Below are 57,671 nucleotides of genomic sequence, written 5' to 3' on the forward strand. Positions count from 1 at the left end.
GCGCGTCGGCGCGCTGCTGCGGGTCGGCGGCGCGGTAGCGGGCCGTGGCCGCCTCGACCTCCGCGCGGGCCGCGTCGCGCTGGGCGACCGCGGCGCCACGCTCGCCGAGCAGGCGCGCGATCTCCAGCGGTCGCCGCGCCTGCCGATCCAGTTCCGCGAGACGCTCGTCGAGCGCGGCGAGCATGTCGAGATCGGCAGCCCGCCCGCGTACCTCGGCGCGCAGTTCGGCCTGCACCTTCGCCAGTTGCTTCGGGGTGAGCCGTTCCTTCTGGTCGATCTTGCCGTCACGGTAGATCTCGTAGACCTTCTCGAAGCGTTTGGCCTTGGCCGTCTTCTCCTCGTCGGTGTCGGTCGGCTGGATCTGATCGGGCACGTCGACCCCGACGGTCCTGGTGAAATCCGGGTTCGGCGTCGGCCGCGGATCGGGCGCGGAGTTGTTCGCGCCGAGCATGCCGAATCCGTCGAGCACCCGGGCGCCGCGCAACGCCTCGGCCAGCGATTCGAGATCGCCGACCATGTCGAGCAGATGCGCGACGGCCTTGTCGTGCACCGGGAATTCGACATCGGCCAGGCGCGGATCCACCGCGTCCGCACCGCGCGACACCGGATCGAACGGGTCGAGCCGGTTGATGGTGCGGTAGTACTCGGCGAGGGCATCGATCAGGTTCTCGCGCTCCGCAGGCTTGCGCGCGAGCTTGGCGATCGCCTTGTTCAGCCGCTTCGGATCGGTGCCGGTGCGGTCGGGGCGGTATTTCTTCTCGTCGTTCTTGTAGTTGCGCGGGAAGAGGTCCCGGGGGAAGCGGCCGCGCCGGCTGCCCACCCCGAGCCGCTGGGCGAGCCGGTCCCGCGCGGCGTCGACCACATCGGAATCGATGCCACGCATGAGCTTCGCGTAGGCGACGAGATCCTCGACGGCCTGGTGCCTGCGGGCCGAGCCGATCTTGTCCAACACGAAGGCCTGGGCGAGCCGCTCGGGCGTCAAGTGGCCTGGTTCGAGATTCAGCCGGTCGGCCAGCTGGGCGCGGGCGTCGCCGATGGTGTGGAAGTCGTCGATGTCCCATGCGGTCCGGCCGTAGTCGATGAGCGCTTCGATCTGGCTGGCCCTGATCTTGTTCTCCGCGCGGATCTGATCCATCCGGTCGGACAGCGCCTGCGGGTTGTCGAGATCGGACTCAGGGACACCCAGGCGAAGCGCGAGCTCCTTACGCGCGGCCTCGATTTCGGCGCGAGACAGCCCGTCCAGATCGGGCTGCGGCCGCGTACTCGCCCCGTCGATCGTCGGCGCCGCCTCGACGACCGGTCGCCACCGGCCGTCCTCGTCGCGCAGGAAGGTCATGTCCAGACTGCGGCCGTCGACCAGCTCATCGACGTGACGCACCCGCATGGGCTCGCTGTCACTGACGCGAATGGTGCCGTCGGGCGCGATCTCGGCCACCCGGAACACGACGTCGACCTGACCGTCGTTCACGACCTCGGCGATGTTCGGGTGCGCGCGCAGCGCCGAGGCGAGCACGTGGGCGTGATCGAGGTGACCGTCGACCACCATCAACCGGATCGGCCCGCCGTCGACGCCGGGGAGCAGCCCGATGCCGTCGGTATCCGGAACGAGGAAGCCGCCGTCGGAGACGATCGACGAGCGCAGGGCCAGGTCGGTGACGAGGCGGGTGAGTTCGTCGGCATTGCCGTCGGCGCGCACGAATTCGTTTGCCAGTTCGGCGAATCGGGCGATGTCGGCGGTGCGCGCCTGCACAGTGGCGAGTGCGTCGGCGAGCGCGCCGCGCGGATGCGCGTCGAGATACTGGAGATCGACCTGCAACAGCTGGGCCCAGACAGCGCGCTCGTCCTTGATCTGATCGCGGCGCAGCGCGTTCAGGAAGTAGCCGGGCTTGCCCTGGTCGATGCCGGGCTGGTCGGTGTAACTGAGGTCGCCCCAGTCGCGACCGGGTTCGCCGCCGTTGTTGACACCCTGCCAGTCCAGCATCGTCGTCGGCCGGTCGTCGGCGTGCACGATCTCGCGCAGGAAGCGCGTCATCGGGTCGTTGTCGAAGAAGCTGACCTCTTGGCTGAACGGGATGTGCCGGTTCTCCGAGTCGTAGCGCACGGCGGACTCGGCGAGCCCGGCGAGCGCACCGATCCGCCTGGCCTGCTGATACTGCAGGACCCGCACCGCGTGCATGGCGGCCTCGCCGTCCAAGCCGGGATCGAGGCGAAGGCCCATGTCGCGGGCGGCGGCAACGAGCCGGTTCGCCAGTTCGCGGCGCTGATCGGCGGCCCCGGCCAGCTCGTTCAACAGGTCGGCGAAGGCGCCGGTGGCTTCGGCGCCCGCGGTGGGAAGCTGCGGCTCTGGCTGCGGAAGCTCGTTGCGAACCTGCGGCGACTCGGGCGAATTCGCCTGCTGCGCCGCGTCGTCGCGCCGCCGCATCTCGTCGATGTCGACGCCGTGTTCCTTGCGCACCGCCTCCGGACTGGCATCGTCGACCCAGGGCCGGTATTCGGTGCCGTCCATATCGCGGATCGGCTGGAATTCGGCGGCGCGGTCGGGAACACGACTGGTCAGGCGGTTCAGGATCGGTATCAGCTCGCGGCTCTTCCACATGGTCGCGCCCTCTTTGAGAATGCGCGCCGGGTTGAACTTGAGCTGGAGGACCTCGCCGTGCCCGGAGTCCTTCGTGAGCGGCAGACCCGCCGAGTATCCGAGCACCGAGAGCCCGGCGCCGTCCAGGCTGGAACCGGACGGATACTTCGGGTTGTAGCCCTGGAAGCCATCGCGGTAGGCGGTGTTCGCGAGGAACTTCGACTTGGGCTTGTCGATCGAGCCGGGCGGCTTCTGCGCCGCGTGCGGAGTCTCGACCTCCTTCGGGTTCGTCGCCTGCGGCGCGGTCTCCGATTCCTGCTCGGGCGAATTCTCCTGGCGCAGTACCGGATTCCAGGCTCCCGCGCCATTGTCGGTCAGATCCAGGTGGAAGGTCAGACCCTCGAACTCGAACAGATGCTCGCGGTGCGCCACCGGACGCGGCGCGGGACGCCCCTCGTTCGGCTCATCGGGCAACGGCGCGGGGGTGGGCGGCTGGTTCGGCGGCTTCCCCTGCCCACCATCGGCATTCGGGTCCATCGGGAACTCGGGCGCTTCGTAGCTCGCGGGTCCACCGCGCTCGGGCCTGCCGTCGGGCCCGAGCCGGATGTCGTCGGCCTCGACGCCGTCCCGATCGGCCCGGCTCATCGCCGATTCGACCTCGGCGCTCGCCTTGCGACCGAACGGCAGCCGGCTCTTCATGCGGCCGAACATGCCCTTGGGCGGCGAGGTCTCGCCGAGATCGGCGGTTCCGTCGGTGAGCTTCTTGGCGATCCTTTCCGCCAACCGGTCCGGATCGGTATCGGTCATGCCCTGGAAATACCGGGCCAGCACGTCGGACGCGCGGCCGTTCCGGGTGGGCGGCGGCACGCGCCAGCCACCTTGGCCGTCGTTCTCCAGGTAGATCCGCACCCGCACGGGGCCGAACGTCAGCTTCTTGCTGCGGAACCGCGGACTCGGTAGCGCATCGACCTGTGTCTGCGGCGGCTGCGGAATCTGGCGGGTGTGCAAGCGGTAGGCCACCGCGGCGGGATCGGTCTCGGGAAGGCGCGGATTGTTCTGCGCCGCACGGAATCCGATCTCCACCAGGTTGGGCCGGAGGTCGTAGGGCGTCCAAACCCTGCGGTTGTCCGCCCGCAGTGCGAACCGGGATTCCAGCTGGAGGTAGAACGCGTCGTCGCCCAACCGGAGGAACCAGTCGCCGAATCCCTCGTCGATCCTGCCGTCGGCCCGGAACGCCAGATACTCCGAGAGCATCGAGGCGACGGCGTCGTCCACGGAGGGGCTGCGGAAGGGACCCTCGGCCACGTCGGAGAAAAGCTCGGTTACCGACGGCACGTCGGGACCCGGCGCGACCTTCAGGTACCGAACTCGGTGCCCGTCCCACAGGGCGTTCCGCAGCGACGGATGTTCCAGTCCCACCGTGCGCAGCGCGTCGAGGTGCCCGCCGTCGAGCGCGATCACCAGCAGCTCGGGCGTGTTCGATTCCCGCTGGAACCGCAGCACGTTCGGGCTCAGCTGCTCACCATCGGGGCGCGAACGCAGTTCGTCCTCGACGGCGCGCCGTACCAGATCGTCGGCGTTGGCCTGAGCGATCGGGCTCGGACCCACATCCGACTCGACCTCAGCGCCGGACTCGACGATCGGACTCGAATCCGCACCCGACTCGACCTCAGCGCCGGACTCGACGATCGGACTCGAATCCGCACCCGACTCGACCTCAGCGCCGGACTCGACGATCGGACTCGAATCCGCACCCGACTCGACCTCAGCGCCGGACTCGGCGATCGGACTCGAATCCGCACCCGACCGGACGTCAGGGTCGGTGTCGGACCTGAAAGCGGGCGATCCCCAATGCAGTCTGCCCCGTTCGCTGGGATCGCCCGAGCGAGCGAGGTCGAAGGTGACCTCGGCGTGCTCCGCGCCCACCTGGTCGACGTATTTGCGGACCGCGGCGAGCCCGGCCTCCTCGGCGACCCGCGCGGGCGGGCGGGCCTCGGGATTGCGCGACCGCCTGCGCTCGGCTTTGCGATACGCCTTGTCATAGGCCTCGATGTAGGCGGTTTCGGCCGCGTCACGCGGAATGAACCGGCCGTCGGCCCGCATCTCCGGGAACCGCCGGATCTCGTCGGCGAGGGTGCGGCTGAGCCGGTCCCGTGCCTCCGGGCTGTCCGGATCGGGCGTAGGCACACCTTCTTCGGCGGAGGCGACATCGGCGTCAAGACCGTGGGCGCGATCCCACTCCGCCCCGGCGTACTGGCTCGGAGACAAACCGTCGATGCGGCCGCCCAGCGCGTCGAGATTCGCACGGACCGCCCGCAACCCGGCACGGTATGCGGACGCCCAGAGCATGTCGTAGCTGATCGCGTCGTTCTTGTAGAGGATCGGCGCGGTGATCTTCCCCGCGGCCGAGTACGCCTCGAGGAAAGCCCATTCCAGATCGTCTTCGACCAACCGCCCGCCCTTGCTCGGCTGCTTCGTACCCGCGCGGTAAGGCCGCACGAAGTCGTCGCTATCTCCGAAGCGGCGATAGTTGTACTCCATCGCGTACGCTTCGGCCAGTCGGTCCAAGGTCGCGGCGATGTACTCGTCGCGATGCATCGTCAGCCGTTCCTGTCGCGCGTCGACACCGAGCGCGCGATGTTCGGCCGCGACCGCCGCGCGGATCAGAGCACCGACCTGCGAGTCCTGCGAATCGCTGACCTGGATCACCGCGGTGTTCGTGAGCGGCTCGTAACCGAGTGACGATCGTGCGTCGTCGTCGGCATCCGGGCGACGAACCGAAAGAGCTGGATCGTCGGTCGATCGAATGCCCACACCGTGCCGCACCAGTGTCCGGTGGACCCAGGGCCCGATTCGATCTACCCGGCTGACAAGCTTTTCGACGAGCGAATCGTGGCGGCTGCGCGTCAACTGATCGAGGCCGGATACGGTCGCGTCGCCGGAATCGGATGAGGTGCTGAGTCGGTGCGCGTCGACCGCCGCCTCGGGAGAATCCGCGTTCTCGGGCCGCACGAACACCGAACCCGAGTCGTCGACTTGGATGCTCGGGCGGCGCGCCGTCGTGCCATCGGCGGTCTCCGGCCGCGGTCGATCGCGGCCGACCGCATCGGCGATCTCGCCCTCGAGCCGTGCCAGCTCACCGTCCAACCGCGCATGCCACCGCGCCAGGTCGACCAGCACGGCTTCGGCGAATTCGCCGTCGTCGAGACCGGGCCGTCGGCTCGCGACGCGGCGCAATTCGGCGATGATCGCTTCCCGATCGGACCCGAGATGGACGCTGTCCGAAATCTGCAAACTCCGCCGAAGCCGCCCGGCGGCACGATCGAAATCGAACCGAATCCGCGCCTGTTCCCGCCGGATGTCCGCGTGCTCGCGGATCAGGCCCTCGACCTGACGCGCCGTGTCCGGAGTGGACGGCACGTATTCGTCCACACCATCCGGAATGACGTTGTGTTGCAGGTCATCCCATGCACGACCGGCGCTGTCCCGGATACTCGTGCCGCCGGGGGTGAAGTCCGGCGAGTCGAACAGATCGGTCGCCAGCAGTTTCGCGATGCCCGCCTCGCGACCGATCTGACGCAACTGCGCCTCGTTCAGGCTGTTGCCGCCGCGCCGGGCCGCGTCGATGGCGGCATCGTGCGCGGCCAGGTATTGCTGCTCCAGCGCCGTCCGATAGTTGCGGGCAGGCAACGACTCGGACGAATCTGCTTCAGGGGCACCTAAATCCTGATGGAAGAGGGCCTGCCTGCCGAGTGCGTCCGCCTCGGCGCGCAGCCGAGCCTCGATATAGGCCTCGCGGTCCATTGCCCGGACACGCGACGGCATCACCTCGAGCCGGCCCGCACGCACCGCATCCGCCAACGCGGCCGCCCGCACCACCGCGGCCGCCTGCGCCTGCTGACCACGATCGCGCGCACCGACGACGATATCCATCGTCAGCCCATCGACGGCATCGATACTGCCAGGCTCGCTACCGTCGAAACGCACGCCCGCGTGCATTTCCGTCAGCAGTTCGATTGCCGCACGGCCGGTTTCGCTCCCAGCGAGCACATCCCATACCTCGGCGAACCCGCGATCCGGCGACCCGACGAGCCACCGGTTCAGCCCGTCGGGTGCGGGGCGCGTGGCGACCGAAACCGAGGGCGGAGCATCGGCGGAGCTCGCGCTGTCCGGCACGGATGCGTTGTCGTCTCTCTCGGGCGACAGTGGGCAGTCGGTGTCGCGGCCGAGCGCGTCCTCCGGCAGCGTGCCGTCGCCGATTTCGGCGGTGCCGTCGATGAGCCTCTGAGCGATCCTTTCCGCCAACCGATCCGGATCCGAGTCGGTCATGCCGTGAAAGTACCTGGCCAGCACGTCGGATGAGGTGCCTCGCTGAGCCGGCAGCGGCACCCGCCAGCCACCCTTGCCATCGTTTTCCAGATAGATGTTCATCCGCACCGGGCCGGCTTTCACCTGCCTGTTGACGAACTGCGGGCTCGGCAACGGCTCGTGCGCCGTGTGGTCCGGCTGCGGAATCTGCCGTGTGTGCAGGCGATAGGTCACCGCGGCGGGGTCTGTCTCCGGCAGCCGCGGATTGTTCTGCGCCGCACGGAATCCCACCTCGACCAGATTGGATTGGAGGTCGACCGGTTTCGATACCCAGCGATTCTCCATCCGGAACGCCAAACGGGGCTCGTTCCGGTGCAAGAACGCTTCCTCGCCCAGCCGGGCGATCCAGGCGTCGAATCCCTCCGTGATCCTGCCTTCGGCCCGGAATCGCAGATACTCCGACAGCAGTGCGGCTACGGCGTTGGGCAGGGAGGGGCGACGGCGCGGACCCTCGGCCGTGTCGCGGGAGAGCTCAACCGTGGACGGGTTGCCATCGGGCCCCGGCGCGACTTCCAGGTATCGAACATGATGCCCGTCCCACAGGGCGTCGCGCAGTGCCGGGTGGTCGCGGCCCACCCGGTCCAGCGCAGCGAGGTGCTCGCCCTTCGGCGCGATCACCAGCAGCTCGGACGTGCTCGATTCCGACCGGAACCGCAGCACGTTCGGGCTCAACTGCTCACCGCCGGGACGCGCAGCCAGCTCGTCGTCGATGACACGGCGCACCAGGTCCTCGGCTACCGGTTCCGCCTGCTGCGCTGAATCCACTTCGGGCACATCGGCAGTGGAGTCGATACGCGGCGAGCCCCAGTACAGACCGCCCTGTTCGGTCAGGTCTGCCGACCGGATGACGTCCATAGCGATCTCGGCGCGCTGGGCACCCACCTTCTCCACGTACTTGCGGACGGCGGCGAGACCGGCCTCCGCGGCGGCCGTCTGCGGCGAAGGCGCCTGGGGATCGCTCGCGAGGGCGCGCTCGGCCTTGCGATGCGCCTCGTCGTAGGCCTCCGTGTACGCGGTCTCGGCCGGGCCGTACGGAATGTAGCGGCCCTCGGTCCGTTTGTCCTGGAAGCCCCGGATCTCGTCGACGTAGCGGCGCGCCTGCCGGTCGAGCGCCTGCGGGCTGTCGTCGGCGACCGGAGCGCGCTCCGCTTCGCCCTCGGGCGCGAGATCGGGTCGCAGTCCACGGGCCCGGTCCCACTCCGCCCCGGCGTATTCGGCGGGAGTAAGCCCGTCGATGCGCAATCCGGATGCCTCGATGGCCGCGCGGACGGCCCGCAGACCCGCGCGGTACGCGGCGGCGTACCGCATGGCCTGGCCCACCGCGCTGTTCTTGCCGTAGATCTGCTCGGCGATCTTCCTCGCCTCGGTGAAGGCGTCGAGAAACGCCAGTTCCAGCGGATCATCGACGTACCGCCCGCCCTTACGGCGCCTCGGATCGGAGTAATAGTCCGATTCGCCGGCGTTGTCGGCGGCGATCCGCTGGTACTGGAAGTCCATCGCGTACGCGGCGGCCATGCGGTCCAGCTCGGCGGCGATGTAGTCGTCTCGGTGCAGCGACAACCGCTCCGGCGCCCGATCCGTGACGCGGGCATGCGATTCGGCCGCGACCGCGGCGCGCACCAGCGCCGAGACCTGAGTCCGCGAGCCATCGTAGTACTGGAGGACAACGGTATTCGTCGCACGATCGTAGATCGGCACCGGTCCGATCCCCTCCGACCGCGCGATCACCGCGGCGGGATCATCGGTGTAGCGGATCTGCACGCCGTGCCGGGCCAGAGCGGCCGCCGCCCACTCGCCGATCTGCCTGGCGCCGTGCGTCAGATCCGAGAACAGCGTTTCGTTGCGCGGGGCGGCGAGGTCCTGCAGCCGGCCCGTCGTGGCGGCATCGGCGTCGACCGGTGCGCTGCGCTGTCCGGCGTCGGCCTCCTCCGGCAAGCTCGAGTCCGCCCGGCGCACGAACACCGAACCCGAATCGTCGAGACGAACCAGTGGACGCCCGGTGCCGCCGTCCTCGGTCGACCGCGGCAGATCGCGACCGACGGCGTCGGCGATCTCGGCCTCGAGCCGGGCCCGCTCCCCGTCCAATCGGGCATGCCATTGGGACAGCTCGGTGAGCAACGCGGTGCCGATGGTGCCGTCGCCGATCACCGCCCGCTTCTGTCTGATGTTCCGCAGTTCCGCGATGATCGAGGCGTGATCGGATCCCAGGTCGACGTCGTCGGGAATCCGCATCAGGTCACGGCGTACCGCGACGATCTGATCGAAGGCGAACTGGACACGCTCCTGCGCTCGCCGGACGTCCGCGTGCTCGCGGATCAGCCCCTCGACGCGGCGCGCCGCCTCCGGCCCCGACGGCACGTATTCGTCCGTCCCGTCCGGAACGACGTTGCGCTGCACGGCATCCCACTCGCCACCGGCGACGTCGCGGAAACTCGTCCCGCTGTCGGTGAGGAACGGCGAGTCGAACAGGTCGGTAGCCAACAGCGCGGCGATGCCCGCCTCGCGACCGATCTCCCGCAGCCACTCCGGGTTCGGATCAGCACCGGACCGCCCGGCGTCGTCGATGGCGGCATCGTGCGCGGCCAGATACTCGCGCTCGAGCGCCGTCCGATAGTGGCGGTCGAGCAGTGATTCCGACGGGCCGACTTCGGGCGTGCCGAAATCCCGGTGGAACAGGGCCTGCCTGCCGAACGCGTCCGCCTCGGCGCGCAGCCGGGCGGCGACGTAGGCGTCGCGGTCCATCGCCCGGATACGCGAAGGCGTGACCTCGATCCGGCCGGTGCGCACCGCGTCCGCCAACGCCGCCGCCCGCACCACCGCCGCGGCCTGTGCCTGCTGACCGCGATCGTGCGCACCGACGACGATGTCCATCATCGCCCCGTCGAAGGTGTCGGCACTGGCCGGCCGTCCGCCGCCGAAACGCACGCCCGCTCGCATTTCCGCGAGCAGATCGATGGCGGCACGCCCTGTTTCGCTGCTGCCGAGCACCTCCCAGACCTCGGCGTACCGACGATCCGGAACCGCGGCATGCCACGAACTCAACCCATCGGGCTCGGGGTGGGCGACCACGGAGACCGACGGAGCAGCGTCGACTGCCTCGGCAGCGGGGTCGTCGGCCTCGGAGTCGATGGGGTTCACGCTGTCCGCGACGGGCTCGTTGCCGAGCGCCTCGGGGATCTGGCTCGGGTCCGGGCGTCCCCAGTACGCGCCGTCGAACTCGTCGGCGCGGGTGGCCCGCACGACATCGATGATCCACTCGGCGCCGTCGATCCCCACCTTGTCCACATGACGGCGGACCGCGAGCTCTGCTGCCTCCCTTGCGGCCAACGCCGGTGGCCGCGACGACTTCTTGCGTTCCACTGCCCGCACTGCCTTGCCGTGCGCGCGGTCATAGGCATCGGAGTACGTCTCTTCGAGCGCGCTGCGGGGTATGGCGGATCCCTCGCCGTCGGCACGCAGTACGCGCACCTGCTCCAGCTCCGACACCAGGGACCGGATCCGCCTGTCCAGCGAGGCCGGTGCGCCGAGATCGGCGACCGGCCCGGTCTCGCCCGGGGTGATGCCGTGCGCACGATCCCACTGGTCGGCGAGTCGCTGGGTGAAATTCCGGCCGTCGACTTCGGGAACCAGCGCGTCGAGATTGTCGCGGACCGCCCGGACAGCGGCGCGGTAGGCGGCGGCGCGGAGCAGCTCCGGTGTCGCCGCGGGGTCCTTGCGGTACACCCTGGAGAGGGCATCGGCAGCCCCCCAGAATGCCCGGTCGTAGGCCTTCGCCAACGAGCCCGCCATGGAACCGATGCCGACGTCGGCGAACTGGCTGTTCGCCGAGAATCCGAGCGCCGCGGCATCGGCGACGTGATCCAGCATCAGATCGATGTACTCCGAGCGCGACGCCCCGAGCTCCGGCAACCGCGAGATGGCCGGGCCGGAACGCAACTCGGCCAGGCGAGCGGCACGAATCAGGGCGACGGCCCGCTGGCGCGGGGTGTCGCCGTCGCGCAGGACGACGGTGTTCGTCGCCGGGTCGTAGGTCTCCTCCAGCCCGACCTCCACGTGGTCCCGGCTGGCGCGATACGAACGCGGTTCGGAGGTGTAGAGCACCCGCACACCGAGCCGCCGCAGCGTCTTGGCAGCCCATCGCCCGATGTCGTGGCGGTGATCACCGAGAAACTCGGCGACCCGATCCGAGGCCTTCGCCGCCAGATCCGCCAACTCCGTTCGCGCGGAGCCGTCTTCGGTACGAACAACGGGCGCGGCGGAATCGGAAGGTCGCGGCGGCAGCTGCACATCGGTGCGGTCGCCACTGTCGCTGCCGAGGAACACGACGCCGTCGGCGGCGACGTGGAGCGTGATGGGCTCAACATCGCCGAGATCGCGCCGTACCGCCGAGGCGAGATCGTCGCCGAGCGCGCGGAGCCGCTCGGTCAATTCGCCATGGCGTGCGGTCAATTCGGCGAGTACCGCCACACTGGTGCCCGCACCGAGCTTGCGCGGACCATCGGGTCCTTGCAGCTCGGCCGACACGGCCTGCCGGTCGAGCGTGTCCGCGTCGCCGCGCAGCCGCGAGACGTCGGTCAAGCGGGCTGCCACGCGATCCCAATCCGCCTCGACCCGGGCGAGTTCGCGCTCGACGGCCGCGCGCTTGCGCCCGATCTCCTCCGTCGCCCGCGCCGCGCCGGGAGTGGTCGGCGCGTATTCGCGCAACCCGTCCGGTGCGGCGATGCGGTGCTGCGCGTCCCAGAACTCCCCTGCGTCCCGCCGGTGGGCGCGTCCGGGTCCGGAACCGTCCGGTGCATCGAATTCACGGCTCGCCAGCAATGCGTCGGCGCCCGCCTGCCGTGCTCGTTCGAGCAGGGCGGCGTCGATCTCCGAATCGGGTTGCCGTGCGGCGATTTCGGCATCGAAGGCGGTCAGATAGGTTGCCTCGAGGCGTTGCCGCGCGGCCTGGTCGGCGAGCGGGTTCGCGGCGGTGTCGTAACCGGCCAGCTCGAGTTCGCGATGGAACTCGGCCTGCCTTCCGAGCGCCAGCGCCTCCGCGCGCACCCACGTGGCAATGTAGTCGGCCCGAGCTTGGGCGCGAATCCGCGAGGGCGTGACCTCGAGCAGACCGGTCCGCACGGCGTCGGCGAGCACCGCGGCGCGCACGATCGCCGCGGCCTGCGCGGGATGGCTGCGTTCCCGCGTCCCGATCGACACGTCCATCGTCCTGCCGTCGAACGCGTCGACGGATCCGCTCACGTCGTAGCGCACCGCTGCGCCGAGGTCGCGCAGCAGTGCCGCCGCTTCGCGACCGACCGCACCGAACTCGAGCACCCGCTGGACATCGTTCGCGACAGCCGGACGCGGGTGCAGCGTCCACGAATCCCCCAGTGCCCGGGCGATATCGACGGGCTGATCGGCGTCGTGACGGAATTCCGGGCTGCCCGCGGGCGGTGTGCGATCGTTGTCGTCCGCATCGGCGGCGAGCTCACCGTGCGCTTCGCGCCACGCCCGCTCGTAGAACTCGGCGTTGGTCAGGTCCGAGCCCGCGGGGCGGTGCGCGGCGACGTGCGGGCGCAGCGCGTCGAAACCGGCCTGGTTCGCGATGCGGTCCAATTCGTTTGCGGGACCGCCGATCTCGTTCTCGGCTTCCTCGCGCGCCGCGCGGTAGGCATCGAGGTAGATGTGATCGATGTCGGTGAGTTCCACCGCGCCCCGCAGCTGCACGGCCGCGACGATCTCCCATATGCGGGCGGAGGTCTCCTCGTCGATCTTGCGGTCGACGTAGTCCTGACGCTCCGAAACCATCCGGTCGCGCGCGTCGACGGCGGCGTCGTGTCTGCCCGCGAACTCGGCGTGGATCGCGGCGTTCACGATGGCGCGCATGTGGTCGCCGTCGGTGGCGCCCGCGTCGATGGCCAGCACCCGCCGCGACGGGAAGTACTGCGCCGGACCGCCGGAGGTGTGCTCGATGGTGACACCGTGGCGGCGCAGCGTGTCCAGCGCCCACTGCCCGACCGGGCTGTTCGACAGCGCCGTCGTGATCGGGACGAGGCGCTGCCTGGTCGCCTCGCCGGCCAGATCGGATTCCGCGACGACCCGATCGGAGGACTCGAATACCCGCGGATCGATCGCGTCGGCCTCGCGTGCTCGCACCTGGCCGAACTCATCGACGGTGAGCGAGAGATGCTCGAATTCGACCGGGTCGCTGCGCAGGAGCGCGCGCACTCGCGGGTCGGCCTCCGCGGCATCGCGCAGGGCCTGGTGCTGGAAGGACTCACCGGCGATGACGATCCGGTTCGGCCTGCCGGGAACGTAGACGTAGTGGTCGCCGAGCGGACTCGCGTCCGGGGCGTAGGTGGCGAGTACCTCGCGCGCGGCCAGCGCGGACAGCCGGTCGGCCGCCCGATCGAATGCCATCTGCGCGTTCTCGCGCCGCACCGTCAGATCGGTCAGCGACAGCAGGTCGTACGCGGTACGGCGCAGGTGCGCCAATCGCTCGGGAGTGACTGCCGGATCGGCCATTTCGTCGCGAATCGGACGGAGACGATCGGTGATCTCCCGGTACAACGACTCGGCGTCGAGGTGCGCCGCGATGCCGTATTCGCGCGCCCTGCTGTTGAGTTCGTCGGTGATGTCGACCAGATCGCGGCGCGCGCGGCCGCGGTCGATCGCACCGGCCCGCAAGTCCGCGGCAGCCTGCGGCGCCGGGTCGGGCGCGACCTGCGCGTCGTAGAACCCGGCGTGATCGGTGCGGACGCGGTCCCATTCGGCCGCGTAGTACTCGGCGTAGTTCCTGCCGTTCGGCCAGACGTGCGTCCTGATCTCATCGATCAACGCTTCGGCCGCCCGCTCGTGCGCCCGGCGCACGGCGTCGGCGTCGCGTGATCGCGTTGTGTCGCTGCCGGATTCGAGCGCGGCGTCGTAGGCGGCGTCGTAGACGTCCTCGAGGTAGTGCCGGTCGGCGAAGTACGCACCGAGCTGTTCGTCGGCGCGGAACTCGCGAGCGAGCTGGATCCAGCGCGCGACCGCCGCGGCCTCTTCGGCGACCATCGTGCGGATGAACGTCGCTCGGTCCATACCGAGGTGGCCGGATTCGCCGCGTAGATATCGCTCGGCGTGCACCGACTCGTGCGCCAACGACAATGCCTGGCGCACATGGTCATTGGTGCCGGTGTACACGGTAGCCGTCAACGAGTCGCCAGCGAACCCGCCACTGCGCCCGTCCGCGGCCGCCCGCTCGTACCGTACCCGAACCGACGAATCGTCCAGCACCCGCAGCACATCCGCGCCGGTCTCCGTCCCGCCCAGCAGAGCCCGCACCTGATCGGACTGCGCATCGAGCGAACGGCCGACGCGCACCGGAGAATCCGCCGTCGGCAGATACCCGGCGCCCTCGCCCCTGATCGGATGCACGGGGTTGCCCTGCGCGTCGAAGACGATGGCGTGGGTGCTGCGCAGCTCCCGCGGGACCGACGGCGGGAAGCCACGCTCCTCCCCCGTACCGGGGTCACGGACGAGCAAGCCGTCGGGCCCAGGCCCGAGCGTGTAGGCGTGCGCACCGACCCCGAATTCGTCCAGCGGACCGGCATACTCGTCGATGACCAGCGCCCAGCCGCCCTCGGGGATCGCTCGCCGGATCGCGTCGTGATCGGCGTAATCCCGCAGCTGACCGCCCGCGGCCTCCTGTACCTGCGCACGCGACATTCCGTCGAGCCCGACCGCACGGTCGGCCAGCTCGATGACGGTGCTCCCGGTCAGGCGCTTGATCAGCCGGAGCGCGAGCTCGGCACAGCGGCCGCGGTTCGCCTCGGAAGTGTGGGGTGCGACATCCACGGAGCGCTCGACGGACCTCGCGTCCCGGTCGCCGTCGGACACGCGCTGCGAGTCGTCATCGGCATGGTCGACCCACACCGCATCATCGACGTGCTGATGAATCTCGGCTTCGGGAAGGCCGACGTTGGCCGTTCCGTCGTCCACCACGCCGTACGCGTCGTTCCAGCTCTTGGTGTAGAGGCCGACGTAGTCGACGCCCCCGCTGCCGGGCGTGGCGAGGTGCGGCCGGATGCCTGCGGCAGCGAGGTCGATCGCAGGGTCCCGCATGGGGTCGGGCCGCCGCCGCGCCAACAACTCGGCCAACGAATTCTTGGCACGGCTGACCATCCCGGGGCGTGCGGCGTCGCTCGCGCTCTCGTGGTCGACCGCGGGAACGACGTGGCCGAGGGCCCGCAACTGCTTGACGAACTCCACCTCGAGCGCGTGCGCCCGGCTCTCCTCACGCAACATCGCGTCCACGTAGTCGTCACGATGCAGGTTCAGCGGGTGCGGCGCCACACCCTCCTCGGAATCGCGCAGGTGCGCGGCGGCGTGCACCCAATCGATGGCCTGACGCACCTCCGAGGTCCCGTAACCGAGAACGAGCGTCCTGCGCTCCGGGTAGTAGCGGGGCTCGACGCCCGGTTCGTGCAGGATGCGAATGCCGCGGCTGCGCAGCAGGTTCTGGGCCCAAGCGCCGATCTCGCTGCTCGTCAGGAGACGCTCGACCCGCGCGATCCGATCGGCCGACGCCTCGCCGGCGGTATCGCCAGGCATTCCCGCCGGCACGGCGGCGGGTTCGGTCCTGAGACGCTCGTCGAACGCGTCGAGGACGACGTCGGGTGCCTCGTCGGGGCGAATCGGGCTGACCTCGATGTCCGCATTCGGGTCCGGCATCGAGGTCTGGACCAATCGAAGATCGAGGTCGGGATCACGCAGCGCGGATTCGAGTTCCGGGTGGCGAGCCAATGCCTCGGCGAGCGCATCGGAATGTCTGGCAGCGTGGATGCGTCTGGGTGCGACTACCACGACAGTGGGTGGCTGCCCGTTCACCAGCGCGACATGCGAGGTGATCGTTACCGCCTCGGCGAATCCGGCCTCCTCGAGTTCGGACGCGAGCACATCCCTCGCGACAGCGGCATTCGCGGCCGATCCGGCACGCTCGAGCAGTTCTTGCTGCAGGCTGTACTGCCCCTCGAGATCGGACAGCAGCCGAAGCTTCAGGCCGCGCTCGAGCAGTTCGGCCCGCTGACGCTCCGCCGTCGCATCGGGCAGCATGTCGCGGCCGACCTCGGCCGGATCGACACCGAGCCGATCGGCCAGCTCGGCGAGTGCCTGATCGTTCTCCGCCTGCAGTCGCCGCAGCATTTCCGGGTCTCGGGCATCGACGCCGACACTGCCTCCGAGCTCGGCGATCCGGTCCGACAACTCCAGCCGACGCCGCTCGGCGACAATCCGCCGCGTGGCGTTCTCGGAGACCTCCGCCTCCGCTTCGAGCGAGCGCCACAGGTGAACATCGGGATCCGACACCACGGCGGCATCCCACCTGGCGCGGAATTGCTTCGTGTAGTTGTTGCCCTCCGGATCCTCATAGGTGCCGATGTACTCCGCGATGGCGGCCGCGGCCGCATCTCGCGCGCGAACCTTGATCTCCTCCTCGGTGAAACGCGAGCTGGTGTGCGACATCCGCGCGACCCGTGCGTCGTATACCTCGAGGTATCGCCGAGCGGTCTCGGGTACGAGATCGTCGATCTGGTAGCCGAGGTTCTTCAACTCGCGAGCGAACTCGTATGCTCGGCCCTCGGCGAGAGCTTCCTCGCGGACCTTCTGCGCGACGAATTCGTCCCGGCCGAGCAACATGATCCGATTCGACCGACCGCTGTTCTCACCCTCCAGCGCCATCTGCGCGTGGACAGCCTCGTGCACCAGCGTCATCGCTTGGACGACGAGATCGCGTTCACTGGAATTGATGTGTGTGGTGACGTGCGACGGCCGATAGAAGCCGTGCGTCGCAGAGTCCGACAGCCGCGCGAAATCGATCTCGACCCCACCGTCGTTCAGGACGGCGAGGACGTCGCGGCCCACCTCGGTCAGCTCGAGCAGCGCGAAGACCCGGTCGGAGTGCTCGCCGAGCGAAAGACCGATGCGCATCGGCAGATCCACGGCCGGCGCCCCGCCGGAACCATCCGCGTCGATGGGATGGACCGGGACGCCGCTCTCGTCGAACAGGATCACGTGGGTCGAGGCGATATCGGACGGCAGGTTCGGCGGGTAGCCCTCGACCGTGCCCGCGCCCGCGTCGTAGACGACGACCGCATCGCCCTCTCGCCTGAGCACATAGGCATGGGCGCCGACACCGTGCTCGTCGACCGGACGGGAGTATGCGTCGACCACCAAAGCCGAAGAGCCCTCCGGCATGTCGAGCAGCATCCGCTCGATCTCGTCGTGATCGGCCACCGGACGCAACTGCCCGCCCGCCGCGTCCTGCAGCTCCGCCGCGGTCATGCCGTCCAGCCCGACCGCCCCCGAAGGAACCTGGATCACCGAGCTGCCGGTCAACGTCTTGATCAACCGCAGCGCCAGTTCCGCGCAGCGACCGCGGTTGCGCTCGGCCACCGAACGCGATGCCGACTCCGGCGGGCGCGGGGCCTCGGGATCCGCGTCATCGCGCCGTGGCGGCGCTTCGGTCAGCTGGGCGACGGTGGCGGCGAAGTCACGGGCCTCCGCCCGGAGCCGCGCCAGCGTATTCGCGGTACCGCGGTCGGTCGCGAGATCGGTGGCGGAGACCTCGAGGGCACCAGCCCAGCGGGCGACCTCCGCGGCGCTGAGGTCGATGTCGTCGGTCGTCGGTGACTGGATCGCGGAGGCGAGCGCTTCGATCGCGCCCGCACGCAACAGTATTCGATACCGCTGCTCGGCGATCGCTTCCTCGAGCCGGGCCCGCAGCGGCGGATCGAGGGGAACGTTCAGCTGCCGGAGCAGCCATGCCTGCGTCAGTTCGGGCGACAACCGTTGCGGGACAAGGATATCCGGCGAAATGGCGGAGAAATCCTGGCGTGTTCCCGTGTCCGGATCCACCTGCGGCGGCGCCGTGATCCGCGTCGCCAGATCCGCCAGTGTTCGCAACGGGTTCGAGGTACTCGACAACGAATCGCCCAGTCCGAGACCGCGAGACAGGTCATCGACATGGGTGCGCTCGGCGTCGGTCAGCGGGTTCGGATCCTGCCGCTCGGGCGTCTGCGATTCGTCGAGGTAGCGCAGCACCGCGGCCATCGGGTCGGCCGGATCGCCCGTGCCCGCCCGCGGCGGCATCTGCCGGTCGAGATCGTCGTTCTGCGCGCCGCTTCCGGCCGCGAGCCCGTGCCTGCCCTCATCGCCGAGCGGGCGTGTGGCGATGCCGTTCTTGTTGTAGAAGATGCCCCAGGTGGCCTTGGCGTCGGGGACATTGTTCGGGTCGAACTCGAACGGATCCGTACTCCGCAGCGGGTCGTACACCATCACCTTGTCGGTGTCGGCGTCGTAGTACATGGTGAACGCGTGCGCGCCCGGTTCGCTCGTGGGGACGCGTCCTCGCTGCTGATTGATGACGATCACCGCGGACTTGCCTCGCATGTACCGCAGCGCGTCGGCGATCATGTGCTGACCCGAGCGCCTGCGCCCGACCCCCAGCAGGTTCAACGCGGCGAAGCGTCCGCGGCTCCACACCGGAGTCAGCTGGGCACCGGCGTGCCGCTCGATATCGCGCCAGTCCATGCCCTCCTGGCCGACGCTGTCCGGCTCAGGAACGGTGATGTCGGGGTTGCCGGTGACCTCGGCCGCCTTCCACAGCGCTTGCGGCCCACAGCCATTCTGGGCCACCTCGGGGCGCGGCGAATTCGGTTGCGACGGATCGACATCCGGCAGATATGGCGCTGTGCCCGCCCGGTCGGCCTCGATATCGGACACCCGGTACATGGTGTCGACCGGGACCCCACGCGGCGGCCTCGATCCCTCGGCTTCCGGCGCGTTCCAGTGGTGGTGGAGCCCGTTGGTCTCATGGGGAACGAACACCCGCACGTCGTCGCCGAAACGATTCGACGGCAGAATCGGATCGCCCGGGATACCGGTCAGGACAACATCGCCCACCAGCCCCGACAACCGGCCCTTCTTGCCCGCGGCCGCGGTGACGTCGACGCCGTAGCCGTCGGCGACGATCCTGATGGACGGCTTGTTCCCCGACGCCGCCCTGGTCGCGTCGAGGATCGCGATATCGCGCCGCAGCAGGCCCGCCGCTTGATTCGCCCGCGAGGTGACCAGCGCGCCAAGCCGACCCGGCGCCCGGTAACCGATCCAGGCGATGGACGCCAGCGACTCACCTGAACGCAGGCGGCCCGCGGCCGCGGCATGCCGGGCGGCAGTTGTCTGCAGCACCTCATTGATGTCCGCCACGGTGCCGTTGCGGCCCGCCACATGCACAGAAAGCTGCGTCGCCGTATCCGGATTGCCGAACGCGACCAGTGCCCTGCCCCTGCCACCGAAGGCGGTCGAATCGTAGGAGAGCACGCGCACGGGCGGGTTCTGGTCGATCTCTGCGGCCCGCAGCTGCGCCTGCCGCAGGCCCGAGACCGTGCGCCTCAGGTTTCGCAGTTGCTGACGTTCCTGGCGGGTCAGGCTGTCGCGCGAGCTGAGATCCGCGATGTCCCTGGCGATCTGCAACCGGTTGGCGGTGTCGGCGGAATGGAAGTCGATGCCGGGCGCCCTGCCGATCACGTCGGGGTGCGCACGGATGATGACCGCCCGCTCGGCGTCGGTCAGGCCCTCCCACCGCTGGGCGTTCTTGCTCGCGTGCGCCCCGGCAGCCTCGTCGGTGGCGGGATCGGCATCGGAATCGCCGAGCAGCAGATCCTGCGCGCGCAGACCGGGTTCCAGCCGGTTCAGGATGGCGGCAGCCTCGTCGATCTCCGCCGTCGTCGCCTCGCTGCTGTCTTCCGGGAGTACACGGCGGGGGTCGGTGTTGTTGGTGTCGGAGTCCGAGTCGGAGTCCGGGGCGGCCGCGGCGTCGGGATCGAGATCCGGGTCGGGGGTGGGGCCTCCGTCCGGGTCCGCAGTCGTGTCGGCGTCCGCCGCATCGTTCGTCGAGTCGCCTTCGTTGGTCGGGCGGGAGGCGCTCGGAGCGGGTTCAGGTCGGCCGGTCGGGGCGGGCGGCGGCGGGGTCAGGACGAGACCGGCAGCGGCGGCCGGATCCACCGCGGCAAGATCGTCCTGATCAGCGGACTCGTCCGTATCCCGGTGTCCGGCAGGCGTATTCGTGTCGCCATCGGACGCCGAATCCGGCGAAGCGAGGTCGTCGGGTTGCACCTGGACCTGCTGCTGATCGGCGTCGGAATCGGAATCGGCCTGCGATCGGGCCTGCGGCGCTTCGGAATCCGCGACCTGCGCCTGCAGCGCACCGGCCCCGTCCGCGGGTCCGCCCGCGAGGCCGCCCGCGCGTGCTGAACCGGTGCCCGTCGCCGACGCGCGCTCGCCGGTGGTCCGATCGGCAGGCACAGGGCGGGTAGTACCGTCCGGCGCAACGGCACCGCTGTGCGCGCCGGGCCTGACGGGGCTGGACGAAGAGGTGGCACCGGACTGCTGCGCCGGTGCGGCGGAGGAGGAGGTGGGCGACGAGGACAGCGGCGACGCCGCACCCGGGGCCACATTCGTGGCCGTCGGCGCGGCGCCCACGGGCGTCGCGCCGGGAACCGCCGCACCGGCCGCCGCCGGTGCGGCGGGCAGGCTCGTCCCGACCGGTCCGGCATTCACGCCGGGCGTCTGCGCGGCGGGCGAGACGCCGTCGGCAGCGGCGCCGTTCGACGCGGGTCCGGATGCGCGTGGTCCCGAATCGGTGGCACCGGACGAGGAAGTCTCCGGCGCGGAGCTGTCGGTTGCTCCGGGGCGGCCCGAAGGCGAATTAGACTCCGGTGCAGACGAATCCGACGAGGCAGGGGCGGAGCTGTCGGCGGGCGCCGCGGAGTCCCCTGCCACCCGCGCGGAGTCGCCGCCCGCTTGCGCGGAATCACCGCCGGCGTGGGCGGAGTCGGTGTTCGCCTGCGCCGAATCACCGGTCTGCACAGGTGAATTCGCGCCGGAGCTGCCGTTCTGCGTGGCGGCCTCGGACGACGTATCGCCCTCGGCGGCATCGGAATTCGAGTTGCCTTGCGCGGCGGGTGCCCCGGCACTCGGCTGGTTCGCCGCCGAGTCGCCACCGGTCTCGCTCGATGCCCCCGCGCCGGAGTCGGAAGTGCCCGCGTTTCCGGCGAATTGGCCGGTATCGGCCGTCGCCGACGGAGGCGCGGAAGCGGGTGTGGTGCTGGGAGATCCGGGACCGTTGGCATTCGCCCCCGTACCGTTGGCTCCCCCGCTGTCGGCCCCGTTGGCGTTCGACGCACCGTTGCCTGCACCGGTACCGCCTGCGCTCGAATCACCACTGCCGGTCCCGGCACCGTTGGTGCTCGAATCACCGGCGACATCGGGCGCGGGAACGGGCGACGTGCCGTCGGAGCCGGGCAGGGTGCCGACCCGGACGGGCTCCTGGTTGAAGTTCATCGGCCCGTTGTGCTGGGTCTGGCCTCTCGCCCCGTGTACACCGCTCGGCAGAGCACCAGAAATGCCGCCACCCACGAACGAACGCGGATCCCAGTTCCCCGTCGCCCACGCGGCGACGAATGCGCCCGCCAGGCCGGCTCCCGTACCGACGATCGCCCCACCGGTGAACCCACGCCAGCCGCGACTGTTCATCAAACCGGGCGCGATCCGATTCATCGCCCGGTTCAATCCGAAACCCGCGCCACCACCGGCGCCACCGGCCAGCGCGGAGACCCAGGCGTTCTCCCAGATCGCCGCCCCGTCCCAGCCCTGGCTGTTCAGACCCTCCGCGATGACGATGCCCTGCACCGCCACCTCTTGCGCGGTGCCCTGGAAGACCTCGACGATCGCTTCCTGGACGATCTCGTAGACGAGCTTCGTCACCACCTGCTTCGCCGCATCCGACAGGAAGGTCCTGGCGAGCATGGCGGCGATCCGGCCCTCCAGCCATCGGGCCATGACTTGAAACGCGGCTCGCGTCGCCGCGATCGCCCCGGCCTGGACACCCCCCGCCGCCGGGCCCGCGAAGATGGACAGGGCCAGCTCGGCCGCCAACCAACCCAGCGAGAAGATCGCATTCAAATGATTCGCATGAACCGCACCCGCGAAATCATCGACCGAAACCGCCAGATCGTTGAACGAGTTGCCCATCAACTCGATCGAACCGTGCTGGGGCGTCCCACCTTTGGGTGTGTCGTCGTGAATCACCGCGCGCAGCGACTCGGTGATCTTCTGCCCGCCATCACCCTGCGGATACGCGTTGACGACCGCCGCGGCGGCGACATCCGCCTCCGCTATCGCCTCGTTGAGGATCTCATCGGCGATCTCCCGCAGCACCTCGGAGACCTTGACCACATCGTCGGGATCGATGCGTGTGATCTCCGAGCCCGCCACCCATTCGAGCCAAGCGAGCTCCGGCGGAATCGCCCAATATCCCATCGACAGGCCAGTTCACACGTCACCAGGCTTGACCGGTGACGCTCTCCCTGGAATTCCCACGACCATCGTGGTGATAGCTCTCGACGTCGGTGAACGTCAGCGCCTCGTCGTCCGAGCGTTCCGACGATCTGGGAGGCGCCAAGGAAACGGGCGGCTCCAGGGGAATCTCGGTCTCGAGGTCCGGCAGTCCCTCGATCATGTCGGACAATTTCGGCAGCCGGGAACGCTCGTCGAGCAGCGGGGCGACCAGCGTCTTGCTCGTGGCGAACACCTCTTCGGCCGCCTGCTGCGCCAACCGGGTGACGGCCTTGGCGATCTGGTCGTAGCTCATTTCCTCGACGCGGTCGGAGAACTTGGTCTCGATGACAACGCCGTTGGCGTTCACCGTCACCGATACCGCGCGATCACGTGTGGTCGCCGTCGCGGTCAGCTTGACCCGCTCCCGCTGCACTTGCGCGATATCCCGCATACGGCTGCGGAAGTCCTCCATCAGCCCGGCGATCTCCCCCTCCATACGCCCAGAGGTCGTCATTGCACCCACTCCGAAATCCATGGCGGCGCAATATCAGCCGCCGACCAGAACTGCCGCTGCTCAGACCCGCTCGATCATCTGCCGAGCGGCATCCTCGTTCCGCTCGGCGGTGACCGCCGCCTCGTACTGGCCCTTCGACAGGTTCGCCCAGGACTCCGCCATGGTGCTGGTGCCCTTCACCGCGCCCTCCAGCCGTTCCGTCAGGCCGGGGCTGCCGTTGCCCTTGACGTATTGGCTGCCGAAGTTGTCGCTGCCGATCACGGACAGCAAGGTGTTCAGCTGGTCCTGAACCCGACCGGAGATGCTCTCCAACCGAGCACGCACCTTGTCGGTCTCGTACCCCGCGGATTTCAGCTTCTCGGAGTATTGCTCAGTCGTCATCTCTACCCCCGGATATGGGCCCACCACTCGTCACGATTCGAACTCCTCCGACGATGGCAGTCCATAGCAACTCGTCAGTAGCCTTTACGTGAACTTAAGACAGCGTGGGAGTAACGCCCAGATGTGTTGGCGCGCAAGGATCGATAGCCCAGCTCACCGCCTGATGACCTGGCGCACAATCGAGTTGGCACACGCCCGAACACTCGCCTGCTCACTGTTCATATCCCGTTCACGGAGACCGGAAATATCCTGGCAAACCCGCCTGGGGACACGGCGGCTACGGACGCACGACCGCATACGACGGAGCCGTCGGCACCTCGTCGAGCAGTTCGGCCGTCTGTTCTCCGTGGCCTGCTCCGGGCCGCTCGACGGCAGAAAGCTCAAACAGGCTCGCGCCCAGGCGAATGCGTCCTGTTCGGTGCCCGCCACGTGGTGGATGACGCCGTTACGGACTTGCACGTGCCGGAACGGCGAGCGACCCGGCAGTCCGGAGAGCTCGCAGCGCCGACACCGCGGCGATTGTCGCCGGTGCGAATCACGCTCCCCAGCGGAACGGTCTGCGGTGGTGCGGGCGCGGGCGCTCCGCCCAGCGGGGGTTGTCCTCGTCGCGGCGGTACACCGCGACCTGACCGGCCACCGAAAAGCGCAGCCTGCGCGCCTCGCCGAGCACTTCGCCGTCGGCCGCGACCGCTTCCGGCTCGCGCACCTGCACGATCAGCTCGGGCACCTGGAGTTCGTTGTAGACCTTGCTGCGGCCGATGGCGGCCAGCAGCAGGGCGAGCACCGCCCTGCTGCGGGAGAACCGCAGATCGGCGCGCAGCCAGCGCACGTCGAGCAGGCCGTCGTCGAGGCGAGCGCGGAACGCGGGCACCGCGCCGCGCGGATGGTAGGCGCCGTTGCCGATGAACAAGAACCACACGTCGTGCCAGGTCTCGTTCAGCCGGATCCGGACCGGCTGCGAGCGGCGCAGCACCACCACGAGGGCGGCGGCGAACGCGGGCCACTTGCCCCACCGCGATTGCCATTTCTCGCGCAGCCGCACCAGATCCGGGTAGGCGCCGAGGCTGGCGGTGTTGATCAGATAGTGGGTGCGCGGGCCGTCGTCGGTCTCCAGTTCCACGCTCGCGATGTCGACCGAGACCGCCTCCCCCGCACCGGTGGCGTCGACGACCTCGCGCAGGTCGTAGACGCCCAAGTCGCGGGCGAAATGGTTCAGGGTGCCGGTGGGGACGACGACCAGCGGCAGGTCGTGCCGCAGCGCCACGGCCGCCGCCGCGGCGATCGTTCCGTCACCGCCCGCCGCGCCGACCGCCGCCGCCCGCTCGGTGCGCGCCGCCAAGACCTCCTCCAGCTGCTCGACGCAGTCGCGGCCCGGCTCGGTGCGCAGCACGGTCGCCGCGGGCAGTGCCGCGGCGATGTCGTCGGTGGGATCGTAGGCGGGGTCGCCCGAGACCGGATTCACCAGCACTACAAGCCCTTTGCCCTCGACGAGCAGCGGCACCTCGCGCACCGCGGTGGCCGCCGCCTCGTCGGACTCGCGCACCGGCCACCAGCGGCGCGACGCCATCGCCACCCCGGCGCCGACGGCCGCGCCGACGACCACGTCCGAGCCCCAGTGCACACCGGTGTGGATCCGGGAGTAGGCGACCGTGGCGGCCAGCGGCGCCACCACCACCGCGGTGCGCGGACTCTCCAGCGCGACGGCCGTGGCGAACGCGACAGCGCTCGCACTGTGCCCGGACGGGAACGAGGAGGAGGTCGGCACCCGGATCAGCCGCCGAGCAGGCGGCAGCAGCTGGGCCGCGGGCCTGCGACGGGCGATCAGCGACTTGAGCACGACGTTGACGGTGAAGCTCGCCCCGGCCACCGACACCACGCCGCGCAGCGCGGCCCGGCGCGTCGCGCCTTCGCGGGTGGCGAGCGCCGCCGCGACGACCGTCCACAGCAGTCCGCGATCCGCCGCCCTGGTCAACCGCACCATGCCCCGGTCCACCGCCGTCACCGGAATCCGCGCCACCGCACCGGTAACCACGTGATCCACCTGCTGCACCCGGCGAAACGTCCGGCCCAACCACGCACTCACCCCGTCGAAAGTACAGCGCCCGCAACCACACCACGCGCGGCGCTCCATCGAGCGCCAAACGAGCGCCACTCGGCCGGCCGCACAGGTTGTCGAGCATCGCACGTTCGAGAGACGAGCCACACTGTGAGGATGCGGAACGTGATCTGGCCGATGCACATACCTGGCGAACATCTGGACGACGGCGACGTTTCGTTGCGGCTGTACTGTTCCGACGACGCCGAGCAGTTGTTCCACGCGGTACGCGACGAACGGGCGTGGGAACACCTTCCCACGAGAATGCCAAGCGATTTCGGTGAGCTCGATGCGGACATCCTGGCAAGGGTCGCCGATGGACACTGGCTCACCTTCACCGTGCGCCACGCGGGGGCGGTGGTCGGCAGGACGTCGGTGATCTGGAAGCGTTCGGCCCCCGAGGGCGTCGAGATCGGCGGAACGCAACTCGACCCCGCGGTCTGGGGTACCGGGGTCAATATGCGTGTGAAGCGGATGCTGATCCGGGAGGTGTTCGATCAGGGGGCGGCATGGATCGGATTCCGAACCGACGAACGAAACAGTCGATCAGCGGCCGCGATCCGCAAGCTCGGTGCGACAGACCTCGGCGTACATCAGGACACTCTCATCCGTCGGGACGGCAGTCTGCGTCGCAGCCGGTTCTTCCGCCTCGACCGCCCGACAACCACCGCATTCCAGAAGGCCGCCCGGCTGACAGAGAATCAGCGCGAACGAAGCTTGTTGCCTCGCAAGACATCCGGGATGTACTGAGGGGCGCCGCGCACCCTGGATGATCTCCCGGAACTGGTCCCGGCCGGGGTCGGTCATCGCCGCAGCGGCCGCGTCGAACTCGCGCAACTTGTCCGCGCGGATGATGGTGGCCCATCCGATTTGTCGATGTGCTACTCGAACTTTGGGAATCTCATCGCCACACGCGAGGATGTACATCGTGCATGAACACGACCGAACCGAGGCGTACATGGCCGAGGACCGCTTGACCATGACCGAGTCGGCACGCGCCTTCCTGGACCAATGGATGGCCACCATGGAAAGTGCCTTGGAGCAATGGCGCCGTCGCTACCTGCCCGCAGACTTCCCTTTCGACTTCACGCCCGACTCCCTGGACGCGCTGGAACCGATCCTGCTCGCGCGCTATCCGGACGAGGCCGCCATCGGCATCGACGACAACGCGGAGTTCACGGCAGGCACGGTGCGATACATCGGTGAAGTCCTGTTGCGTGTCGCGCCGTCCCGATGGGGCTACCAGGACCGCGGAAGCGACGACAGGAATCCCTACAACCGCACCGCGGTCATCCGCTCCAACACCCCGATGAAGTTCACGATAGGTGTGATCCCGGAATTCTTTCTGCGACTGCTGGTCCGAGATCGAGAACGCGGTGCCCTGCGGAAATCCGCCACCCCGCTTCTGGATGCCTGCGAGCAAGCCGGGCGCGCAGAGGTGTCCAACCCGCATGGAGCAGGTGGCAAGGTCCCCGACTGGTGTGAATTCTTTACACTTGACGAGTACATCAGATTCGCTAGCGAGGTGGACTCCGCAGCGGGCTGCTTCGGTGCCGAAGGCCAGGATATCGACGCAGGCTATATCACCTTGGCCGCGGGCGATCCCGATCCCGAACTGCATGATTTCGACCTCACTGGACTGGCCAACGAGTGCCGAGCAAGCGATATCGAAGACTGGTCAGTGCTCTGCTTCTCCGCGATCGACGGGTTCTGTACGGGTGAGCCACAACGAGACTGGCTCAACCGGGTCTCTTTCGCGCAAGTCGAGGATCGGCTGGAGCCGTGGCTCGCCGATGAGCCCGAGCTGATGTTCGACGCCGAACCCGACAATCCCAATCAGCCCTTCTCGACCCAGCTCGAAGATGGCAGGTATCTCCACTTTCTCGCCACGGTCCCGGAACTGGACGAAATTCCGGAGATCACGACCTTCGTTCCCAACTCAGCGGTACGGGCATGGGACATGCCTGTTGAAACGCTGGTGCGGTGGGGGATTCAACACATCTGAATCGAGCCGGACACGCGCAGATTCCTGATGCCGCGTCAAATGTGGGCGCTCGGGCCGCGCCGGTGCAAGGCGCGTCGGCACCGGGGGCGTGGTCGAGCAGCGTCGGCCGTTTGCGCGCATGCTGCCCGTTTGCCGGACCCCGGTGCCGATGGCAATGAAACTCGTTGCAGTAGAAGCGATCTCGGGTGGGTATCCCCATCGGGTGACGATCGGCAAATACCTTCTCGTATTCCTCGGCGTGGTCGCGGTTGGCGTCGGCCTGTCGGTGCGGCCGGTGTCGGCGGCGCCGGCGGCGCACGTGGTCGGTGAGGCGCCGTTGGGTGCGGCGGCGGTGCGGATGGATGTGTATTCACCGTCCATGGATGCCGTGGTGACCAATCGCGTGATCCGCGCGGGCGGTGACGAGCCCGCGCCGACGTTGTACCTGCTCACCGGTCTCGGCGGCGGGGAGGACGGCATCTCGTGGTGGGACGACACCGACGTGCTGCGGTTCTTCGCCGACAAACACGTCAACGTGGTGATGCCGGTCGGCGGCGCGTACAGCATGTACACCGATTGGCATGCCGACGACCCGGCGCTCGGGCGGAACCGCTGGCAGACCTACCTCACCGAGGAACTCCCCGCCGTCGTCGACGAGCGGCTCGGCGCGACCGGACGCAATGCCATCGCCGGTGTCTCGATGAGCGCCGCCTCCGCGGTCGACCTCGCCATCCAGGCGCCCGACCGCTACCGCGCGGTCGCCGCTTACAGCGGATGTCCTTGGGCGGCAGACCCTCTCGGCATCGCCTTCGTCACCGCGCAAGTGGGTCGCGGCGGCGCCGATCCCGCCAACATGTGGGGCCCGCCGGGCGGCGACGGCTGGCGCGCGCACGACGCCTTCGCCCGCGCGGGCGCGTTGGCGGGGAAGACCGTCTACCTGTCCGCGGGCTCCGGCCTCCCCGGCGCCATCGACCGCGGCCTGCCGTTCCCGCCCATCGAGGCCATCGCGAACGCGTGCACCGCGGCGTTCGCCGATCGGCTAGCCCAGCTCGGCATCTCCGCCGTGCACGTGGGACGCCCGACCGGATCGCACACCTGGGGACTGTTCGAGAGGGACCTGCACGAATCCTGGTCGCACCTGGCTCGCGCTATCGGCGCCTGAACCGGATCGCGGAAGCGGCCGCGGCGTCTCGGCACCGACGACCACCAGTTGCGTACGTGGGCAATGCCTTTGGCGGTCGTACGGCTCGAGATATCCGTCCGGAAGGCGCGGCGACGGTCACCGGAATGCGCGCAATGACCGGCGGCAGCAAGGATCGCCGGGATCGGCTATTGCCGTACGCTCAACCACCCGTCCATCAGCCCGTGGTACCTGCAATAGAACGGGTGGGAGCCGATATCGCCGGGCGCGGGGAAGGTGACGGTCTCGCCGGGAGCGATGTCGTAGTCGAACAGTCCGGGGCGTTTGCTGGTGATGCTGTGCATCACCAGGTCGTTGTTCACCACCGTGATCCGCGCGCCGGGCGTGATGGGCGGCGTGCCCGTGTACTCGAGGTTCTCGATCGTGATGGTGACGGCGGGGATCGGCGGCGGGCCGGGCGGCGCGGCAGCCGCGGAATCCTCCTCAACGTCATTTCCGCACGCGGCCACCATCACGACCAGCGCCAGCACCGCGGCAACCCGCAACGGCGCGGCCACCCGCGCTGGGCGGCCGGGCGCACCGAGTTCACGGCTGTTCGCCACGGCCGCTGCGGCTGCCCACATAGGCGAGTTCACGCACCCGTCCGATCACCTCGGGGAGGATGCGGACCTCGTCGGGATGGTCGGTCATCGGGTCGAAGAAGTCGGTCCGGTAATCGCCGGGGTCGGCCGGGTGCAGCACCACCTCGGCGAGCTTGCGCTCCGGCGCACCGATCGCGCTCGCCCAGAGCACGAAGGTGGCGGGCTCGTCGCGCAGGTGGTCGGCCATCGCGTCGAGGGACGGTGTCCCGGGCTGGCGATCGTCGGGCTCGGCGAAGATCCAGGTCGGGGCGGAGTCGCCGAGCCGATACGGCATGAGGCAGCCGTACCTGGCCGTTCGCCAGCTGCGCGCGGGGGTGAAGACGAACCGGCCGAGCGAACCGCGCCCCGTGGTCGCCAGCGCGAAGTCCCACGGATGCTCATCACGGTCGAGCACCCGCAGCGCGAGACCGAGCACATCCGGCAGCCCGGCCGGGGTGCCGATGCCCTTGGACAACCTCGCCAGGGCGGCGCGCTCCCCCGCCCCGAACAGCCACTCGTACTCGGGTTCGGCGTGCAACCGCCCGGACAGCCGCAACCCGTTCGGATGGAAGACCCGAGCGTGGCGCAATCTCGCCACCTGGGAGAAAACACCGCGTACGGCACCCGCTGCGAGATCGGTCATCACGACTCCTTCGATCGGGACGGTCGACACTCACCGACTGCCCCGCCGCGCGGACAATAAACGGACCGGACCCGCCGATGACGTGGAGCAGCCCCGTGAGAGGACGACATGTGGCATACGCCTCCGCGTGGGTACTCCCTCATCGATGACAAGTACATCCCAGCTTCACGAGGCGGTGAACACGATGACATCGACGCAGGCGCTTCGACCGACGACAGAGACGGTCAGCGTTCGGGTACCCGCACGACGCATCGGGGTGACGATGCTGCGCACGACCGTGGAATCGACCGCCCTGGTCGCCGAGGCCGCCGACGACGACGCGGCCGAGCTCGGGCTGATCGTCGAGGAGGTGGCGCGCGGACTCGTCGACGCCGCGACCGAGGGCTCGATGCTCGACTGCACCCTGTCGTGCACCGGTCACGCGGCGCGGGTGCGACTGTCCGCGACCATCCGGTCCGACCTGCACAAGGATCGCCACGCGGTCGGCTGGCAGATCGTGGACGCGCTGACCAAAGACACCAAGGTGATCCGGTCGAGCTTCGATCAGGCCAGGCACGGCTATCCGACGGAAGTCGATTTCGATTGGCAGCCAGGGGTTTCGGCCGCCTGAGCGGAACCGGCGGCCGGGCGACGACGCCGCTGACGACGCCGATCACGGTCACCGCCGCCTGGTCGGCCGTGGCACTCTGGGCGGGGTGGCAGCGCCTGCGGCGACACGACGCCTGATCTGGGGTGCGCACCTGACACTGCTTCGGGTGCGACCGTCCCCCGTCCCACCCCGTTGGCTCGGGGTGGGACGGGGGGCCGAAATCACTTCGCGGGGGCGGGGGGCATCGGGGAGTTGATGGTGGTGAAGTACTGCGCGGCGGCCATGATGGCCACCGGCGCGGTCACCAGGAGCTGGCCGGTCACGGTGCCAAGGGCGCCGATGGCGATGATTCCGCCGAGGCAGCCGACCGCGGCGGCGGGGATGAACGGCCCGAACATGCCGACGATGGTGGCCGCGGCCACCGTCGCACCCGCGATGCCGCCGAGGACGCATCCGACGCCCGCGCCGCTGAGGCCGCCGACGAGGGTGCCGATGGTGGCGCCCATGCCGATCGTGCTCGTCATCCGGCTCCACGCGGCCTGCTCGCGTTCGTATTCGCTCTTCCAGGGCGCCTTGTCCTCGTAAGGCAGGGCGACCGGCTTGTACATCGCATGCGCCAGCTCGAAGCGCGGCGTCAGGGTGGCGGTGCGATCCCTGATTTCAGCGGTGATCGGAAAGACGAAATCGTCTACCCGGAACGACAATTCGGTGCCCGCCAGCACAGTGCCGTTGTCGGACTTGATCTTGAACGCACCGTCCTCGACAGTCATCGATCCGGCGTCGGTCGAGATGACCGTGGACTTCTCGGTCACCGACGTCGTGTACTGCACCGCGCCGGTGTCGGCCGCGGCGGCGCCCGCACCCGCGGTCACGCCGAGGGCAACGCTCACGAGCGCGGCCACGAGCGAGAGGCGGGATGCCTTTGTCTTCCTCATCATGGGTTTTTCCTTTCTCAGGAGTTCCATCTGTCGGGACGATGGAACGGACTCGCGGCGGGTCAGCCGCGAAGATCGGGGAGGCTGCGGCGCAGCGCGGCCGCCGCCAAGTCGGCGGCGTCACCGCACACGAAGGCGCGCACGCCCGCGGCGCGCCACTGCGCGTACCGCTGCGGTGTCCGGGCCATCGCGCAATACGGCACCGCGTGTTCGGCGCAGGCGGCGCGCAGCCGATCCAGCGCGGCACGCACCCGTGCGTCGCCGAGTTGCCATGGGACGCCGAAGGATTGCGAGAGATCCGCCGGTCCGGGCAGCACCATGTCGACACCGCCCTCCGCGAGGATCCGGTCGATATCGGCCACGCCGTCGGCGTCTTCGATCAGCGCGATGAGCATGATCTCCTCGTTCGCGCGACGCAGGTGCTCGACCGGGTCGTACCGGCCGAAACCGGCCGTGGGACCGTTGCCGAGGGACCGATTGCCGAGCGGCGCGTAGTACATGGCATCGATCGCCGCCGAGACGTCGGCGCGCGAACGGACATGGGGGACGACGACGCCCATCGCACCGGCATCCAGAGCTCGCAGGGTCGTCGCGCTGTCGCCCGCGGTGATTCGCACGAACGGTGTGAGACCGCATGTCTCGGCGGCGCGGATCGCGTGGGTCAGCTCGCGTCCGTCGACGAGCGTGTGCTCGGTGTCCAGGACGACGAAATCGTATCCGCCGTGGGCGATCATCTCGACGAGCTCGGGCGCGGGCGCGGTGCAGAACAGTCCGTGTACGAGGTCGCCCTCGGCAAGTCTGCGCTTGATCTCGTTGGTGCGCAGCAATACCTACTCGCCTGCCTCGTCGCGCCCGCGCAGGAAGTGGAAGCTCGGCGGTGGGTGCATGAGGAAATCGCGGTGCGAGATGTTCCAGGCGTAGGCGCCCGCCAGCTCGAAAGCGATGCGGTCCCCCGTCCGCAATGTGCTCACCGGCAATCCTTCGGCGAGAACGTCTTTCGGTGTGCACAGCTGCCCGGTGACGGTCACCGTCTGGGCGGTCGTCGCCGTCCGCGGCCAGGGGTGTGGCCAGTGATCGGTCCGCACGATCGAGCAGGGCTGGTCGTGCCCCTTGGCTGCGGGGGTGCGCAGATGATGCGTGCCGCCGCGCACGATGGCGAATTCGGCGTGGTGGCTTGGCTTCACGTCCAGCACATCGGTGACGTACCACCCGCTGTAGGCGGTCAGCGCTCGTCCCGGTTCGATGCGCAGCCGCAATTCCGGCCTGGCGTCGGTGATCCGGCGCAGACCGGCGCCGTACGCCGCCCAGTCGAAGCGGCGGTCGGGCGCGGTGTAATCGACGTGCATGCCGCCGCCGACGTTGACCTCGGTGATGTCCGCACCGTGCCGTTCGCCGAGGCCGATCGACCAGTCGGCGATCGATTCCGCGACCGCGACGAGGTCGGCGGCCTCGAGCCCGCTGGCCAGGTGCGCGTGCACGCCGTGCCAGCGCAGCCAGGGAAAGCGCCCCTCGGCGAACGCGTTCGCGGCGAGTTCGGCCTGCCCGCGGTCGAGGCCGAACGGCGACGGACGACCGCCCATGGCCAAGGCGCTGCCGGTCAGGGCGCGATCGGTGAGCGGCAGATTCACTCGCAGTAGTACGCCGATGGGCCGATCCGGCGTGGAAAGTGCCGCGAGACGGTGTAATTCGCCGATGCTCTCCACGTGGACGCGATGTACGCCGTGTGCGCACGCGGCGGCGAGTTCGTCCTGGCTCTTGCCCGGCCCGCCGAAGGCCAGCAGCCGACCGGGCACCGTTGTGGCGACGTGGGCGAGCTCCCCGCCGGAGGAGACCTCGTATCCGTCGACGACTTCCGCCAGCGCCCGCAGGATCTCCGGCTCCGGATTCGCCTTCGCCGCGTAGTACAGCTCGACGCGGTCCGGCAGCGCCGCGCGGATCGTCTCGGCGTGTGCGCGCAGCCCGCCCAGATCGTAGACGTAGGCAGGTAATTCGGCGGCGTCGAGCTCCTCGACGCGTTCCCGCACCGCGGACGGCAGGCGGCTCATCGGGGCGCTCCCTCGGTTCGCGCGATCTCGGCGCGGGTCACGCCGAGCACCGGGAAAGGCGAGGGCACTCGGACATAGCCTGCGTCCCGGTCCGGCTTGCGTTCCCAACGGGTGAGCAAGTTGGCTTTGGCGGGCAGCGGGACGCCCGCGAGCAGGGCGGCCAAGCGCGGCGGGCAGCCGTACTCCTCGGCGTAGGCGGCCAAGGCGTCGTGGACACAGGACCACAGCTCCGGTTCCCGTTCGGGGTGCGAATCCGCCAGCACGGCAAGCATTTCGGCAAGGTGGTTGACGATCAGGCAGTACACGACCCGGTCCCAGCCGCGTTCGTCGTCGTAGGACATGCGCGCCGCCACCTCCGGCAGCAGACCTGCCAGTGTCTCGGCATGCGATTCCGGCAGCAGCTTGGTTCCTTCCAGATCCCGCAGCAGCACCTGCACCGGCATTCCGGACGCGTCGACCGCGACCAGAACGTTCTGCAGATGCGGTTCGAACACGACGCCGTGGTCGAAATAGGCGGCGAGCACCGGGGGTATCAGCAGCCGGAGGTAGGCACGCCACCACCGCGTGGCGGTGTCGGCGTCGCCGCCTGCCAGGAGCCGAGAGATCTGTGCCGGGCTGCTGGGGAATTCGTCGGCGACGGCAGCGGCGAGCAACGCGGTGGCGGCGGGGCGCAGCCGGGCCGTCAGCCCTTCGCGCACGATCACGCCGAACCCCTCCAGCAGTGTGCGGTCGGCGGTGCCGTCCGGCCCGGGCAGCGCCAGGCTGCGGTAGGCCGGCTCGCGGAGCACGGCGCAGCCGGGAAAGCGAGCTTCCATGTCCGCGAGGACCGGCGCCAGGATCCGCGTGAGCGCGACCGCGCCGGACAGCTCGTAGCTGGCGTTCTTGCGCAGGCAGTTGGTGATTCGCACGTTCAGGCTGAATTTCAGGAAGGTCTCGCCGTCGTAGAGCGTGCGCACCGACGCGGTAGCGGCGAACCGTGGGTCGCCGACGCCGAGATCCAGGATGTCGCCCCGGTCCATCGCGTGCCGCAGTGCGGGCAGGTCGCTGAGCATGCGGTATTGCCACGGGTGTGCCGGGAGCAGCCGGTAGCCCGCGGGCACGTCCGGATGCAGACGATCGAGGACGGCCACCGCCGCCGGGTCCGCGGACTCCTCGGCGACGAGGTGCGCGCGGACACCCAGCAGCCGCAGGCCGAAGGTGGCGCCGTGTTCCGGGGCGTAGTGCGTCCACGAGTCGTGGGATGCGCTGCGCGCCTTGGGCGTCGGATGGAAGCGGTGACCGAACACCAACGCGCGCTCGGAGCCGAGGTAGTCCACCGTATCGATCGGCGTCCGGCTCGCCAGCGTCGTCGCGACCGTCCGATGACTGGCCGCCACCTGGTCGACGAACTCCTCGTTGCACACGCCGGTGCGCAGCCGGAGTTCGTCATGCGTGTGCTCGGCGAGCCGGCGCCAACCGACCGGCTGCCATACGTCGGCGCGCAGTTCGTCGACCGGCCCGGCGAAGCGGTGCGCGCCGAACAGCGAAGTGCGGCGGAGCTTAACGCGCAGCAGCACGTCGCGGCGGGGCAGGCGCAGCAGCAGGTGACCGCCCGCGATCGTGGCTTGCTGTTCGGGGCCCGAAAGCTCGCGCAGCAGGCAGTTCAGCAAGGTGTGCGCGGTGGCGGTGTCCGCATCGGGCAGGCGGTGCGCTCCGTCCGGATCAGCGGCGGCGCTTGGCCTCGTGGACTCGATGGTGTTGGTGGACAGGGACATAGAACGACTCCGGCGGGTGGGTGGAAATCGGTGAACCGAGATGGACAGGACGACGAGCAAGGCGGTGGCACCGCCCGCGAGCGCCGGTGCGGCGGGCCCGAACCGGGCATTGGCCGCCGTCGCGGCGAGCCCGGCGGCGACCGCACCGGCTTTGGCGAAGAACTCCAGCGAACCGAACAGACCACCGGGGGCCCTGCCGCGGGCGCAATCGGCGGCGAGGATGTTCCTGCCGACCAGGCCGAGGGTGAGCCCGGCGCCGAACAGCAGCCGGACGGCGGTCAGCTCGATCACCGAATCGGACACCGCATGCCCTGCCGATCCCACTGCGAGACAACAGAATCCGAGCGCTATCGGCCACCCCGGCGCGTGACATCTGCGTTGCACCGGCAGGGAGATCACCAGGTAAACGAGGTGCGGCAGCGCGAACAAGCCACCGGCGACCAGCGGCGAGACGTCCGGTAACCGTTCGGCGACGAGAGCGATCGAATACGGGAACGAGATCACGGTCGTGAAGACGAAGACGAACTCCACCGCGAACAGGCGACGCAGCAGTGCCCGCCGCGGCTCCCCCGTCGGTCCAGCGCCCGTCGGTTCCGATCCCGGCGGCGCCTCCGGCTCGGGCAGCCACACCAATGTCAGCGCCGCGGCCAGCGGCAGCACCGCGAGCACCAGGTACTGACGGTGCGGTGACAGCCACGGGGTGAGCAGTCCGACGACGATCGGCGCACAGACCAGGGCCGCTCTGGCGCTGGCCTGCAAGACCGTGAGCGCCCGCGCCAAGGCCGAACCGTGCAGCGCCGCACCGAGATAGCCGTTCGACGCGGCGAACGTCCCGCCGAGCACGCCCTGCAGCACCAGTGCCGCGGTGAACACCGCGATCGAGTCGGCCGTTCCCGCGACCACGAACGCGACGGCGAGGCCTAGCTGCGCCCGAAGCAGGAGCCGTTTGCGCCCGTAGCGGTCGGCGAGCCGACCCCACAGCGGCGCGCCGAGGCCGCCGAAGACCGTCGGCACGATGTAGAGCACACCCGCCAAGCTCGCGGTGGGATCACCGAGCTCCGGCAGAATCTCCGTCAGGTACGGCGGCAGGCCCAGCGCGGCGAACGAGGCGACGAAATAGGAACCGGCGACAGCGTAGACGCGCCGATCCACCCCGGACGCATCGGTCGAGCCGGGGTTTCCGGCTTGCTCCAGCGTCGCGCTCACCGGGCTTCCCCGGCCGTGCGCAGGTAGTTCGGGCCGGGGACGTAGTGCTTGTTGATGTCGGCGGCGCCGCTGCGTTCCTTGCTGAACAGCGTCCCTGCGCTCACCATCGCCTTCACCGGAAGGCTCGGCGCGGCAAGTACATCCGCGCGCAGCCTGGCGGCGGGCTCCGGGTCCAGTTCAGCGATCGCCTGATCGAGGCGGTCCCGCACCAACCCGACCAGCGCGGACCGTGAACCGTAGCCGAGCTCGGCGAGTTCGAACGCGTACGCGCCCGCGCACAAATGCACCGTGATCGTGGTGAACAAGTCCGTCAGCGGACGGTCGTCGGCGACATTGATCCGCGGATCGGCGAAGGTCGCGGGCTCGGCGCCGAGCCGAGCGCGCAGCCGAGCGGTATGCACTCGGGGCGTGTCGTTGTCCTTGAACAGCAGGCGCAGGCGCGCGGGACCGGCACAGGCGCGATCGAGCACGAGAGAGACGTTCTGCTGATGGGATTCCAGGGCGATGCCGTAGCCGAACAAGGTTGTCTGCCAGTCGAACAGCAGGGAGAGCCAGGCGTCGAACAGCGCGATCGGATCGCCGCCGTAGAACGCATCGGCGAGGTGGTCGAGCACCCGACGGCCGTCGTGGGCCCTGGCGAGCAGCGCGGCCATCGGCACCACCACCGAATCTCGCAGGCCTTCGGGCAGGCCACGGCGCAGGACGCCGAGCAGATCGTGCCCGGCGTGCGCGTAGCCGCTCTCGTCGGCGAGCAGAATCGTCTCGCGGAAACGGGATTCACGGGCCAGAACGGTGCCGAGGATGCGGTGAGTGAGCGCGCCATCGGCCAAGGTCCGCGGTTTGACGCTGCGCACGTTCCCCCGCCCGAGCGTGGCGGTGGCCAGCGGCAGTTTGAGGTGCTCGCCGGGATGCTCGACCAGCGCCACGGTCCGCATGGACAGCGTCGGAACCACCTCGAGGTATGCCGAATCCGCCAGGGCGCAGTCGGTTTCGATGTCCAGCTCGTGCAGCGCCCGGTCGAGCGCAGCGCCTGCGGTGAGCGGATGCACCGGCAGCACGATGTGGCTGTGCGACGAGTGCGGCAGCCCCAGACTGCGCGGGGTCGGCCAATACGCGGGGAAATCGGCGCCGCCGCCGACGGTCACCGCCGAGCGCGGTACGGCGAGCCAGCGCAACGCGAACCGTGGATGGAACTCGGGCGCGAACGCGCGGAGCTGGTCGTCGGTCAGGTCGGCGCGGGCGCGTGAGGCCGGATAGACCGGGTGGTCGTGTCGTGCGGCGAGGGTGTCGAACGCGAGACCCGCCGCGCCGGTCCACCGGTCGAGCCGATCGCCGTAGTGGAGGAGCAGCCGCGCGGTGGTCCGGCCGCGAGTGGCGTCGTGCAGCCGAGCCGCCGCCAGCGTCTGCGCGCATTCCTCGGCGAACGCGGTGAAACCGGCCCGGTCCTGCGGTTCGGCGAAAGCCGCCAGTGCCGCAAGGATTTCGGTGGTGGTGCGCAGTTCACGGCCGTCGGACTCGCGCAACATCAACGGCTGCCGCGGGGCATCCTCACAGAGGAACCCGTCCGAAGTCACGGGCAGCAGCAACGCCTCCGCGTCCACGGGGTGCGCCAGGCGAAGCCAACGCCCGTCGGACCGGCGGATCGTCGTGCTGCGGGTGCGCAGCCCGAGCACGTCCTCGCGCAGCAATGCGCCGAGAACCCGTGCGGACAAATGACTTTCCCGCCCGTCCGGTTCAGCCGGACGACGCGTCACCGCGGACGCGACGGATGTCGAGGTCACGGTGCCACCTCCCAGCGCTGCGCCGCCAGGAACCGGTCCGCGACACGGTCGACCGCGTCCTGATCGGTTCCCGCGGCGCGCAGCACACCGACGTAGTCGCGGTTGGTGTGCTGGAGATCGTGTCGCACACCGATCTCGCGCAGCCGTCGATAGGCGAGGGTGACGCCGTCGATCACCGCGTCACCGGATTCCGGCGCCGCGGTGAGCATCCCCGACGCAGGTGCGCAGATGTGATCGATGCGGGCTGCCCCGTCGGTGCGTCCCGGCAACGACGCAGGCAGCGGCTGCCCCAGATGCGTGCGGAGGATGTACTCGAACAGGGGAATGCCGAGCAGCTGGGCCAGCAGCAGATCGCACTGATCACCGATCGCTCGGTAGTTCACCTCGATCAGCCGGGCGCGGCCTTCATCGACGACGAATTCGGTGTGGCACGAACCGAACCCGACGCCGAGCGCGTCGAGCTGGGCGAGCACCTGCGCGACGACCGGCTCCGGATGAGCCTGGACGAAGGTGTGCCGAAGTTCGATGAAATACGGCGGCGGCGACAACGTGGTGCGGAATCCGCCGAGCACGTGCGTCCGCTGGGCATCCCCCAGGGTCTCCAGTGTGTGCAGTTCCCCAGGCAGGTACTCCTCAACGACCAGCGTGGCATCAGGTCGCCGACCCCGGATCTCGGCGCACCGCGCCAACAGGGCGGCGCGGCCGGTCACCAACACGACGTCCTCACTGGCCACACCCTCGGCGGGTTTGACGACGCACGGGTATGGAATGTCGAGCGCGGCGAGCGCGGCGAGCGTGTCGCGCGGCCGCAACTCTCGTGACCAGACCGTGTCGAGCCCGGCCGCGGCCAACGACCGCCGCATCTCGGCTTTGTTCTTCACGCGCAGCGTGGCGCGCCAATCTTTGCCCGGCACACCGAAATACGCGGCGGCGAGGGCGGTCTGGGTCTGGAGGTGATCGCTGTTGGAGAACACGGCGTCGGGCGGGTGCGCGCCGGAAATGGCCGTGACGACGGCGGGCACACTGCGGACATCGCAATCGAGCACCCTGATGTCCGGATGCCTGCGCCTGTGCGCGTCGGGTTGATCGGTGAGAACGGTGACGTCGAGGCCGAGCGCGGCGGCCGCGGGGAGAAAGCCCTCCGACACCGAATCGGTCGGGTTGAGCGCGAGCAGATACAGCTGCACAGGTGAGCCCTTTCCTGCCAAAGGGTGGACGCGTGGGAATCGCGGTGGCGCGGAGCGGTCCCGATACCTCTCCGCGCGGCCGCCCGTTACTTGCCCGGCAGCCCCACCCCGGTCGCCTTCGCGACATCGGCGAGCATCCGGTCGGCCGCCTGCACGCCGATCCCCGACATCCAGGTCTCGTCCGGCACCTCGAACACCTTGCCGCTCTTGACCGCCGCCAGGTCCTGCCAGACCCGGCCCGCGGTGACGGCGTTCTTCTCGGTCTTGCCGGGGTCGTCGATCGTCGCGACGAAGATGACGTTCGCGTCGGCTTGGTCGATCTGCTCCGGGCTGACCTCTTTCATGATCTTCTTCGGATCGGTGGACACCTGCGACGCCGGGCGCGGCAGCCCGATATCGGCGAGCACGACGCCGCTGAAGGAATTGCTCTGATACAACCGCGTCGGTCCCGAGAGGAAGCGCACGACCGAAACAGTCGGCAAGACACCGTTGTTCGCGGCCGCGATGGCCATACCGAGCGCGCGAGCGCGGTCCTCGTATCGGCGCAGGGCGTCGGCGGCCCGGTCCTCCAGCCCCAGCGCCTCGCCGTGCACAGCGAGGTTGGCCTTCCACGGCCCGCCGGTCGTCTCGGTGAAGACCGTCGGGGCGATGCCGCTGAGCTTGTCGTAGATCTTCTCGTGGCGAACCTTCGAGGAGAGGATCAGATCCGGACGCAACGAGGCGATGCGTTCCAGGTTCGGCTCCAGCAGCGGGCCGACGTCGGTGACGCCACCGACCTTGTCCGCCAGATACTCCGGGAACCCACCCCTGGTCTTGGTGTGCGGCACCACCGCTCCGACGGGTCGGATGCCGAGCAGGGTGACCGAGTCGAGCTCGGCAGTGTCGAGCACGACGATCCTGGCGGGAGCGCGGGGAATCGTGACCTGACCCATCACGGTGTCGAGCGTGCGCGGGAAGGCGCTCGGGTCGGCAGCCGCCGACGACGCGTAATCAGTTGTGCCGGAGCCATTTCCGCACGCTGCCAAAGCGGTGGCGGCTAGCCCCGCTGCGACGACGGCGGCGGCGAGCCTGCCGAATCCGCGCAGGCGGAATCGTCCTGTGGACATGAGAGATCCTCAACTTTCCTCGGTGAAGCGACAGCACCTCGAGCCGGTGCTGTCGTGCGGCCACGGGCCTTCAGGCGCGCGCGGCGATGTCATCCCCCCGGCGGGTATGTCGGCCGCTGCGGGCCCTGGGAACGACCAAGGGCGTGCCGGTTTCCGGATCCGGTACGACGCGGCAGTCGACTCCGAACACCGTGCGCACCAGTTCGGCATCGAGCACCTCATCGGGTGCGCCCGCCGCGGCCAATCGCCCGTCGTGCAGCACGATCAGGTGGTCGGCGTAGCGGGCGGCTTGACCGAGATCGTGCAGCACCATCACCACGGTGCGGCCTTCGTGCTCGTGCAGATCGGCGACCAGATCCAAGACGTCGAGCTGGTGGCGCAGGTCGAGAAACGTCGTCGGCTCGTCCAGCAGCAGCAGGCCGGTGTCCTGAGCCAAAGCCAAGGCGATCCACGCGCGCTGGCGCTGGCCGCCGGAGAGGCGATCGACCTGACGGTCCCGCAAATCGGTGGTTCCGGTGCGGCGCAACGCGTTCTCCACCGCGGCCTGGTCGGCCGCCGACCATGGCCTCAACAGCCGCTGGTGCGGGTAGCGCCCCAGCCGCACCAGCGCTTCGACGGTGATGGCCTCCGGCGTGATCGGTTGTTGCGGAAGCAAACCCAGCTTCGACGCCAGCGCACGGGCGGACATCCGGTGCACATCCGAGCCGTCGAGGGTGACGATGCCGCCCGAGGGCCGCAGCAGGCGGGTCAGGCCGCGCAGCAGTGTCGATTTGCCGCAGGCGTTCGGTCCGACGATGGCCGTGACCGCGCCGCCCGGCAAGGTCAGGTTCATCCCGTCGACAACGACCCGGTCGCCGTAGTGCAGGCGAAGGTTTTGTGCCGCAAGCTCGTTCACGCGTTCCTCCGATGGGCCGGGCCGCTCTCGCGCAGCATCAGGATCAACAGCCACGGGGCGCCCGCGGTCGCGGTGACGACGCCGACCGGAAGCCCGTCGATCGGCAGCATGTGCTGGGCCGTCAGGTCGCAGCCGACCAGCAGCGTGGCGCCTGCCAGACCGGTGAGGGCCAGCGTCGCGGCCGTCGGCGGGCCCGCGATCATGCGCACCAGGTGCGGCACCGCCAGCGCCACGAACGACACCGGGCCGGTCAGCGCGGCAGCCAGCGCGGCAAGCGCCACGGTGGTGAGCAGCAGCCGCAGCCGTGCCGCGGAGACCGCGACGCCGAGCGTGGCGGCGGACTCGTCGCCGAGGTCGAGTACGGCCAGGGTCCGGTACTGCACCGCCAACGCGATCAGCGCCAACACGCAGGCGATCGCCGCGCCCTGCACTTCCGGCCAGGTCCGGCCGTAGAGCGAACCGGCGGTCCACTGCATCGCCGATCCGGCGAGTTCCTTCGGGAAGCGCACGACCAACAGGTTCACCGCGGCCGCCAGTCCCGCCTGTACCGCCAGGCCGACGAGCACCAAGCGAAGAACCGGCAGTCCCGATCGCCAGCCGATCACGCCGAGCAGGACCGCCGCGAACAGTCCGCCGCCGAGCGCGCCGACCGGAATCAGGGCCTGCCCGGCGCCCGCCGCAAGCACCAGCACCGCGCCGAGCGACGCGCCCCCGGTCACGCCCATGACGTCCGGTGAGGCCAGCGGGTTGCGGAAGAGTCGTTGCAGCACCGCGCCCGCGATAGCCAGGCCAGCCCCGGCGATCAGTCCGGCGACGAGCCTCGGCGCCCGGAATTCCTGGACGATGTACACCTCGCCCGGGTCGCCGAAGCCGACGGCCGCGCGCAGTGCGGCAGGCGCCGACATCGGTACCTCGCCGGAGGTGATCGCGAGGATCGTCAGAACTACCAGGGCGACCGCGCACACCGCGAGCAGCCGGAGTACCCGTCGCCGTCGCGACGGCGCGCCGGGAGTTGTCACCTCGACCATCAGCGGCCCTCCCGCGTGCGGGCGAGCAGAGCGAGCAGCGGCGCACCGAGGAAGGCGGTGACGATGCCGACCTCCACCTCGGACGGACGGGCGACCAGCCGGCCGAGGATGTCCGCGGCCAGCAGCAGCAGCGGTCCCGCGATCAGGCAGCCGGGTATCAAGAGCCGGTGGTCGTTGCCCACCAGCGGCCGCACCAGATGGGGCGCCGCCAGTCCGACGAAGGCGATCGGCCCGGACACCGCGACCGCCGAACCGGCAAGCAGGACAACGGCGAACGCTCCGGCGAGCCGGATCGTCGCGACCGGCATGCCGAGCGCCTTGGCCGCCTCGTCACCGAGCGCGAGCGTATCGAGAGCGGGCGCGATTCCGGCCCCGATGAGCAGACCGATCGCCATCGCGGGGGCCACCGGGACGAGGGTGGCGAGGTCACGCTGGGCGATCGATCCCGCCAGCCAGAAGCGTGCCTCGTCGAGCGTGCGCTCACTGAACACCAGGATCGCCGACGTCCACGACACGAGCACCAACTGCAGGACCGTGCCGCCCAGCACCAACCGGACCGGGTCCAGGTCACCGGCGCGCCGCCCCAACGCCATCGTGAAAGCCGCGGCGGCCGCGCCGCCTGCGAAGGCGAACCATATGTACTGCCCGGGCCGATTCAGGCCCAACGCGAAGATCGCGGTCACGACCGCGAGCCCCGCCCCCGCGTTGATGCCGAGGGTGGTCGGCGACGCGAGGGGGTTGCGGGTGACACCTTGCACGAGCGCCCCCGCTAGTCCGAGAGCCGCACCCACCGCGATGCCAACGACGGTGCGCGGCAGTCGCATATCGATGATCACCAACGCGTCTCGGCTGTCCGCGTCACCGAACAGTGCCTGGAGCACCGTTGCCACCGGCACCGACCGCGCACCTAGCGCGAGGCTCAGCACGACGCACAGCAGCAATCCCGCAATCCCGGCGAGCAGCACCGGGATTCGGCGCCACCGCGAGGCAATGCGCCTCATCTCAGTAGTGGTCACGGCCCGGAAGCATAGGTTAGCTATACCTAAGTTTGTCAACGACTTCGTACTGGTCGAGCGTCCGAGAAGTTCTGCTCACCAATGTTTCAGACCTGCGGAAATAGCTGCTTCACATTGCGTGGATCGAGCCGGAAGGAGCCGCCCGGAGGCAGGTCGCAGAGCGCTCGGCAACGGACGGAAGCGAGAACCTTTCAGACCCCGCTCCCCCGCAGCGGACAGCGCGCGGATCGCATGCCGCGCACTACAGCCAACGTCCTTACAGCCACGTAGCTAAGAAGTGGCTACCCACGAATTCTGGTCTCTGCCAATGTGCTTCACAGCTAACTCACAGTTTTGCCGTGCGTCAGGATGCGCCGGGGCCGTACGTACCGAGGGGAGCCGCCGCACCGTCGCGGCCGAGCACTCGCGACAGCGGCGCGCGGTGGTCGACGGACGCCCGCGGCGGGCGGGGGCCGCACACGCCTCGGCATCGTGCGGCGCGCCTTTGCCCGGAAAATCTCCGGCGAAGCCCGCCCGTAGCTCGAGCATGTCGAGACCATTCGCTGTGAGAACCATCTCCGAAGGTTTGAGCACAGGCGTCCGAGGACCGCGGCGGCTGTGTTCGTCCGACCGGTCCGTTACCCGGCCCCGGCGCGATCGAGGAACCACCGCCCCAGCCAGTCGACGGCGGTGCGACCGTCGGCGTCGATCACATAATGTCCATAGCTCTGGTGTGCGCCCGAGGTGACGAAGACCGTGGCGCTCAACGCTTCCGATATCAATCGGAGCACAGCATCAGGTCCCTGCCCGCCGACCGCGCCGAGCACATTGCGTGTGAGCCGGTGTAGTTCCGCGCCCGCGGCGCCGGTGAGGTCGTGCACGGCCAGCGTCACGAACCCGAACAACGTCGGGAGCACGGCGTTCATCCGTGCCGCGATGTCCAGCGGCGCCGCACCGGCGCCGACGGCCTGGACGACGCACCACAGGTCGTCTTGCAGCCGACTCACCTGATCGGCCAGCGCGGGCGTGTCGATCTCGGCGAGCGCCCGCACCAGTTGCGCCGCGAGGTGGACCGCGCCGCTGTCGTCCGGGATCAGGCCGAGCAGCCGCGACACCTCGCGCAGGTCGTCGCGCACCGTCCGCACCAGCGGGGCGAACGCCGAATTGAGCCGCGCGACGAGGTCGTACAGTTCGCGCACGACGGTCGTGAAGTCCACGCCCGCCCCGATCATGGTGGTGAGGCGGCCCAGCGCTTCACCCATCGCTGGCAGCCGCGCGGCGAATTGGACGCTGTCGGAGGCGACCGCCGCGATCCGCCCGATCAGCACCGAGGGCCACCGTTCGGCGAGCACGCGCCACGCCGCGCGCAACGCCTCCTCGGATTCGGTGCGGACCAGCTCGAGCAGTGGCGCGGTCGCGTCAACGACCCTGGCCACGACAACGGCTGGCACGATGGCGGATTCGCGGTCCGGCTCCGCGATGGTGTCGAGCGCGTCCAGCGCGGCGCCGATGTCGGATCGCGCCACGCCGTCCAGCACCGCGGCGGCAAGACGCTCCGGCGAGCCCGCCGCACCCGCGCCGAGATCGACTCGCGCCGTGGGATGTTCGTCGATCCAGCCCGCCAGATCGCGCAGCGGGCGCAGCGTCGCGCTCAGCCCGCCGGCCGCGGCGGCGAGCCGGGCGGCGGCGTTCGTCCCCGCCGCGGCGTCTCCGCCGAGACGGTCGATCGCGGCGGGCAGCTCCGCCAGTCGCACGTCGCCGAAATCGGAGGCGAGCAGGGTGTTCAGCACGGCGGTCGCCGAGTCGTTCGCGGTCGCCGGGTCGGCGGCGCTTGGCTGGGCGAGCAGCCGCCCGAGGGACGCGAGCAGCGGGTGGGTCGCGGCGTCGGTCGAGCAGTACCGGTCCTTGGTCGCGCAGATCTGGGCCGTCACGGCCGACACCGCGCAGAAGCCGCTCGGGCGCGGGCCCGCGATGCCCTGACCCGGGACGGGCGGGCCGACCAGGGTGGCGCCGCCAGTGCCCTGGCGAGGGTCGGCGATGAGGCCGACCGCGAGCACCCGGTCCGCGGCGATCGGCGCGCCGGTGCAGCCGATCTCCGCGGCCAGGTCGCCCATCGCATCGGCGCCCTGACTGTATCCGGCCAGCACGAATTTCGTTGCGGGGCACTCACGCCCGAAGTCGGTCACGGCGCGCGAGGCCGCCGCGACGCCGGTCGCCTTGCTGTCGCCGTAGGGCATTCGATCGAACGCCGCGGCCTCGTAGGCCGGGAACCGGAAGGCGAACGAGTCACCGAGATCGGCCGACAGCGCGCCGGCGAGCGGCGCCAGCATCCCCACCGGCGCGGTCTCGTCCGCCCACGGGTTCGTCTCCCAGGTTCCGGGCAGGAAGACACCGGCGACCGCAGGGCAGCCAGGGTCCGCCCCGGCACGCCCGCCGGGCACGACACTGGTGACCACCGCGATCACCGCCGCGACCAGCAGCAGCGGCACCGCGCGCAGCCAGTCCCAGGCCGCCGCGACAGGTGCGGATCGATTCACCTGAGCACCTCCTGCCGCACCGGCCCCGGCCGAGTCCCGAAAATCGCCAACCCATTTCATCAGCGAAGGCCGTCACCCCGAGGTGAAATGCGAGAATTTCACACAATTCGGCGCCGGAACCCCATCCACGCGCCGGAGGACACCGAAGCCCATTGCGTCCTATCCGCGAGGGCCACGGTGGCTCGCACGACGGAAGCACCCAGCAGCGATGACCATGAAGACGCCGGAACACTCCGGGGCGGACCTGCTCGAGCTGGCCTATCCCTATGCGATGGACGCCGTCACCGAGACCGAGCGCCGACTCATCGAACGGCGACGCGCGGCCGCCGACCGGGTGTGCGCCGCAGAGTTCGACGCGACGGTCGACACTGCGCGAGAGACATTGGCGGCGTTGAGCATTCTCGATGCGGTGCCTCCACCCGCCGGACTGGAAGACCGGTTGATGCGGGCGCTCGACCGAGCCATCGATCCGCCGCCCGCCCGCCGGATCCGCGAACGGTCGCGCTGTGATCGGTTCGTCGCGGCGATGGCGCTGGTGATCGTCATCGGCGCGGGCGTCGTCGCCGTCACCCATCGCCGATCGCGCCTACCGGGCGCGACCGGCGCGGTGCGGTGGGAACCCGGCTCGCAGGCGGCCCGCCGTGCCGGACGGGCCGCTCGGCGAGCCGCAGGCGATCCCGGCTTCGAACGACCGATGCCGCCGCGACCACCGTCGAGCCCGCCGGTGACTCCCAGCAGTCGACGGCGCCGCAGGCCTCCGGTCTGACTCTGACCGAATTCCCGCGCGGGCCGTCGCAACGGATCGGACGGCGTTCGGCAAGTCCTACCGCCGTGGGCGCCGGTCCGACGGGGCGGTCACCGTCCACCGACCGGCACCGGGCGATCGGCCTGGCTCCTGTCGAAATCACCTTGCCGCGAAGGGCATTCGCAGCCGAGGACGGCGAGCCCTCGGGCAATGATCAGCCCGCGGAGCCAGTCGGCCGCTGCGGCGGGTTGTTGTCGACCTCGGCGCTGCGGTGATCGATCAACACGGGATAGGTGATCTCGACTTCGGGCGGCCCCATGGTGGGCGGCGGGTAGATGAAACCAGGGCCGTCCGGGTTCGGGACCGGCGGATGGTGCTGGAGTTTGCCGGGAACGGTGACGTGCGGGCACCCGGCGAAGACCTTGGTCGTCGCCTGCGGCCGCGCGTACGTCACGACCGGAATCTGGCCTGCCCCATCCGAACACGTTACGACGGACTCCACCCGGTAGGTGTCGTCGGTGTCGTTGCGACAGCTGAATTGCTCGCACGAGATGCCGGGCGCCAGCTCCTGCGCGACCGCCTGCGGCGCGAGCACCCCGGCCGCCGCCATGACGGCGGACGCGACGCCGAGACCAAACGTCAACCTTTGACGCATCAGTGAATCACTCCAATCGAAGGCCCCGACCTGACGGCCAATATACCGACGATCACCGCGTGCACACACCGCCCGCTTTCACCAGCGGCGTTGCCAGGCAAGGGGTTCGAGATTCCGCGCGAAGCGTCACACGGCCGGAGCCAGCTCGCCGAACCACGCGAGGATCTGGGGCAGCGCGAGACGAACGGTGGCCGAGTGGTCGACGGGCCCGAGATCGACCACACTCGCCCGGTCGCCGCCCAGCGCCGCACGGCACCGTTCGGCGTTCGCCGCGGGCACGGCGCGGTCGGCCGAGGAGACGTAGAGCCTTACCGGGGCGCGGGGCGTCCAGTCGCAGGCGCGGTCGCTGTCGGTCATCGCGCGCAGCGCGGCGCCACTCGGGTCGCGCGCGAGGGCCTGGAAGCGCGGCGTCAGCAGTTCGCCCGGGGTGTCGGGCAATCCGGTGGACACCGAGAGCACGTCGTGGCGACCGTCGAAGAGCTCTTCGACCCGCTCGGCGTACGGCTGCTGGAACGCCTCGCCCGGTTCGTCGTAGAGGTGGTAGATCCGGTTCATCGCGGTGAGCCAGTAGGCGATGTAGAGCACCGCGGCGCGCGGGGTGACCCGGCCGTCCAACGCGGCGGGCGTCTGCACCTCGCGGATGGCATACGGACCGCTCACGGGCGCGACACCCGCCAGCGTGTAACCGAGGTCCGGCGCGGCGGCCACCCGCTCGGCCAGTGCCATCGCGGCCTGGCCGCCCTGGGAGAACCCGGTGACCAGCAGCGTGTCGTCGAGCTCTCGCCCCTCCCGCTCGGCCACCGCCCGCGCGGCGCGCAACAGGTCGACGGACGCGCTGGCCTCGGTCGGCGCGTGCGCGTAGGGGTGCGAGCCCGGCCCCTCGCCGAGGCCGAGATAGTCCGGGGCGACCGCGGCGTAACCAGCCGCCGCGAAGAGGGCGGTGCGGGCCCGGTCCGTCTCGGCGTCAGCGGAGGGCGCCTCGTCCTTGTGCACGATCGTGCCGTGCGCGTAGCTGACGACCGGCAGCCTGCGCGCCTCGGTCCGCGGAAGGATCAATAAGCCGCTCGCGGTGGTGCCCGCGCCGTCGGGAGCCGAGGTGCGATAGACGACCCGGTAGGCGTCGATACCGTTACGGACCGGGGTCTGGATCGCCCACTGGTTCAGGTACGCGGCCGTCTGCTCGGTCGTGGTGCCGAACACGGATGTCACCGAGACGACCTCGCCGGGCGACCCCGCGACATCGACGCGCCGCGCACCACACGCCACGAGCCCGGCCAGCAGCAGAACCAGCGCCGACGCGAGCGCCACCGAGGACATGAGCACCCGCCTCGGCGGTGCGTTCCCCCGCTGGAAAGCCGCCTCCGTCGCCATCAGCCCACACTCCCACCAGGAACGGGCAATGCGCCACCGACCGGCGGAATCGGGCGTTCTACCTCTCTCGACGTACGCAAACCGGGCGCCGTACGGGACCCGCGCCCGGAAAGTTTCTCTCCTGAAATGCTGACGTCCGCTAAAATTGTGGCTACCTGGAATAGAAGTGGGTCGACATCCTGACCGCGTCATCTCGTTCGGGGCAGGAAGTCCAAGGGGTTCTCCCGTCGGTCCGGTGCAATGGAGCACGTCGCGATGCCTCGCGGCCCGACCATGTAGGCGCCCAGCCCACCTGCCGAGGAGGCAAGCATGGTCGACAACGCCGCAACCGAGCAGTCCGAACCCGATCCCGCCGTCGTGATCTGGCCCGAACCCAGTCGGCTCGAGGCCTGGTGGCAGCGCGTCATGTTCGGATCGAGCGCTCGGCCGGCCACTCCGCGCGAGTCACGCTACGGCACCACACGGCAATAGGCTTCCACGCATTTTCGACGGCTCGGAGCGTCGCTCAGCTGGGCTCCGAGACGTCGATGAGCGCTTCCTCGGTGTACGCCGCACCCGTAACCGAGTCGTCGAGCACGATCCAGCTCGCCGGAGCGGGACCGAATGCGTTGCGCGCGTTGGAGATCACCGTCGCGGCCAGCACCCTGTTGCCGGTCGCGCCCACGATCGCGCCGATGCCCGCCGGTATCACCCGCCCGAACGCGAGCACGCTGCGTTTGGCGATGGTTTGCACGACGATCCGCTGCACCGCGCCCTCGTTCAGGCTCGACACCCCGGGAATCCGGTTCGTGAGCTCGACGGCCCAGTTCTTGGCCGCGTTCGCGGTGTTCTTGCCGATGAACTGGACGCCGCCGGGTCCGAACACGATGCCGGACACCAGTGCGGTCTCGCGCGCGATCTCGTCGGGCTCGACACCGTGGATCGCCGCGGCGGTGAGCGCGTAGAGCATCGACGCCTCGACGAGGAAGACGGTCTCCACACCCATCGCCGCAAGACCGGTGACCACGCCGATACCTGGCACCGCGGCGCAGACGCCCACCGTGGCGCCGCTCGCGGTGACCGCGAGGAGATAGTGCCGACGCAGGCGTTCGAGCGCCTGCTCGGGCGTCTCGTCCGGATGGGTACCGCGTAGCCAGTCGCCATACCATTCGACCAGCGGCGTCTGCGCTCGCGCGCCCTTGTCGATCGCCGACAGCACGATCTTGTCCACGCGTTCCCGGATCATCGACTACGACCTTCCTGTGTCCGCCCGCGAGCGGGCGACGAAATACTGGGCTGGTGAGGAATACCTCGAATCCGCGATTACTCACGGCGAAGTGTGCCTTGTCATAGCCGATCGATCCATCTCTTGCCCGTCGTGGCGTCGAACGCGTCGGTCCGTGGCACGACCGTGACCGCCTCGCGCGCACCGCGCAACACTGCGTAACCTCGGCGGAGTTACGACCTGCAGCACCTTCTGTCTGCGAAATTTCGGTAACGACACGGCGTCTTTCACTCGAAACGGGCTGGCATAGCAAATTTTTGGCTTACGCTGAAACAACCTTGGTAGCCCCGAGGTTGCAGGGTGGGTCGCACTGCCCCCGAAAGCGACCCACCATCGCCGAGCAGGTCAGCTGGGACTCGGGTCCGGCTTCAGCCCGAATCCCATCTGGCCCGCCGGAATTCCGCCCCTTGGTACCGTCGCCCCATGGAGGATGCCGAGGAACTCCTCGCCACCGTCGTCGCCTGGGCACGGCAGGACGACCGGATCATGGCACTCGTGCAGACCGGATCGCGCGGCCGCGGGAATTCCTTTTCGAGGCCACCCAGGTGTCGATCATCTGAACCGCGGCGAGCTGTGGGTGGCGAAGTTCCGGGACAACCCCATGAAGGAGTGTCTGCTCCAGGTGCTCGAGTGGTACGGCGCGAACGACCAGGACCATCCGCGCTACACCTGGTACATCGGCAACCACATGGACGAGTGGCTGCCTCCCGATCGGCGGCGGCGGCGGGTGCACGAGACCTTCGGCCGCTTCGACGCCGACGACGCCCGACGGGCGCTGGACGCCTCGGTCGACCTGTTCGCCGAAGTCGCCGCCCGGCTCGGTTTCCGTTGGCGCGGCGAACTCGTCGACGGCGTGCGGCGGGTGCTCGCCGAGTACCGGATGCGCCGCTGAGCACCGCCGCTCAGTAGGCGCGTGCCCGATCCGCCCACGCCGCACCGATTTCCGGCGCGAGGCCGCGCGGGAACGAAACGCGGCTCGGATCACCGTCGGACGTGTAGCGCAGGTTCGGGTTCTGCGCGAGGCGGTCCAGCCAGTGCGCCGAATCGAACGGAACCTCCCCGCGACCCGACCTGATTCGCGGAACACCAGCCGGATCGATCGCACCGTAGGGCGAGGGCGCGGGTTCGGCGCCGACCAGCATGACGGCCGCGAAGTCATAGGGCGTGCCGTCCCATTCGCCGGCGGCGGCGAGCCGCCGGTCGGCGGGAAAGACGCCGAGCGGCAAGGCCATCGTGCGCACCGGAACGCCCGGCGCGGCAGCGGCGACGGCGCGCAGGTTCTGCACCAGTTCGCGCTGCACCCCGGCCGCGTCCAAGCGGGACAGGTTGGCGTGCGACGCCGTGTGCGCGCCGAGGTCGTAGCCGTGTTCGGCGAGCCAGGCCAGTGCGCGGCGGTCGCCGCCGAACGCCTCGTCGTTCACGTAGAACGTCGCGGTCGGGCGGAAATCCGGATGCGCGGCGCCGAATTCCTCGAGTATGCCCACGGCGCTGCCGGGCTCGGGGCGGCCGTCGGCGGTCAGGGTGAGCTGGCTGACCGTCGAGTCGTCGAAGGTGAGCACCACCGGGTGCGTGCCCGCCGGGATGTCGATCGCGCCGGAGATGTAGTCCGCCGCCGTCACCGGGCAGTAGCCCTCGCGGTGCAGCCGCTCAAGTTCCGCGCGGAATTCCTCGGGCGTCTGGTCGTATTCGCCCGCCGGGTGCGCCGTCACCTGGTGGTACATCAGCACCGGGACGAGACCGAGCTCGTTCGCCCCTACGGCTGCCGGATCCACCGCCTGGGGCGCTGGCACGGCCGACTCCGAGCTGGAAACAACGGCGGGCATGGCGGATTCGGCCGCCGCGCCGCACCCGAGCAGCAGCGTGGACGTCAGCACCGACAGCGCGCACCGATACGCCAACGCGCCATAGCTCACCATCGGCTCACCGTACGCGCGCAACGTGCCGAATCAGCGAATTATGGGCGAAATGCCCGACATCGGGACCTGCCGCCGTGGATAGTAGGGGCACCTGAAGTCGAAAGTTGGTGCGCGCGTTGCTCAAACGTGTCCCGAATACCCGCGCTCGACGGCTCGCGGCGATCGCGGTGGCCGTCGTCGGGTCGATGCTCGCCGTCGCGGTCCTGGTCGCGGCGTTGCGGCCCGCGGCCGAACGGTTCACCGTCACGGGACTGCCAGCACGCGTCGTCGGCGCAGCGGCCGCGCCGGAGCTGGCGCTGCGCGTCGATGTGGCGGGCCACGATCCGAAGGCGGTCCGTCTCGAGCTCGACGGCACGCCGGTCGACGGCGTGGTCGAGGGCGACGACGTCGTCTACCGCCCGGGTGTATTGCCGGACGGCGCACACGAATTCACCGCCGAGATCCCCGCGGGCGGTCCGCTCGGATTCCTGCGCTCCGGGCCATCGGCCAGCGCGTCGTTCACGGTGGATTCGACGCCGCCCACGGTAGAGCTGGACCCGCTCCAGCCCGTGCGCTCCTACCGCGCGCCGGTCACGCTGCGCGGCAAGGCGATCGGCGCGCAACGGGTCTCGATCGGCGCGGTCTCGGCGACCACCGGCGAGGACGGATTCTTCGAGATCACCCTGCCGCGCGCGCCGAGCGGCGCCGAGCTCGTCGCGGTCGACGCCGCGGGCAATACGGCGCGGACGCCCCTCACGGCCGTCGTCGAGCTGCCGAGGATCAGGGCGGTGCACGTCACCGCGCACGCGTGGTCGCACGAAGGGTTGCGCGAGAGCGTGCTCGATCTCGCCCGTGCCGGGCGCATCGATACCGTCCAGCTCGACATCAAGGACGAGGACGGTGTCGTCGGCTACGACTCCCAGGTGCCGCTGGCGAGGGAATCCGGCGCCGCCACCGCGATATACGATGCGCGCGCCGCGCTGAGCAGGCTGCACGAGATGGGCCTGCGGGTGATCGGCCGGATCGTGGCGTTCCGCGACCCGACGCTGGCCGAATGGGCCTGGCACGCCGGACGGACCGACTGGGTCGTGCAGAATCCCGGCGGCCGGCCGTATTCCAGCAAGTACGGTGCGATCGCGTTCACCAACTTCGCGCATCCGGAGGTGCGCAAGTACAACATCGATCTCGCGGCGGAAGCGGCGGCGCTCGGGTTCGACGAGATCATGTACGACTACATCCGGCGTCCGGACGGCAGCCTGTCGAGCATGACGTTTCCCGGCGCGACGACCGACCCGAGCGTCTCGATCGCGGAGTTCCTGCGGGAGAGCCGGGATCCGGTGCACGACGCAGGCGCGTTCCAGAGCGCCGCGGTGTTCGGCATCGCCGCCACCCGGCCGGATCAGATCGCCCAGGACATTCCGATGATGGCCGCGCACCTGGACTACGTGGCGCCCATGGTCTATCCCTCGCACTGGAACCCCGGCGAATACGGCGTCGCGAACCCGAACGGCCAGCCCTACGACATCGTGCTGCGCTCGCTGGAGGATTTCCGCAGGATCACCGAGGGCACCGGCGCGAAGGTCGTGCCGTGGTTGCAGGACTTCAGCCTCGGCGTCACCTACGGCCCCGCCGAGGTCAAGGCGCAGATCGACGCGACCGCGGCCGCCGGGATCGACAGCTTCGTGCTGTGGAGTCCCGTTGTGCGATACCACCTCTGAGCGCGCCCCAAGGATTAGGCGCGAGCTGCGCCGAACCATTGTCGCGCCGAGCCCGTCCGGCGATAGTTCTTGCACGTCCGATTCGCCGACACACGGGAGGTTCCCCATGGGTGAGGCCCGGCTGACGCGCCGCCGCACGGTGGACCTCATGCGCGTCCCGCACGGCGTCTGTCGCCGCTGAACGTCGGCGCTTCACCGCGCCACGAGCCTCGATCAGACAGCCTTCCTACGCTCACCTGTCGTATCGGCATGCCCTCGTCCGGACGGTGAGCGCATTCAGCGAAAGAACCGAAAGATGTTGTCCCTGAATCGACGACCGCGGGTGCTCCGCGCGCTCGCCGCCGTCTTCGCGATCCCCACCGCCGTGGCGGTCTTTGCCGGGTGCGGCTCGTCCCGACCCGCCACCACCGCCGACGGCAAGACCGTGCTCCGCTATCAGGGGTCCACCGGCCAGGTCTCGGCCTTCGAATTGGCGGCCGAGCTCGGCTACTTCTCGGAAATCGAGCTGCACTGGGAAGGCGACACCACCAGTGGGCCCGCCAACATCCAGGCCGCGGCCACCAAGCAGATCGAATTCGGCAGCGCCTTCAACGGCGCCGTCGTGAAACTGGTGGCAGGCGGCGCGCCGGTCACCTCCGTGCTGAGTTCCTATGGCGCCGACGAACTCTCCTACACCGGCTACTTCGTGCGCGACGATTCCGGCATCACCTCGGCCCGGGATCTGATCGGCAAGAGGGTCGGGATCAACACCCTCGGCGCGCACCACGAATTCGTCACGCGCGAATGGCTGCACCGCGAGGGGCTGAGCGATCAGGAGATCGAGCAGGTCGAGCTCGTGGTGGTGCCACCGGTGAACACCGAGGAAGCGCTGCGCAACAAGCAGATCGACGTGGCCGCGCTCGGCGGCGTGTTCCGGGAGACGGCCGTCGAGCGCGGCGGCATCCACCCGCTCTTCGCCGACAAGGCGATCTTCGGCGAGTTCGACTACGGCACCTACGTTTTCCGCGACGACTACATCCAGCAGCATCCGGCGGCGGTGCGCGACTTCGTGCAGGGCACGGCCCGCGCCACCCGCTGGCTCCAGGTGACGCCGCGCGATCAGGTTCTCGCTCGCTTCGAATCCATCATCGACAAGCGTGGGCGCAATGAGAACACCGCACTGCTGAAGTACTGGCGCAGCCCCGGCATTCCGGTGCCCGGCGCGGTGATCGCGGAGAAGGAACTGCAGATCTGGATCGACTGGCTGGTCCGCAACGGCGACTTGGCCAAGGGCAAGCTCTCGGCGAAGGACCTGTTCACCAACGAGGACAACCCGTACGCCAACGGCACCTACGGACCGACCACGGGCCCGGCCGGAGAGGTGGTGGCGGCGAAATGACCGGCACCGCAGTCAAACTCCGCCTCAGCGGGGTGAGCAAGCAGTTCGCGATCCGCGGCTCGCAGGAGCAGTTCACCGCGCTGGAGGACATCTCGCTCGACCTGCGCGAGGGCGAGTTCCTCGTGCTGGTCGGCCCCAGCGGGTCGGGCAAGTCGACGCTGCTCGATCTGCTCGGCGGGCTGAGCAAGCCGACCGCTGGACAACTCCTGTTGGACGGCAAGCCGATCACCGAACCCGGCCTCGACCGCGGCGTCGTCTTCCAGCAGTACGCGCTGCTGCCGTGGCGCACCGCGCGGGCGAACATCGAGTTCGGGCTCGAGGCCAAGGGACTACGCCGGGCGCGCCGCAGGGAGCTGGCCGACCACTACCTGGAACTGGTCGGCCTGGCCGGGTTCGGCGACCGCTACCCGCACGAGCTGTCCGGCGGCATGAAGCAGCGCGTCGCCATCGCGCGCAGCCTCGCCTTCGACCCCGAGGTGCTGCTGATGGACGAGCCGTTCGCCGCGCTCGACGCGCAGACCCGGGAATCGTTGCAGGACGAGCTGTTACGCATCTGGAAGGCGACCGGGAAGACGATCCTGTTCATCACCCACGGCATCGACGAGGCGGTCTACCTCGGGCAACGGGTGGCGGTGCTGACCTCGCGACCGGGGCGGGTCAAGTCGATCCTCGAGATCGACATCGACCGCGAATCCGGCGCCGACATCCGTTCCGGCGAGCGCTTCCGCGAATACCGGCACGCGATCTGGGAGCAGCTGCAGACCGAAGTGACTCGCGCGCAGGGAATCGAACGCGCGGAGATCGGCTCCGCGGGCACCGAAAGGAGGCACGCCCATGTCTAGCGCAGTGCCGGTCTTGGCGAAGACCGCCGGCCGTGCCGAACCGAAGGCAGCCACGCCGACGCGGGTGCGCGCAGAACAGGCTTCCCGTCTGCTCGCCGCCACCCTGCGGCTCGGCTGGCGGCTGCTGAAGCCGACGGTCGTCATCGCGCTGTTCCTGGCGCTGTGGGAGAGCGCGCCGCGCCTCGGGCTCGTCGACGAGGTGTTCCTGCCGCCCTGCTCGGTCGTGGTGCAGGCGTTCGCCGATCTGGTGACCAGCGGCGAGATGTGGGAGCACGTCTCCACCAGCCTGACCCGCTCGCTCAGCGGTTTCACCCTGGCGCTGCTGTTCGCCATCCCGGTCGGCATCGGCATCGCCTGGTACCGGCCGGTGGCCGACTTCCTGAATCCGATCCTGGAGCTGTTCCGCAACACCGCCGCGCTGGCGCTGCTTCCGGTCTTCGTCCTGATCCTCGGCATCGGCGAGACGTCGAAGGTCGCGCTGGTGCTCTACGCCAGCTTCTTCCCGATCCTGCTGAACACCGTCACCGGCGTGCGCACCGTCGACCCGCTGCTGATCAAGTCGGCGGTCTCGCTCGGCTTCGGCCCGCTGCGGCTGTTCCAGAAGGTGGTGCTGCCCGCCGCGGTGCCATCGATCTTCACCGGTGTCCGGATGGCGGCGGCGTCCTCGATCCTGGTGCTCATCGCCGCCGAAATGGTCGGCGCGCGCGCCGGGCTCGGCTATCTCATCACCGCCGCGCAGCAGAACTTTCAGATCCCGAACATGTACGCGGGCATCCTCGCCATCTCGCTGCTCGGCCTGACCTTCAACGGGGTCCTCGTCGCACTCGAGCGCCGATTCTCCCGCTGGCGCAACCACTCCTGATCGTGCTCTAACGAAAGAACGCAGAACCCACCATGTCCGAATCTCGTAAGACCTTCCACCTCAACGCCTTCCTGATGGGTGTCGGCCATCACGAGGCCGCGTGGCGGCACCCGCGCACCGAAGCGCGCCGGGTGCTCGACGTCGCGCACTTCCAGGAGCTCGGGCGCATCGCCGAGCGCGGCAAGCTCGATTCCGTCTTCTTCGCCGACGGACTCGCGGTCGGCCCGCAGCTCGAGCGCAACACGCTGGCCGTCTTCGAGCCGGTGACCCTGCTGTCGGCGATCGCCACGGCCACCGAACGGATCGGGCTCATCTCGACCGCGTCGACGACCTACAACGAGCCGTTCACCCTGGCCCGCGTCTTCGCCTCGCTGGATCACCTCAGCGGCGGCCGCGCAGGCTGGAACATCGTCACCTCCGGCAACGAGCAGGAGGCCTTCAACTTCGGGTACGACGCCATCCCCGAGCACGCGCGTCGCTACGAACGCGCGCAGGAGTTCGTCGACGTCGCCGTCCAGCTGTGGGACAGCTGGGAATCGGGGGCGATCGTGCTCGACGAGGAGACCGGTGTGTTCGCCGACCCGGACCGCGTGCACACCATCGATTACGCGGGCGAGCGGTTCCGTGTCCGCGGCCCGCTCAACTCGCCGCGCAGCCCGCAGGGACGTCCGCTGCTGGTGCAGGCCGGTTCGTCGGAGAGCGGCAAGGAATTCGCCGCCCGGTACGCCGAGGCGGTGTTCACCGCGCAGCGCACGCTCGAGGAGGGACAGCGGTTCTACCGCGACCTGAAGTCCCGGCTGCCCGAGTACGGGCGCTCCGCCGACGAGCTGAAGGTACTGCCCGGTTTGGTGCCGTTCATCGCCGACACCGCCGAGCAGGCACGCGCACTCGAGCAGGAATTCACCGATCTCATCTCCCCCGATTACGCGCTGCGCCAGCTGTCCAGCCTGCTCGGCGTCGACCTGACCGCGCACGCGCTGGACGCGCCGCTGCCTCCGCTGCCCCAGGAGAGCGAGATCGAGGGCGGCAAGAGCCGATTCACGCTCGTCAAGGAACTCGCCGAACACGAGCGGCTGACGGTGCGCCAGCTCATCGGCAAGCTCGGCGGCGGACGCGGGCACCGCACGTTCGCCGGTACTCCGGAGCAGATCGCCGACGAGCTGCAGACCTGGTTCGAGAACGGCGCAGCCGACGGGTTCAACATCATG

Annotated in this window: 33 protein-coding genes (1 of these 33 running past the window's edge); 12 read left to right on the plus strand and 21 right to left on the minus strand. The window is 69.6% G+C overall.

Annotated features, from left to right (window positions below; genetic code table 11):
* From AB0H50_RS33685 to AB0H50_RS33700, 4 genes are all read right to left on the minus strand, one after another.
* The coding region (locus AB0H50_RS33685; protein WP_357460812.1) for a hypothetical protein at positions 1–22,279 on the minus strand (22,279 nt) is incomplete at its 3' end.
* Between the two features lie 19 nt (positions 22,280–22,298).
* Complete coding sequence (locus tag AB0H50_RS33690) at positions 22,299–22,811, minus strand: YbaB/EbfC family nucleoid-associated protein (RefSeq protein ID WP_357460815.1); 513 nt, start codon at positions 22,809–22,811, stop codon at positions 22,299–22,301.
* Positions 22,812–22,871: 60 nt separating this feature from the next.
* Entirely contained in the window at positions 22,872–23,192 is a 321-nt protein-coding gene (locus AB0H50_RS33695; RefSeq protein WP_357460818.1) for a hypothetical protein, read from the minus strand.
* Between the two features lie 535 nt (positions 23,193–23,727).
* Positions 23,728–25,275 (minus strand): phosphatase PAP2 family protein, encoded by a 1,548-nt coding sequence (locus tag AB0H50_RS33700; protein WP_357460821.1) that lies wholly within the window; start codon positions 25,273–25,275, stop codon positions 23,728–23,730.
* Positions 25,276–25,404: 129 nt separating this feature from the next.
* On the opposite strand from AB0H50_RS33700, the gene AB0H50_RS33705 reads away from it, so the two are divergent.
* The 3 genes from AB0H50_RS33705 to AB0H50_RS33715 all read left to right on the plus strand — a co-directional run bounded on the left by AB0H50_RS33705 (position 25,405) and on the right by AB0H50_RS33715 (position 28,433).
* Positions 25,405–26,037 (plus strand): GNAT family N-acetyltransferase, encoded by a 633-nt coding sequence (locus AB0H50_RS33705; RefSeq protein ID WP_357460824.1) that lies wholly within the window; start codon positions 25,405–25,407, stop codon positions 26,035–26,037.
* A 178-nt stretch (positions 26,038–26,215) separates the two neighbouring features.
* Positions 26,216–27,292: a hypothetical protein gene (locus tag AB0H50_RS33710; protein ID WP_357460827.1), complete on the plus strand. Its 1,077-nt coding sequence runs from the start codon at positions 26,216–26,218 to the stop codon at positions 27,290–27,292.
* A gap of 202 nt (positions 27,293–27,494) precedes the next feature.
* Complete coding sequence (locus AB0H50_RS33715) at positions 27,495–28,433, plus strand: alpha/beta hydrolase family protein (RefSeq protein ID WP_357460829.1); 939 nt, start codon at positions 27,495–27,497, stop codon at positions 28,431–28,433.
* Positions 28,434–28,600: 167 nt separating this feature from the next.
* Here the strand turns inward: AB0H50_RS33715 and AB0H50_RS33720 are convergent, their stop codons facing one another.
* Both AB0H50_RS33720 and AB0H50_RS33725 read right to left on the minus strand, forming a co-directional pair.
* A complete protein-coding gene (locus AB0H50_RS33720; protein WP_357460832.1) occupies positions 28,601–29,014 on the minus strand; it encodes a hypothetical protein in 414 nt (137 codons plus the stop codon).
* On the minus strand, positions 28,998–29,675 hold the full coding sequence (locus AB0H50_RS33725) for a phosphodiesterase (protein ID WP_357460835.1): 678 nt from the start codon (positions 29,673–29,675) through the stop codon (positions 28,998–29,000). The genes AB0H50_RS33720 and AB0H50_RS33725 overlap by 17 nt, the downstream gene beginning before the upstream one ends.
* A gap of 262 nt (positions 29,676–29,937) precedes the next feature.
* Between AB0H50_RS33725 and AB0H50_RS33730 the strand changes: the two genes are divergently transcribed.
* On the plus strand, positions 29,938–30,285 hold the full coding sequence (locus tag AB0H50_RS33730; protein ID WP_357460838.1) for a hypothetical protein: 348 nt from the start codon (positions 29,938–29,940) through the stop codon (positions 30,283–30,285).
* A 200-nt stretch (positions 30,286–30,485) separates the two neighbouring features.
* Here AB0H50_RS33730 and AB0H50_RS33735 read toward each other — a convergent pair whose 3' ends face one another.
* The 11 genes from AB0H50_RS33735 to AB0H50_RS33785 all read right to left on the minus strand — a co-directional run bounded on the left by AB0H50_RS33735 (position 30,486) and on the right by AB0H50_RS33785 (position 45,733).
* Positions 30,486–31,199 carry a hypothetical protein gene (locus AB0H50_RS33735; RefSeq protein WP_357460954.1) on the minus strand — a complete coding sequence of 238 codons (714 nt, stop codon included), beginning with the start codon at positions 31,197–31,199 and terminating at the stop codon, positions 30,486–30,488.
* A 62-nt stretch (positions 31,200–31,261) separates the two neighbouring features.
* The gene (locus AB0H50_RS33740) at positions 31,262–32,026 is read right to left on the minus strand and encodes an aldolase/citrate lyase family protein (protein ID WP_357460841.1); all 765 of its coding nucleotides are present in this window, start codon (positions 32,024–32,026) and stop codon (positions 31,262–31,264) included.
* Positions 32,027–32,029: 3 nt separating this feature from the next.
* Positions 32,030–33,244, minus strand: a complete 1,215-nt coding sequence (locus AB0H50_RS33745) for a type III PLP-dependent enzyme (RefSeq protein WP_357460844.1) — start codon at positions 33,242–33,244, stop codon at positions 32,030–32,032.
* Positions 33,241–36,204, minus strand: coding sequence for an MFS transporter (locus tag AB0H50_RS33750; RefSeq protein ID WP_357460847.1), 2,964 nt, complete (start codon positions 36,202–36,204; stop codon positions 33,241–33,243). The genes AB0H50_RS33745 and AB0H50_RS33750 overlap by 4 nt, the downstream gene beginning before the upstream one ends.
* On the minus strand, positions 36,201–37,985 hold the full coding sequence (locus tag AB0H50_RS33755) for an IucA/IucC family protein (protein ID WP_357460849.1): 1,785 nt from the start codon (positions 37,983–37,985) through the stop codon (positions 36,201–36,203). The genes AB0H50_RS33750 and AB0H50_RS33755 overlap by 4 nt, the downstream gene beginning before the upstream one ends.
* Positions 37,982–39,172: an ATP-grasp domain-containing protein gene (locus AB0H50_RS33760; RefSeq protein ID WP_357460851.1), complete on the minus strand. Its 1,191-nt coding sequence runs from the start codon at positions 39,170–39,172 to the stop codon at positions 37,982–37,984. Before AB0H50_RS33760 ends, AB0H50_RS33755 begins: the two co-directional genes overlap by 4 nt.
* Positions 39,173–39,258: 86 nt before the next feature.
* Positions 39,259–40,278: an iron-siderophore ABC transporter substrate-binding protein gene (locus tag AB0H50_RS33765; RefSeq protein ID WP_357460853.1), complete on the minus strand. Its 1,020-nt coding sequence runs from the start codon at positions 40,276–40,278 to the stop codon at positions 39,259–39,261.
* Positions 40,279–40,348: 70 nt separating this feature from the next.
* Complete coding sequence (locus tag AB0H50_RS33770) at positions 40,349–41,110, minus strand: ABC transporter ATP-binding protein (RefSeq protein WP_357460957.1); 762 nt, start codon at positions 41,108–41,110, stop codon at positions 40,349–40,351.
* 59 nt (positions 41,111–41,169) lie between these two features.
* Complete coding sequence (locus AB0H50_RS33775) at positions 41,170–42,201, minus strand: iron ABC transporter permease (protein ID WP_357460856.1); 1,032 nt, start codon at positions 42,199–42,201, stop codon at positions 41,170–41,172.
* Positions 42,201–43,217: an iron ABC transporter permease gene (locus tag AB0H50_RS33780; protein WP_357460859.1), complete on the minus strand. Its 1,017-nt coding sequence runs from the start codon at positions 43,215–43,217 to the stop codon at positions 42,201–42,203. Before AB0H50_RS33780 ends, AB0H50_RS33775 begins: the two co-directional genes overlap by 1 nt.
* A gap of 617 nt (positions 43,218–43,834) precedes the next feature.
* The gene (locus tag AB0H50_RS33785; protein WP_357460862.1) at positions 43,835–45,733 is read right to left on the minus strand and encodes a cutinase family protein; all 1,899 of its coding nucleotides are present in this window, start codon (positions 45,731–45,733) and stop codon (positions 43,835–43,837) included.
* Positions 45,734–45,941: 208 nt separating this feature from the next.
* Here AB0H50_RS33785 and AB0H50_RS33790 point away from each other — a divergent pair, with 208 nt between their 5' ends.
* Positions 45,942–46,499: a hypothetical protein gene (locus AB0H50_RS33790; RefSeq protein WP_357460865.1), complete on the plus strand. Its 558-nt coding sequence runs from the start codon at positions 45,942–45,944 to the stop codon at positions 46,497–46,499.
* 193 nt (positions 46,500–46,692) lie between these two features.
* On the opposite strand, the gene AB0H50_RS33795 is transcribed toward AB0H50_RS33790, so the two are convergent.
* Both AB0H50_RS33795 and AB0H50_RS33800 read right to left on the minus strand, forming a co-directional pair.
* Entirely contained in the window at positions 46,693–47,133 is a 441-nt protein-coding gene (locus AB0H50_RS33795) for a hypothetical protein (protein WP_357460867.1), read from the minus strand.
* Between the two features lie 126 nt (positions 47,134–47,259).
* Entirely contained in the window at positions 47,260–48,504 is a 1,245-nt protein-coding gene (locus AB0H50_RS33800) for a hypothetical protein (RefSeq protein ID WP_357460870.1), read from the minus strand.
* Between the two features lie 309 nt (positions 48,505–48,813).
* Here AB0H50_RS33800 and AB0H50_RS33805 point away from each other — a divergent pair, with 309 nt between their 5' ends.
* Complete coding sequence (locus tag AB0H50_RS33805; protein WP_169812324.1) at positions 48,814–48,975, plus strand: hypothetical protein; 162 nt, start codon at positions 48,814–48,816, stop codon at positions 48,973–48,975.
* A gap of 34 nt (positions 48,976–49,009) precedes the next feature.
* On the opposite strand, the gene AB0H50_RS33810 is transcribed toward AB0H50_RS33805, so the two are convergent.
* Entirely contained in the window at positions 49,010–49,729 is a 720-nt protein-coding gene (locus AB0H50_RS33810; protein WP_357460872.1) for a hypothetical protein, read from the minus strand.
* Positions 49,730–50,198: 469 nt separating this feature from the next.
* On the opposite strand from AB0H50_RS33810, the gene AB0H50_RS33815 reads away from it, so the two are divergent.
* Positions 50,199–50,660: an aminoglycoside 6-adenylyltransferase gene (locus AB0H50_RS33815; protein WP_357460874.1), complete on the plus strand. Its 462-nt coding sequence runs from the start codon at positions 50,199–50,201 to the stop codon at positions 50,658–50,660.
* Positions 50,661–50,670: 10 nt separating this feature from the next.
* Here the strand turns inward: AB0H50_RS33815 and AB0H50_RS33820 are convergent, their stop codons facing one another.
* Complete coding sequence (locus AB0H50_RS33820) at positions 50,671–51,684, minus strand: polysaccharide deacetylase family protein (RefSeq protein ID WP_357460877.1); 1,014 nt, start codon at positions 51,682–51,684, stop codon at positions 50,671–50,673.
* A gap of 116 nt (positions 51,685–51,800) precedes the next feature.
* Between AB0H50_RS33820 and AB0H50_RS33825 the strand changes: the two genes are divergently transcribed.
* The 5 genes from AB0H50_RS33825 to AB0H50_RS33845 all read left to right on the plus strand — a co-directional run.
* Entirely contained in the window at positions 51,801–53,381 is a 1,581-nt protein-coding gene (locus AB0H50_RS33825; RefSeq protein ID WP_357460879.1) for a putative glycoside hydrolase, read from the plus strand.
* Positions 53,382–53,676: 295 nt separating this feature from the next.
* Entirely contained in the window at positions 53,677–54,759 is a 1,083-nt protein-coding gene (locus AB0H50_RS33830) for an ABC transporter substrate-binding protein (protein ID WP_357460881.1), read from the plus strand.
* Positions 54,756–55,601 carry an ABC transporter ATP-binding protein gene (locus tag AB0H50_RS33835; RefSeq protein WP_357460883.1) on the plus strand — a complete coding sequence of 282 codons (846 nt, stop codon included), beginning with the start codon at positions 54,756–54,758 and terminating at the stop codon, positions 55,599–55,601. The genes AB0H50_RS33830 and AB0H50_RS33835 overlap by 4 nt, the downstream gene beginning before the upstream one ends.
* Positions 55,594–56,463, plus strand: coding sequence for an ABC transporter permease (locus AB0H50_RS33840; protein WP_357460885.1), 870 nt, complete (start codon positions 55,594–55,596; stop codon positions 56,461–56,463). The genes AB0H50_RS33835 and AB0H50_RS33840 overlap by 8 nt, the downstream gene beginning before the upstream one ends.
* 32 nt (positions 56,464–56,495) lie before the next feature.
* Positions 56,496–57,671: the 5' portion of an LLM class flavin-dependent oxidoreductase gene (locus AB0H50_RS33845; RefSeq protein ID WP_357460886.1), read on the plus strand. 171 nt of this gene lie beyond the right edge of the window; only the first 1,176 of its 1,347 coding nucleotides appear in the window; its start codon is at positions 56,496–56,498; the stop codon falls past the right edge of the window.

Origin of the sequence: Nocardia sp. NPDC050793 (assembly GCF_040654065.1) — a bacterium.
Classification (GTDB): domain Bacteria; phylum Actinomycetota; class Actinomycetes; order Mycobacteriales; family Mycobacteriaceae; genus Nocardia.

What these genes read in the sequence shown, in the direction of transcription:
- AB0H50_RS33690 (WP_357460815.1), bottom strand. Translation starts at nt 22,811, where the DNA reads ATGACGACCTCTGGGCGTATGGAGGGGGAGATCGCCGGGCTGATGGAG.
- AB0H50_RS33695 (WP_357460818.1), bottom strand. Translation starts at nt 23,192, where the DNA reads ATGACGACTGAGCAATACTCCGAGAAGCTGAAATCCGCGGGGTACGAG.
- AB0H50_RS33705 (WP_357460824.1), top strand. Translation starts at nt 25,405, where the DNA reads ATGCGGAACGTGATCTGGCCGATGCACATACCTGGCGAACATCTGGAC.
- AB0H50_RS33725 (WP_357460835.1), bottom strand. Translation starts at nt 29,675, where the DNA reads ATGACCGATCTCGCAGCGGGTGCCGTACGCGGTGTTTTCTCCCAGGTG.
- AB0H50_RS33730 (WP_357460838.1), top strand. Translation starts at nt 29,938, where the DNA reads ATGCTGCGCACGACCGTGGAATCGACCGCCCTGGTCGCCGAGGCCGCC.
- AB0H50_RS33735 (WP_357460954.1), bottom strand. Translation starts at nt 31,199, where the DNA reads ATGAGGAAGACAAAGGCATCCCGCCTCTCGCTCGTGGCCGCGCTCGTG.
- AB0H50_RS33745 (WP_357460844.1), bottom strand. Translation starts at nt 33,244, where the DNA reads ATGAGCCGCCTGCCGTCCGCGGTGCGGGAACGCGTCGAGGAGCTCGAC.
- AB0H50_RS33765 (WP_357460853.1), bottom strand. Translation starts at nt 40,278, where the DNA reads ATGTCCACAGGACGATTCCGCCTGCGCGGATTCGGCAGGCTCGCCGCC.
- AB0H50_RS33770 (WP_357460957.1), bottom strand. Translation starts at nt 41,110, where the DNA reads ATGAACCTGACCTTGCCGGGCGGCGCGGTCACGGCCATCGTCGGACCG.
- AB0H50_RS33775 (WP_357460856.1), bottom strand. Translation starts at nt 42,201, where the DNA reads ATGGTCGAGGTGACAACTCCCGGCGCGCCGTCGCGACGGCGACGGGTA.
- AB0H50_RS33790 (WP_357460865.1), top strand. Translation starts at nt 45,942, where the DNA reads ATGACCATGAAGACGCCGGAACACTCCGGGGCGGACCTGCTCGAGCTG.
- AB0H50_RS33795 (WP_357460867.1), bottom strand. Translation starts at nt 47,133, where the DNA reads ATGCGTCAAAGGTTGACGTTTGGTCTCGGCGTCGCGTCCGCCGTCATG.
- AB0H50_RS33800 (WP_357460870.1), bottom strand. Translation starts at nt 48,504, where the DNA reads ATGGCGACGGAGGCGGCTTTCCAGCGGGGGAACGCACCGCCGAGGCGG.
- AB0H50_RS33805 (WP_169812324.1), top strand. Translation starts at nt 48,814, where the DNA reads ATGGTCGACAACGCCGCAACCGAGCAGTCCGAACCCGATCCCGCCGTC.
- AB0H50_RS33810 (WP_357460872.1), bottom strand. Translation starts at nt 49,729, where the DNA reads ATGATCCGGGAACGCGTGGACAAGATCGTGCTGTCGGCGATCGACAAG.
- AB0H50_RS33815 (WP_357460874.1), top strand. Translation starts at nt 50,199, where the DNA reads ATGCCGAGGAACTCCTCGCCACCGTCGTCGCCTGGGCACGGCAGGACG.
- AB0H50_RS33820 (WP_357460877.1), bottom strand. Translation starts at nt 51,684, where the DNA reads ATGGTGAGCTATGGCGCGTTGGCGTATCGGTGCGCGCTGTCGGTGCTG.
- AB0H50_RS33830 (WP_357460881.1), top strand. Translation starts at nt 53,677, where the DNA reads ATGTTGTCCCTGAATCGACGACCGCGGGTGCTCCGCGCGCTCGCCGCC.
- AB0H50_RS33835 (WP_357460883.1), top strand. Translation starts at nt 54,756, where the DNA reads ATGACCGGCACCGCAGTCAAACTCCGCCTCAGCGGGGTGAGCAAGCAG.
- AB0H50_RS33840 (WP_357460885.1), top strand. Translation starts at nt 55,594, where the DNA reads ATGTCTAGCGCAGTGCCGGTCTTGGCGAAGACCGCCGGCCGTGCCGAA.